This is a genomic window from Halobacillus litoralis, from assembly GCF_009856355.1.
Lineage (GTDB): Bacteria > Bacillota > Bacilli > Bacillales > Halobacillaceae > Halobacillus > Halobacillus litoralis_B.
The window spans coordinates 169469-210283 of record NZ_WMEW01000006.1; the positions used below are offsets into that span (position 1 = coordinate 169469).

Below are 40815 nucleotides of genomic sequence, written 5' to 3' on the forward strand. Positions count from 1 at the left end.
CGGCCCGTTCAGGACGAGATCGACACCATCCGGATCGACCATGGGTACGATAGACAGGCGGATTCGATTATAGAACGGCTGGACATCCATTCCGCGAATCGGCTCTTTGTTGGTCAGGGCAAGTAAATAATCATTTAAAAACTGCATGATCACTCCGGTTGTAATCCATTCGTTGGCATGAAAGGATCCGTTCCAGTGAACGCTCTCATTTCCTCGTCCGATGCGCAGTTCCTGAAGTTCTTTTCCCATGACCGACTGACCGATGACGGACGTTCGTATAAATGGATAAAGCTTAAACAGCGCCTGGAGATCTCCTGTCAAAGCTGTATACGTATAGGGGCGGTTCCCGTTGACCACCCGGTTTGTTACACGCTCCGGAATAAGAAGAGGGTCTCCCACTTGAAGACGCCCTGGATCTTCATTCGGATTTAACAGAAACAGTGCATCCAGGGAGAGGCGGGTCTCGCCGGCCAGCTTCCATAAGGTGTCGCCTTGTTCGATGATGTGTGTAGAGGTGCGCCAGCCGGGAATCTGAATGGGACTTCCGATCTGAAGGGTCTCAGGAGAGAGGCCGGGATTGGAATCCAAGAGCAGTGGGAGAGGAACATTGAAAAGCCCGGCGTAATACCAGAGTGTATCTCCTTTTCTTACCTGTACGTCCAACATAATTCCCCCTTAGCAGAAATGCTTTATTCTATGTATATGGATTGTCCTCGTCCGGCATGAAAAGGGAAGCCTCCACCAAAGAAAAAACAGCTGCCCATCGGGGGCAGCTTTGACTGTAGAAAAGCCTGAGTTAACCAGTTAGAGTTGTCCGCATGTCGTGTTGAGAGGGCACGTTCCACTTATCGGCGGATGCCTGCCTTGGGCACGGCTTCCGCTTACTTGGTCAAGAAACCCACCTGCCCAAGTGGATCTTCGGCTCTTCCTGTTCCCGCAGGCGTCACCACCGAACGCTCCTCGTGCCAACGTTAGCATATATAAGAGAGAGATTGTGCACTAAGCAGATTCGCATGTTCAAAAGAACAGCATGGGCTGCGCTGTTACCGCCTGCGTGGAAAAGAAAAAGGGAGAGCACAGGCGCTGATGACGGCTGACTCCCGGAATATGAAAAAGCATTCCCAAGGAGCGGTGCCCCTTCCACTCCTGCGGAAGAACGAGTGGGCCGGGATCGCCGAGCGTGGGGTTTGCGAGGAAGCTCGGACGCTCGTCCGCGGAAAGGGAAGGGGCTTTCGCTCCTGGCGGTAAGAAAGAAAAAAGCTTGTAAAGAAACAAGGGTTTCTCTACAAGCTGAACTGCCCATCGTGGGCAGCTGTTCCATCATTTAATGTCTTTTTTGGAAATATACCAATCGATATAGTCAATATCCTCCTGTTCGGAGCGCTTGGCAGCTTCCTCCTGGGATTTAGGCGGAGATACAACAGCCTTGTCCCCTTCCTGCCAGTTCGCGGGTGTGGAAACACCATGCTCATCCGTCGTCTGCAGAGCTTTGACGAGACGCAGAATTTCCTGCATATTCCGGCCTGTCGTAAGAGGGTAATAGATGATGGAACGAATCTTCTGCTGGTCATCAATAACGAAGACAGCACGACTCGTCTCCACCTGGCTTTCTCCCGGCATAATCATGCCGTACTTCATGGACACTTCCTTATCCAGATCGGCAATGACCGGGAATTCAATGGACGTGTTGAAATTTTCTTCAATGCTGCGGATCCAGGCGATATGGGAGTTGACGGAATCCACACTTAATCCAAGCAGTTCGGTGTTCAGCTGATGCAGGTCCGGATAAATTTCCTGAAAGCCGACAAATTCCGTAGTACAGACGGGTGTGAAATCGGAAGGGTGGGAAAACAGCACGAGCCATTTTCCTTTGTAATCATTCAAACTGATATTTCCATGGTTGGTGGGCGCCTCAAAATAAGGGGCACGGTCCCCGATTCTGGGCATCGTGACCTGGGAAACTTCTGTATTAAACTGAGCCATCATTTTTCCTCCTTGATATGAATGTATTTCTGTATGTCTCATACCACATATGACAGCGCTTAATCTTATTTGAGGGAGAATGAACCAAAAGTCTGCCCCTATAAGAAGAACCGGAATTTTTATGGATTTTCTTAAAGAAGGAGGTGGAAAGGTGTTTTTTCAGGTATACTGCGGGAAGGTGTTCATGCAGGAAGATTTTATTGAAGGAAGAAGGATAAGTAGTGAAAAAAACTTTTGAACAACTGGGTATGTCCCGGGAAATGATTGATCGTTTGAAGAAACAGGGCATTGCCGTGCCCACCCCCATCCAGGAACAGGCGGTCCCGGTTATTATGGACGGACAGGATGTTATGGGACAGGCACAGACAGGAACGGGAAAGACGTTTGCCTTTGTCGTGCCAATCTTAGAGAAAATGGATCCATCCAAGCCTCACGTGCAGGCGTTGATTATATCACCGACAAGGGAACTGGCGCTGCAGATTACAGAGGAGACGAAGCGCCTCGCTCCGGAAGGGGTTCATGTGCTTCCGGTTTATGGGGGACAGGATACGATCAAACAGCTGCATAAGCTTGAAGGAACGGTTCATATCATTGTAGCGACACCAGGCCGGCTGCTGGATCATCTGCGTCGGGAAACGGTCGACCTCAACCAAGTTGATTATCTTGTCATCGATGAAGCGGATCAAATGCTGGAAGCCGGCTTCTATCCAGATGTTATGGACATACTGGATCAAACGAATCCAGACAGACAATCGATGCTGTTTTCGGCAACGCTGCCGTCTACTGTGAAAAAACTCGGTCGTGAAATGCTCCGTGAACCGAAAACGATTCACGTCAAGCCGGAAAAAGAGACCATCGGGCATATTAAGCAGCTGCTGTATCAAACAACAGACAGAGCCAAACAGGATGCTTTGATTACGATCATGCAGGAACACCGCCCATTCCTTGCTGTCATCTTCTGCCGGACGAAACGCCGGGCGAAGAAATTAAACGACGCGCTGCTCGCTGAAGGCTTCCTCAGTGATGAACTGCACGGAGATCTCACTCAGGCGAAGCGGCAGAAAGTGATGAAACGGTTCCGGGAAGCGGACATCCAGTATTTGGTGGCCACTGATGTAGCCGCGAGGGGTCTCGATGTAGAAGGAGTCACCCATGTCTTTAACTACGACATTCCCCAGGATGCTGACAGCTATATCCACCGCATCGGGCGTACAGGAAGAGCAGGAGGAAAAGGCCTCGCCATCACCTTCGCGGCTCCCAAGGATAAGCAGATGCTGAACATAATTGAAAAACAAACGAAGCAGAAACTCGAACGCAGATCGCTAGACAGCCTTTCCCCGGGGAAGAGGGAGAAAGAGTGACCAGAAGCGGAGGATGCCCCAGGGCAGCCTCCGCTTTCGTTTGTCTTGAAAAATTTAATAGGTGAAAAATAATATTCGTTATGCCGATTACCATCTCAGCATCCATCCGGATTCGGCACGAGACCAGCTGGATGATTAGGAGGCCGTTCGAACGGTTACAACTGATAAAGCCCTGGAATATCAATGCTTTACCGATATTCCTCTGACTTATTGGAATATCATACAGCCAGTCGCCGGCTGAGGAAGGATAATCAGCAGCAGAAAAATGGGTCATAGACCTATACCGTTGTAGAATCCTCAGAAATATGATACATTATTAATGTAATTCCGAGTAAACGCATTGGGATTATAAATTATAGGGAGAGATGAAGCAATGGGAATGGAATTCGTCGACCTATTTAATCAATGGGCGAGTTCATATGATGATACAGTAGCAGGAAAAGATCCAGAATATAGAGAAGTCTTCGATGGTTACGAGGAAATGCTGGAGCGTTTAGCCAAGCTCTCTTTATCTCCCGTATTGGAATTCGGAGTAGGAACGGCCAACCTGACAAGAAAAATGGTCGACCAGAACAAAGTGGTACTGGGCGTGGAGCCTTCTTCGGAAATGCGGAGAATTGCCAAAGTGAAATGTCCCGAAGCAGCGATTTACGAAGGGAATTTCCTGGAATACCCTATGCTTCAATCGCCAATACGTTCCATTGTCAGCTCGTTTGCTTTTCATCACTTGACTTCTTCAGAGAAGAAAGCGGCTATTGTCGACTTTCATCAGCGTCTCGAAGAAGACGGCCAGGTGATTTTTATCGATACACTCTTCAAGGATGAAGCCCATAAGCACGCTTTGATTAAGGAAGCAGAACAGGCAGGATTCTTGAATTTAGCGCAGGATTTGCAGGAAGAGTACTACCCTTATCTAGAAGAGATAAGAGAGATGTTTGTGGAAGCAGGATTTGAGGTATCGTTTGAACAAATTAACAAATATGCCTGGCTTATCCAGGCGGAAAAAGGAGAATGATCTTATGCCTATGAACGTAGAAAGCTTCAACCTTGATCATACGAAAGTCAAAGCGCCTTATGTACGCCTTGTTGGTGTGACCGAAGGAGAAAAGGGAGATAAGATCTACAAATATGACCTGCGTATCAAGCAGCCGAACCAGGAACACATGAACATGCCGGCCCTTCATTCTCTTGAACATCTGATGGCAGAAAACAGCCGGAACCATCATGATCGTATCGTTGATATCGGACCGATGGGATGCCAGACCGGTTTTTATATTGCGGTATTGAATGATGACAGCTATGACAATATCCTGAATGTCATTGAAAAGACGCTTCAGGATGTATTGGAAGCAGAAGAAGTACCGGCCTGCAACGAAGTTCAGTGCGGTTTTGCGGCCAGCCACAGCCTGGAAGGGGCACAGGAGCTTGCCCGCGAGCTTCTGAACAAGCGAGACGAATGGACGGAAGTTTTTTAAAAAACGGGAGATGAGAATGCGATGGGCTACGTGAAGAATATCCAATCTTTGATTGGGCAGACACCTATGATTGAACTCACTCATTCAGCCATCCCGAATCAAGCCCGTATATTTGCCAAGCTTGAATTCATGAACCCAGGCGGTAGTATCAAAGACCGCCTGGGTTTAAAACTGATTGAGGATGCTGTAGCACGTGATCTGCTGAAGCCCGGCGGGACCATTGTGGAACCGACCGCAGGCAATACAGGGATCGGCGTCGCTCTTGCTGCCATAGGAAAAGGCTTCCGGGTGATTTTTGTCACACCGGAGAAGTTCAGTGTAGAAAAGCAGACGCTGATGAGGGCTCTTGGAGCAGAAGTGGTCAATACGCCGACAGCTGAGGGCATGAGAGGCGCGATTGATAAAGCAGCGGAGCTGTGTGAGCAGATTCCGGATGCATTCAGTCCGCAGCAGTTCAACAACCAGGCCAACCCGGACGCTTATTACGAATCCATTGGGCCGGAAATTTATTCAGACCTTGATGGGGACGTCGATGTCTTCATAGCAGGGGCCGGAACAGGAGGCACCTTTATGGGGACATCACGTTACTTGAAAGAGCAGGACCCTTCGATTAAAACGGTCATCGTTGAACCGGAGGGGTCCATTTTGAATGGCGGAGAAGCCGGATCACACCGTACCGAAGGCATCGGTATGGAGTTTCTACCCTTTTATATGGATACCGATTACTTTGATGCCATTCACACGATTTCGGATGAGGATGCCTTTGCCCGTGTGAAAGAGCTGGCTCTCAACGAGGGGCTGTTTGTGGCGAGTTCTTCCGGGGCTGTATTTGAGGCAGCGCTCAGGGAAGCGGAACAGGCGGAGCCAGGTGCCCGGATTGTCACCATTTTTCCAGACAGCAGTGAACGGTATTTAAGCCAAGGAATATACGAGGAGTGATAGCATGAGGAAAAAAACGCAGTTGATTCACGGTGGAATAACAGGCGATGAAAAAACAGGAGCGGTCAGTGTGCCGATCTATCAGGTCAGCACCTATGCTCAGGATGGTGTGGGACAGCACCGCGGGTATGAATATTCGCGAACAGGCAACCCGACCCGTTTTGCCTTGGAAGAACTCATTAAGGATCTGGAAGGCGGGCACCGCGGATTTGCGTTCGGATCAGGGATGGCAGCCATTACGGCGGTGCTGATGACGTTCAATCACGGAGATCATATTATTTTCACAGACGATGTGTACGGCGGTACGTACCGCCTCGTCTCCCAAGTGATCAACCGCTTCGGCCTGGAAGCAAGCTTCGTGGACACGAGTGATACAGCGAATATTGAAGCCGCGATCACGGATCGTACAAAAGCCGTATACGTCGAAACTCCGACGAATCCGCTTTTGAAAATTACGGATCTTGATCGAACAGCCGAGTTAGCGAAAACGCATGACTTAACGTTCATCGTGGATAATACGTTCAGTACGCCATACTGGCAGAACCCTTTGGAGCACGGTGCGGACATCGTTCTTCATAGTGCGACGAAATATCTGGGCGGACATAGTGATGTTGTCGCAGGGCTTGTCGTCGTGAATTCTGAAGAACTCGCCGAAGACGTTCACTTTGTGTTGAATTCATCCGGTGGTATCCTCGGTCCTCAGGATTCCTGGCTGTTAATGCGAGGAATAAAAACGCTCGGCATCCGTATGGAGGAAATTGAAGAAAATACCCGCCAGTTCGTCGAGTTTCTGCAGGAACTCCCGGAAGTGACCGACATTTACTACCCGGGTCTTTCTTCGCATAAAGGTCATGACGTTCACAGCGGCCAGGCGCGTGGAAACGGCGGCATGATCAGCTTCGACGTCGGCAGTGCTGAAAAAGCGGACCAGGTGCTCCGCCATGTGAACTACTTTACATTGGCAGAGAGTCTTGGAGCCGTGGAAAGTCTGATTTCTGTCCCTGCCCAAATGACGCACGCGTCCATCCCTGAAGACCGCCGGGATGAGCTTGGTATTACTGCTGGTCTTGTCCGTGTGTCCATCGGGTTGGAAGATATTGAAGATTTGAAGGAAGATTTCCTCCAAGCCTTAAGAAAATAACCAAAAAAGAGGGAGTGCTCTTATTAGAGCACTCCCTCAGTCTGTAGAAAAAATTCGTGAATGGTCCGAATGGCGTGTTGAGAGGGCACGTTACGCTTATCGGTGGATGCTTGCCGCGGGCACGGCCTCAGCTAACTTGGTCAATAAACCCTTTGACCAAGTGGATCTTCGGTCCGCGCTGTTCCCGCAGGCGTCACCACCGAACGCTCCTCGTCCCGGTGCCTGTGGAAAACAACTTTACGCTATGATAATAGGGAAAGGTAAGCATAGCTCCTTCGCCGTTTCAAAAAACAGTACAGGCTAGGTTACTGCGGCTTGCGTGGGGCTTCGCTCCAAGCTGACGGAGTGCTCTTATTAGAGCACTCTCTTTTTGTATAGGAAAAGAAGGGAGTGTCAAACTAACAGGGACTACCAATCAGGAGTGGAATGACATGGATTATACCCAATATAAAAAGCAGTTGGAAGACCGGAAAAAGGAATTGGAACAGCGGATGATGGATGAGGATCAGTATGGCCTTAAACGGGGATTTGCAAGTGATATGGCCTCAGGGGAATTGTCGCAGTACGACAATCATCCTGCTGATTCTGGGACAGAGCTGTATGAAAGGGAGAAGGATATGGCTCTGCTTGCCCACTATAAAGAAGAACTACAGGACATTGAGTATTCATTGCAGCAGATGAATGACGGTACGTACGGCATTTGTGAAGTAACAGGGAAACAGATTCCTGCAGAGCGTCTGGAAGCACTCCCGACGGCACGAACCACTGCTGAAGCATCACCGAATGAGGAGGTTCCCTCGGATCCTCCGGTCGAACAGGACGTTTTGACTCATCTGGAGAATGCCTATGGAAGAGACACGGATGATCCGGAATATAATGAACAAAATGCCTATGAACAGGTGGCTTCCTTTAACCAAAGCAGCATGACCTATGATGATTCGTCCCTTATCGATAATCAGGACGGCGTCGGCTATGCAGAAGAATTTGAGTCGTTCGTGTCGACGGATATGAACGGGTATACAGGGGCGGAAGATGTCTCTTTTCAAAGAAATGAGCATTACGATAAATACATGGATGATATGGATGAGAGAGAAGAGGAGCATTAAAGGAGACAGGCCCGGGAAAGCTCCCGGGCCTCAGTCTGTAGAAAAATCTGTGTTATCCAGTTAGAATTGGCCGTGTGTGGTGTTGAGGGGGCGTTTCGCTTATCGGCGGATGCTTGCCGCGGGCACGGCCTCAGCTGACTTGCTCCAGAAAACCATTGGACCAAGTGGATCTTCGGTCCGCGCTGTTCCCGCAGGCGTCACCACCGAACGCTCCTCTTGCTGATACTTGTGGGAAACAGCTTTACTCTATGATGAAAAAGACCTTCCGCCTTTTCAAAAGAACAGTACAGGATGCGTTACTGCTGCTCACGTGAAAAACTCTATCTGTGGCCAAGTATTGATGACCACTTTTTTCACTGGAAATAAGGTTCCTCTTCAAGCTTGAGGCCCGGGTAAACTCCCGGGCCTTCTTTTGATTAATAACCGACTTCAACGGCAGCGTTTACGATGTACATCAAATCATTTTTGTCTTCTTTTTCTTCAAGAAAGATGCCGCTGCTTGTAACCATGCCGCCTTCCATGACGGTGATATTCACTTCGCCGAATGGAATGGCTTTTTTCACTTCCTCATGGTCCAGCTGATCGAAATCGCGGGGGACAGCCAGTTTGACATTGATTTTCATGTTGTCCAGCGATTGTTCAGGCAGGACGGTCCGGATGCCGGGCATTGAATTGGTGTGAATAGCATTTTTGACCGCTCTGACCGCTGCCTTTGTCACGTTCTGTCCGTGCACATCCGTTCCCATGCCGGTTTGTATAAACATTAGTTGATCCATTACATTTCCCCACCTTTCTTCTTGTATCGTATCACAGCACCCGGATGATCCAAAAAGGATTTGGATAAAGACCGGCGGATAAAAATTTCTTTCCCGTCCATTAGTTTCACCTATTTAGGTCAAACTAATGGTACAGGAGGGATGGACAGTGAAGCGATTATGGGTAATGGCTCTGATGTTGATCCTGATCACATCAGAAGCTGTTTCAGCGGAAAGTTTATATAAGATCATGCACAAAGATAAAGTGGCGGAGGATTGGGAGGTTCACGCGGACTATCCTTTGTTTACAAACCTTGAGAACGAAGAGCTGCAGAACATCGTCAACCACAGGATCATCCAAAAGCTCGAGCATACCGCAGGCCGGGTACAGAAGGGAGCGGCTGACTTTACAGGAGTTCCCTATTTGTATTACGAAGAGTCCGCCGTTTATCAGGAAAAAAACTTCTATTCCGTCATTATGACTTCCCACATTTCCCGTGGGAACCGATACAATTCAACGGTGACTTCGGTTAACTTTGAAGACAGGACAGGCGGTGAAGTGAAAAAGCTGCAGGATCTGTTTGATATGGGGAAACTGAATAAGGAAGTGAAAAAAGTATTGGATGCTGATCCGGATCTTCGTGCTGAACAGCCATTCGCAGGGGTCCGGGAGAATACGGCTTTTTACATTAAAGATGAGCATCTTGTGCTTATCTTCAATAAGTTCGAGGTGGCTGCAGGTGTCCACGGAACACCAGAAGTTCCTGTTCCTATAAAAGGCCTTTTGAAAACAGAAATCAACGCCCCGCAGGTTCCCATTCCATCTGTCACATGAGTTTATGCACACCATCCACAGCCGTGGTATTGTTTTTGTACACATATGGAATGATGGGAATGTTGTTTATTTAGGGATTATTCAGAATGTTATTCACATTGTGCACAACATTGTGGATAACATTCTCCACAAAAAAGAAGCATAAGCGCTCTGCTTATGCTTCCATCATTTCCTCACTATTCTGCTCTCCATAATAATGGAACAAGTACTGCTCTTTTGTGATGACATATAGGTCATAAACATCATCGCTGTGGTTGATCCATTCATAAACATCCGGATAATCTTCATTGGCACAGGATACATACGGAATTTTGAGTGCGGCTTTCATGGAACGGATATTTGTACGGCGGATTTTCATAAAGACCGCCTGAATATCGAGCTGGAAGAACAACTCTTCAAAGAAGGCTTCCTTGGCAGGCTTGTTGTATCCCATACCGAAATACGGCCGGCCGATCCAAGTGGCTAAGAATCCTCTACCTTCTTGTATATCAAACAGATTGATTGTTCCAATTGGCTGGGCCCACTCATCCAGGATCGTACGTGAAACCATTTCACCCCGATCCTCTGCTTCTATGGTCTGCTTTGTTAGAAAGTAAAACTCATCACTTGATGAAGCTTTATGGCGGACATATGGAAAAACTTCAGGGTGACTCATCAAATCGAACAAAACCGGGGCATCATGCAGCTCACGCTTTTTCAGCATAAAAAATCCCTCCTTGGATGAGGAGGGGGGTTCGTGTGCATAGGAAAGAACCATTCCTGGCTGGTTCGAACCCCCCCTCGAATTTTTATCAATTGCTCACAAAAATCCGGGGTGGGAATCGAACCCACTAGAACCAGTAAAGCTACTGGTGGCGCACCATTTGCCTTCCCTAAAACAGAAACTTATAAAGAATCATCTAAACTTATAATAATCCAAAACCGTAAAAAAGTGAATAAAATAATTGTAAAGTTGCAATGAAATTTTTTCCTTGTTTCTTCATAAACGGACATAAGGATCTTCTGGTTGTCCTGCGCAGAAAAAACATAAAAAAGCACCCTCCTATTCAGGAAAGGATGCTTCCTAAACGTCTTCTATTTCGGTGAGAACTGTAAAGACTACCAGCCGCTCCGAGTAAGTGGAGGCTTCCTGGTTATACGATCCTGTACAGGTAATTAAGTTTAATCTCTGGTCACTGGAAGGACCGAAAAGTTCGCGGATCGGGGAATCTTGAAAAGGATAGGACGCTGTCTTTTCCACTGTGAACGTCAGGCGGGTTCCTTCATCATCGTAAAGGTAAATCTCATCGCCCTGTGACAGTTCTTTTAAATCAAAAAATACCGCGGGGCCGCTTCTCCCATCTACGTGCCCGGCAATAACGGAATTCCCCTGGTTCCCTGGTTTTGTCCCGGGTTCAAACCAGCCTGTGTCCGTCAAATTAGCAGGAACCGCCATTCCACCTTCATCGGTATACCCCAGTGCCTGGATGGGGGCATTGACTTCAATGGCCGGAATTTCAATCCGCTTCGGCTCGATGCCCTGCTGCTTATCCGGAGATACGGTGGCTGCGGGGGTGTAATTCTGCTGAATCGGCTCGTTTTCAAGAGCGTCCCGAGCTTCTTTTTCTCCTGCCTTTGTTTCTTTCATGAACTCATCCTGGCTGGAGGTAGAAAGAACCCCGGCCTCTTTCAAGGGTTCTTCGCTAAGCAGGAAATAGCTTGCGAAGAAAACGAAAAGACCGAGGATGACAGGGGTTAAGACTCGTTTCATGTTTGGTTTATGCTTCAGATTTTCTGCGTGTCAGGAATACACCAGCACCTGCTGCTGCCAGACCCAGGATACCGGCATATAGAAGGGCATTGGATGTTTGATCCATTCCACCGAAACCAGTTTCCGGCATATCAGAAGGCATGGCGGATGAATCTTGAAGAAGGATCACTTCAGGGTTATCAGCCGTTCCTACGGCAAATGCACTATAGACATTACCTGCTTCCAGAGCTGTTCCGGAAAGGTCAATCAGCTGTGTCCCATCTGTTGTGCGTACTTCAAGGTCATACGTTCCAGCTTCAAGTTCCTTATAATCGGTTACCATTGGGAATTCGGCACCAGAGAAGACCGCGTCTCCATCAATTGGGCCTACATCAACGGCTGGTGCTTCAGGAATGAAGTGTCCAACACGGATTTCAGCCATATCTTCACTTGCTTCCATGGAATCTTCCAAAGCTTTCAACTGAAGGTTATCAAGGTTATCAACAGCTGCTGCTGTGTAAGCTTTACCTGCTTCCACGGTCACGTTTGTGGAGATGACAGGGTCTTGTTCACCTTTTGTACCGGCTGCATAAATTTCAACGGTATGTTCTCCAGCAGGAACTTTCATATAATCGGTAGCTGCTTTGAACTCAGCTCCTTCTACAGCGGCTTCATCATTTAAGTATACGTCAACCGCAGGTGCATCAGGTGAAGCGTGTACGACACGGAGCATAGCTTCCTCGTGATGGTCTGCGAAAACAGCCGGGGCGAACATTCCAAAAATCAAAACAACAGCAGCAAGACTTGATAACAATTTCTTCATTCATTCCACTCCCTTGATTTTTTATATTCATTGCCGGGAAGGCAAAAAATATCGAATTCATACAATTTTGTGTAACTTTTGTACAAGTTTTGTTACAGTCTACCTATTGCCTTAAAGTTTGAATTCGAAACATTATATTTGTCATGAATGTGCAAAAAAAACACCGGGGAAGTTAGCGAGGCCACTGAAAAACTGAGGATTTGTGAAAGGTAGAATTCAAAAAAGCGGATTGTATGGATAAAATAGTCCATGCAATCCGCTTTTCTTCTATTTTCATGAGGCTTACCCTTTCTATTCCTTCATTAGTTTCACGATTCGTTTCACATTCGCTGTGAAAATCGCCATGGCGCCTTGAAGGCGCATGCCTTCGAGACCCGAAGATGAGGCAACCTCATATCCGTGTCTATGCTTTAATTCACTATTCTTCGCTTCAATTTTATACCGTTCTTTAGCCCTTTGTTTGAAATTCTCACTGTTTTGAAAGGCGAGTTGATTTTTATGTGTTTCTGATTTTAGACTGACGGAGTAACTCTTCGTTTTGGCTCCAGGTTTATAACATCCTTCCTGAAGGGGACAACGTTTCCGTCCATTATCATGACAGTATTTGTCCTTCAGTTCGTCGTAAACGAAGGAAAAGTCTATAAGGTCGTTGATTTCCCGAAGAAGGTGGTCCTTAGGGACCACCATATCGTAAAGCCCTTCGTACTGACTTAAATTCATGGATAATTGACGGTCTAACATGGAATCCCTCACTTTTATGTATTCTTTTCATTGTACAAGAAAAAATAGTGATTTTCTTTTATAAATCAAAGAAAATCACTATTTTTAGATAGGCCACCGTTGATTCCACGATGAGCGTTCGATGGTGACGCCTGCGGGAACAGCGCGAGCCGAAGATCCACTTGGTCAAGTGATCTTCTTGACCAAGTTAGCTGAGGCCGTGCCCGCGGCAAGCATCCATCGACAAGCGATTCGTGAGAATCAACAACAACCTTTAACCACTTCTCTTGATAGGAAAAGGAGTTTTTCAGTGGCCACGAAGTTAGCCGGTGTTTTTTTGAGATTGCCTTATGGATGTCTGTTTTTCTTTATCCGCTGTGATCCTCTGCTATCGTGAAGTCATTTTTTCCGTCCAGCACCTCATCGACATAATTCCTTCCCCAGTCGTACATCGCATCTAAAATGGGAAGGAGGCTGTCCCCATGTCTGGTCAATGAATATTCCACTTTCGGCGGGACGACAGGGTACACTTCCCTGTGAATGATTTCGTGGGCCTCAAGTTCTCGGAGCTGATGGACGAGCATCCGCTGGGTGATCCCGGGCATAAGAGATTTAAGCTCTCCGAATCGTTTCGTACCTTCCTTACCTAAATGCCAGAGAATCAGCATTTTCCACTTTCCACCTATAATGGCTAAAGTTAATTCTTTTTCACAGTTGAATGATCGTTCTCCCAAATTCGGCATCATGCTCTTCCTTTCTATATAAAAGTCGAGGGGGCAGTATACTTTTTTTCACTACGTGAGAAAAAAATGCGTACTTTTTTTGTATCAATAGGCTGAGTATACTAATCCCTGTGCCACAGCGTAAAGTTTTTAACCTGAGGCTGAGCGTAATTTATAAAAAGGAGTCGAGTATAGATGAAATTACAACTAGCATTAGACCTTGTAGATATCAACGGAGCGATTGAAGTGGTGAAGGAAGTGGAAAGCCACGTCGATGTTGTAGAAATCGGAACGCCTGTCGTCATAAACGAAGGTTTGAAGGCTGTAAAAGAAGTGAAGAAAGCTTTCCCGGATATGACCGTTCTTGCCGATCTTAAAATTATGGATGCGGCGGGTTACGAAGTCAGCCAGGCGTCTGCTTCCGGTGCAGACATCATTACCATCCTTGGGGCTGCTGAAGACGAATCCATCAAAGGAGCGGTTAAGGAAGCGAAGAACCAAGGCAAACAGATCCTTGCTGACATGATTGCCGTTCAGGATATAGAAACCCGCGCCGGAGAATTGGATCAGCTTGGAGTGGATTATATCTGTGTCCACACAGGTTATGATCTCCAGGCCGTTGGAAAGGATTCCTTCGAGGACCTTGCCGCTATTAAAAAAGTGGTTAAACATGCGAAAACCGCAATTGCGGGCGGCATCAAGCTTGAAACCCTTCCGGAAGTGATCAACCACAACCCTGATCTGATCATTGTCGGCGGTGGGATCACCGGGCAGGATGATCAAGCAGCTGCGGCCAAGCAAATCAAAGAGCTTATCAACCAAGGCTGAAGAGCTCTATGAATGTACAAGCTTATATGAAGAAAATCACTGCTGAGCTTGAAGAAAGTGTTTCATTCATCTCTCACGAAGAAACGGAAGCGCTGATCAACCAGATGCTTCAGTCCAGAAGGATATTCGTTGCGGGAGCCGGCCGGTCCGGATTAATGGGGAAGTCCTTTGTCATGCGTCTCATGCATATAGGGTTGGAAGCCTATGCGGTCGGTGAAACGGTCACGGCCGGGATGGAGGAAGGAGACCTCTTAATTATCGGATCAGGGTCAGGAGAAACGGCCACGCTTGCCGCTGTCACAGAGAAAGCCCGGCGTTTAGGTGGAAAAACAGCCGCTGTAACGATTCAAGCGGATTCTACTATTGGACGAATGGCGGATCTCACGATTCAAATGCCGGGCGCTCCGAAGGACCGGGGCCAAGAGAATTTCGGTACGATCCAGCCGATGGGATCCTTATTTGAACAAACGATGCTCGTTTTATATGACGCATTGATTTTAGGCCTGATGGAGAAAAAAGGACTGGACTCGGAAACGATGTATGGCAGACATGCCAATCTTGAATGATCGAACAAACAAGCCTCAGCCGGTTACCGGCTGAGGCTTTTCCTGTTATTCTTGGTAATAGACCATTTTTCCGTCAATCATCGTCCAGATCGGCTTGGAGAGATACTCGAAAGGGTGGCCGCTCCATAAAACGAGATCGGCATCCTTTCCTTTTTCGATTGAGCCGACCCGGTCATCCACACCAAGGTTTTTGGCTGGAGTAATGGTAATGCCGCGCAGAGCATCTTCAATTTCCATGCCTTCTCTGGCCGCAAGGGCGGCGCAGATGTTTAAGTATTGGATAGGCGTATAGGGGTGATCGGTCGTAATTGATACTTTGATGCCGTAATCGTGCAGGATTTTATACGTCTGCCACGTTTTATTACGCAGCTCAATTTTGGAGGCCCTTGTAAAGGTCGGGCCGACCGACACCTGCAGGTCCCGACCCGCCAGTTCATCAGCAATCAGGTGACCCTCTGTACAGTGTTCAATTCTTAAGTCGAGGTCAAACTCGTCCGCAAACCGGAGGGCCGTGACGATGTCATCAGCTCGGTGGGCGTGGATCCGGACGGGAATCTCCTTATTCAACGCTTTGAGTATCGGCTGGACACGGAGACCGGGATCCGAATCCTTCATAGCTGCGTAAAAGGTTTCCCGCAGCGTTCCCATTATTCCAAGGCGCGTAATGGACGCATTTTTGGACTGGGAGTGGATGCGCTTCGGGTTTTCACCGAGAGCCAGCTTCAGCCCGGCTGTCTGACGGAGAATCATCTGGTTGATCGTATGGCCCACTGTTTTGATGACAGAGGTCATCCCGCCGATCATGTTGGCGCTCCCGGGCATAATATGGGCGGTCGTTACACCGGCTTTCCGCGCATTAAAAAAGGCAGGATCCAGCGGATGGGCACCATCAATCGCTCTCAAGTGGGGGGTGATGGCTTCAATGGTTTCGTTCGCATCGCTTCCGGCCCACCCGGTCCCTTCATCATAAAGCCCGAGATGGGTGTGGACATCAATAAATCCGGGGTACAAGTCCATTCCTTTTCCATCGATACATTCAGCCTGTTCAGGAATAGGAAGATCTGTTCCATAATCCTGAATCTTCCCGTCTATAATGTGGACGGAGCCGTTCGGAATAGAAGGGGAGGTGATTGGGTGAATATGGACATTCTTAATGATAGTCATCATAAACATACAGCCTTTCCAAGGGTAATACTTCTATTATACTTTATTCTATGCTGTTGGCTCTAAAAAAAGGAACAAAGCCAGGGACTTTGTTCCTTTTTTGTTATTCTTCCAAAAGGGAGGCAAGCGCCGGCTTCAGTTCGGGGTATTGGAAGCTGTACCCTTCGCGAAGCGCTTTTTTCGGAAGGACAGCCTGACCATCCAGCAGCAGGGTGCTCATCTCGCCGAGGGCTGCCTTCAGTGCGAATGCTGGAGCCGGGAGCCAGTGCGGCCGGTTGAGGACGTCCCCTAAAGTCTGTCCGAAATCTTTGTTTCGTTTCGGATTGGGCGCAGTCCCGTTCAACGGCCCTTCAAGATCCGGATGGATGAGGGCGAACTGGATGAGCCCGACGACGTCCTGGACGTGGACCCAGGACATCCACTGTTCTCCGGATCCCAGGTTTCCGCCGACCATCATTTTGTAAGGCAGGACCATTTTAGGCAGGGCGCCTTCCTCACCTAAGATGATTCCGAAGCGGACGTAAACAGTCCGTACCCCTTTTTCCTTCGCTTTAGCCGCTCTTTCCTCCCATTCGACAACCACTCGGGCCAGAAAGTCGTTTCCAGCCTCTGTCGTCTCTTCCGTGAACGTTTTTGTTCTGGACTGTCCGTAAAAGCCGACAGCGGAGGCGTTGACGAGTACAGCCGGCTTCTCGGGAAGGGCATCGATTAAGTCAAGGACGCCCTCGGTTGCTTCAATCCTGCTCTGGAGAATCGACTGTTTCTTCTCTTCCGTCCATCTGCCGCTGTTCAGCGACTCACCGGCCAGGTTGACGACAGCGTCCAGAACGGGAAGTTTTTTCTCCGGGGAGAAGGATTCCTTCAACCATCCGACATAAGTGATTTGATCCGTGTTTTGATGCTTTTCGGGACTCCGGGTCAGTATGTAGATTTCATGACCTTCCTCTTGTAACGATTCTACGAGTTTCTGTCCTACAAATCCTGTTCCACCCGTAACGGCAATTTTCATTTCCATTCCTCCTGTTCTATTTTATGTGGTGATCGGCTTCCCACCGGTTCTATCCCATGTGTATCCAGTGAAGTCGTGATAAAATAAAGATAGTGGGGTGAAGCGAATGGCTAAACTGACAAAAATTACAACGCAGAAAAAGAATAAGGCACGGTATAATATTTTCCTTGATAAAGGCCGGGGAGAAGAGTACGGGTTCAGTGTCGATGAAGATGTCCTCATCAAACATAAACTCCAGAAAAATATGGAGCTTGATGATGCCGCTGTCCAGGCATTGATTCAGAGTGATAACCTTCATAAATCCTATACCCTTGCCATCAATTATTTAAGCTACCGCATGCGTTCGGAAAAGGAGATCCGCGATTATCTTACGGAGAAGGAAACCGATCCGGAACAATTGGATGAAATCATCCAGCGGTTGAAAAACGAGCGGCTTCTGAATGATCAGGAATTCGCCCGCTCCCTTGTCCGGACGAGGGTGACGACATCAAGTAAAGGTCCCTTTATGGTGAAAAAGGAGCTGATTGAAAAAGGGGTCCATGATCAGATCGCAGCGGATGCGCTCCATCATTATTCTTTCGACGAGCAGTTTGAAAAAGCCTTGAAATTTGCAGAAAAGAAAATGAGGAACGATGGCAGGAAGTCCTATAAGCAGCAGATCCAGAATGTGCAGCAGACACTGATGCAGAAAGGCTTTACGGGAGATGTCATCAAAGAGGTGCTTACACAGCTCCCCGATGAGGAAAATGAGGATTCCGAGTGGCAGGCGGTCGTTCATCAAGGAGAAAAGCTGCTTCGGAAATATGCATCCAAGGCGGAAGGGTATGAACTGAAGCAGAAGGTGAAGTCGGGGCTCTATAGGAAAGGGTTTACGTTTGACTCCATAGACAGGTTCATGGAGGAATATATCGAGGAGTAAAAAAACAAAGAACAAGCAGATGACTTAAACGTCAACTACTTGTTCTTGTTTTTTGAGCAGCCCTTTTTTATCGAGGTCTTCGATGGCTTCGTGGACATGATCGACAACCGTACCGGCTTTCTCTTTCACTTCGTCACGGGCGGTGGACATGACGTAGCTGTGCGGAGTCATTTCGAACATGCTCACATCATTAAAGGAATCCCCGACACAGGCGACTTCTTCCGGCGCCAGTCCGAGTCCTTCGATCAGTTTTTTCAGTCCGCTCTGCTTATTGATGTTTTTAGGCATCATATCGACGCATGTCTCGTGGGAGATGAAGCTGTCGATTTCTTCCCCGAATGTGCGGGCGACTTTATCGGCAGCCTTGATCACATCGGCTTCCTCTCCGTGCAGGGTAATCTTGGACGGGGTCACTTTTGTACCGATCACTTCATTCAGTTCCGGCTTAACGATGATGTCATGGAACATCTGCTCAGAAATCAGGTCGATCCAGTGGCTGTGCTCCTTCGTAAAGGTTTCATCCGCTGTAGAGACGGTTTTCACCATCGGTTCAGCGTCGATTTCATGGACAATACGACGGGCAAGGTCCGGGTCGAAGGTCTTGGCGTGGACCGGTTTGTTTTGGTTGTCGAAGACGAAAGCGCCGTTCTGGCTGACACGGTGGCCGTTGACACCGACGCGTTTCAGAACCTCGCTGATTTCATGGTCCATCCGCCCGGATGCTACCGCGAGCGGAGTTCCGTGTTCGATCATTTTTTTCAAGGCATCTACATCTTCATTCTTTATATAATGGTCCTGACCAAGCAGGGTGCCATCAAGGTCTGTAACAAACAATTTGATCATGGAAATGCTCCTTCCTGTGGCATTTATCAAGTACCTTCATGATTGTACACGACGTAATCGCTTACACACAAAGGAGAATACCTGCCCGTAGTTTAACCACTTGTAAAAAATACAAATCAACTATAGGATAGAAGTTATGAGACGACTGAAAACGCTTTTAGTGTGATGCTAGTGGGGGACCGTTATGGAACAGCAGTTAAAAATAAAAAAAGTATTGAATAATAACGTCATCATTGCTGCCCACCCGTCCTACGAGGAAGTGGTGCTGATTGGAAAGGGGATCGGTTTTAACAAGTCCAAGGGGGAGGAAGTCTCCTTTGATAAAGCCGACAAAACCTTTCTTTTGAGCAATGAACAGGAAAAGGAGCAGTATGTCAATCTGCTGCCGCACATTGATGAAGCGCTGATTGATTTCATGAATGATATTCTGCTTCATATTGAAGCAAGGATGGGGCAGGAGCTGAATCAGCATATTCACGTGGCGCTGACCGACCATATCGCTTTCGCCATCAACCGGGCGAAAAAAGAAATGCAGTTCACTAATCCTTTTCTGTTCGAAATCGAATCGCTTTACCCGAAGGAATACCAGGTGGCAACAGAAGTGGTGACGATGATCTACGACCAGATGGGGATTCATTTTCCAGAAGGGGAAACCGGTTTTATTGCCCTGCACATTCATAGTGCGGTTACCGACAAAACGCTTCGGGAAATCAACAGGCATAACCAGTTGATCACCCGGCTTGTCGGAATCGTAGAGGATACGATGGACATAGAGATTGACAAGAAAAGTGTGGATTACCACAGACTTGTCCAGCATCTTCACAGAGCTATCGACCGGGTATATCAGGGGGAATCGGCAGGAGATGAAATTCGCCTCGCTGAGATGTTGAAACAGGAGTACCCGGTGTGCTATAATTTAGCTTGGAAGTTGATTAAAGTGATGCAGAAACAGCTGAATAAACCCGTAGATGAATCAGAAGCCATTTATCTGACCATTCATCTGCAGCGTTTAACCCATAAATCCTAAAACGTACGTGTTACTGATACGATCAGGCATGAGTACATGCAGGGGAAGTGGTTATCATAGGGATAGGTTTATCCTTATGCCACTTTCTTCTACTGTGCTCATGCCTTTTTTATGTCCAAAAAACAGATCGGTTTCGAGTTATTATCCCTATCTGGTGTCATGATCTGTTCAAGGATGAAAACGTTTTAGTTTGATTGTTCGGCATTTCTGCCACAATTAAAAAGGAGGAAATACTTATGTTTAAGAATGCTTTCGGCACACTGCAAAAAGTCGGTAAAGCGTTGATGACCCCTGTGGCACTCCTGCCCGCAGCTGGTATTCTTCTCGCTTTTGGTACGAGTTTTGCACAGGACAGTTTTGTCGACAAAGTCCCATTCTTCGGTACCGGCTGGGTGCAGACACTGCTCCAGGTCATGGCTGAAGCTGGTGGAATCGTCTTTGCCAACCTGCCGCTTCTTTTCGCCGTTGGTGTAGCAATCGGACTTGCTAAAGGCGATGGTGTTGCAGGTCTTGCAGCGATTATCGGTTACTTAATTATGAACGTGGTTATGGGCGTGCTCGGGAATGTCGATGCCGACATGGTCTCTGATCCCGCTTATGCGGAAGTTCTCGGTATACCAACGCTCCAGACCGGAGTCTTTGGTGGTATTATCGTCGGTATATTAGCCGCTTCAATGTACAACAGGTATTTCAATATAGAACTACCACAATTCCTCGGGTTCTTTGCCGGTAAACGTTTCGTTCCAATTATCACGGCGTTTACGTCCTTGATCCTAGGTGTCATTATGCTTTGGGTATGGCCGTTTGCACAAGCCGGTCTGAATGCTCTTTCCCAGCTGATGCTTGAAGGAAACCAGACCATCTCTGCTTTCTTCTTCGGCCTGATTGAGCGTTCCATGATTCCATTTGGTCTGCACCACATTTTCTATTCACCATTCTGGTTTGAGTTTGGTTCTTATACCAACGCAGCTGGTGAAATTATCCGTGGTGACCAGACGATTTTCTTTGAACAGCTGAAAGACGGCGTTGATTTTACAGCCGGTACATTCATGGTCGGTAAATTCCCGTTCATGATGTTCGGTCTTCCAGCGGCTGCGCTTGCGATCTACCACACAGCGAAGCCGGAACGTAAAAAAGTGGTCGGAGGAATCATGGCTTCTGCAGCCCTGACCTCTTTCCTGACAGGGATTACAGAACCGATTGAATTCTCATTCCTGTTCGTAGCACCGGTTCTTTTCGGTATCCACGCCGTATTTGCTGGATTCTCCTTCATGATCATGGAGATTCTTGGTGTGAAAATCGGACAAACCTTCTCTGGTGGTCTGATCGACTTTATTCTCTTTGGTGTCCTTCCCAACCGTACAGACTGGTGGTGGGTCATTATCGTCGGACTTGTATTCTCCGTGATCTACTACTTCGGATTCCGCTGGGCGATCCTTAAGTTCAATCTGGCTACTCCAGGTCGTGAAGACGAAGCAGAAGATGAGGAAGAAGATGGAGAAGTGGGCGATCTGCCATTTGAAATTCTTGAAGCGATGGGCGGTCAGAAAAACATCGACCACCTCGATGCTTGTATCACAAGACTGCGTGTCTCTGTAAACGATAAAAATGATGTCAACAAAAACCGTCTGAAAAAACTAGGGGCTTCCGGTGTTATGGAAGTCGGAAACAACATTCAGGCCATCTTCGGACCTGTTTCTGATACCCTTCGCGGACAGATGCAGGACATCATTGATGGTAAAACCCCTCGTTCCAGAGAAGATGTTGCTGAAATTATGAATGAAAAGAAACAGGCAGAAGCGCCTGTTGCTGAAGGCGAGCTTGCGTTTGTCAGCCCGCTGAAAGGAAAAATCATGCCGATTACAGAAGTTCCTGACCAGGTCTTCTCCGGTAAGATGATGGGAGACGGCTTTGCGATTGAACCCGTTGACGGCAAAGTGGTATCCCCGATCAATGGTAAAGTGCTGAACGTATTCCCTACCAAACACGCCATTGGTCTGGAAGCGGAGAATGGCATGGAAATCCTGCTTCACATCGGAATTGATACGGTGGGATTGAAAGGTGAAGGATTTACAGCTAAAATAGCTGAAGGAGACGAAGTGAAGCAGGGGCAGGCGTTGATGGAAGTCGATCTTGACTTCGTTAAGGAAAACGCTCCGTCTATTGTGACACCGATTATCTTTACAAACCTTCAGGAAGGCCAGAGTGTCAGCCTGAAAGCATCTGGTGAAGTGAACCACAACCAGCCGGATATTGTAGAAATTACTGAATAAAAAGGAGAATGTATCATGGCACAACAAACAATGAAAATCACATCTGCGGACGGTGTACACGCACGTCCAGCAACAGCACTTGTACAAGTAGCCGGCAAATTCGAATCTGACGTAAACCTTGAGTACAATGGCAAGTCCGTAAACATGAAATCCATCATGGGCGTCATGTCCCTTGGAATTCCGAACGGCGCTGAAGTCACGTTCTCTGCTGAAGGTGCAGATGAAGAAGAAGCAGTAAACGCTGTAGTTGCAAAAGCAAAAGAAGAAAACCTTGGTGAGTAATTCATAACAAAGACAGCCTGCCGATCCGGCAGGCTGTCTTTTTATTTTTTAGCTCTGTTAAAGTCTGTTGTTGATATTTTAAACGATTACTAAATCGTCTCCGTCTGGAATCAGGGGTACCGTCCGTTGTTTATTCAGAGCATGGGATGGCAGGGAAAACCGTCCGCTTTCCGCGGGGAACGATGAGCCTCCTCGAACTTCGTTCTCCGGGGTCTCACCTTGTTCCTTTTTCCCGCAGGAGTCTACCTGTTTTCCCTGCCATCCTTTCGTAGTAGGGTAACGGACTTCGGTTATGCCCCTTCTAACCACCCTTCTCTGAAGAGGCGGCCTTGGGAATGGCGGGACTCCTGTGGGAGGAAGGTACCTCACGGAAAGGGAGTCATTCCCAAGGCCGCCTCACACAAATCCCATGACAGAAAGGGATGATAGGAGCTCACATGTTAAATAACAACACCAAGCTATAACAGAGCCTATTTTTTAACGGTCAACAAATATTTCGGCGCGGCCGTCATCCTCTTTATAAATCTGCTCTGCAGCGACATCCGGACTCTTCATCTTCTCCGGATGTTTGACGTGATCGGTATCTTTCCAGAATGGTGTATTCATCCCGCCCATATAGACAGCGGTTGCTGTGAGGCTTTCCTCCTCCCATTCCTTCTGCAGACTCTCTGTGAAGCCCCTGAGAGCAAATTTACTGGCGCAGTAGATGCTTTCATTCTTTTTCCCGCGCAGACCAGCTGTGGAAATGATATTCAATACCCGGCCCTCAGACTGCTGCAGTCGGGGAAGGACTGCCTGTGTCATTAGGATTGTTCCTTTGACGTTAGTGTCCAGCAGCTGATCTATATCGTCTTCCGAGTACGTGGAGAGCCCGCCGAAAATGCCTGTTCCGGCATTGTTGATCAATACGTCAACATGCTCGATATTCTCTACAGCCGAAGCAATAGAGGAAGGGGTTGTAATATCGCAGACGATAACCTCAGCACTTCCGCCGTTCTGTTCAATCTCTCTCTGCACAGCAGCTAAGGGTTCATACCTCCTGCCACTCAATACAACAGCGTTCCCTTTCCGGGCATAGGTATGCGCGAGAGCTCTTCCGAGTCCTGTTCCGGCACCTGTAATCCAAATCTTTGCCAATCAAACCAGCCTCCTTGTCCTGACATATATCCATTGTCGCTAAAGCCTGTTAGAATGTAAAGAAAGTACAGATAAGGGGGAGAAGGATGGAACGGAGATACAGTGAATATTCAGAGAGAGAGTTAAGGGATGAAATAGCTGAGCTGACAGAAAAAGCCCAGAAGGCGGAGCAGCTTGGCATGGTCAATGAATACGCTGTCCATGAACGGAAAATCATTATGGCTAAAGCCTATATGATGAATCCGGCCGATTTCTCAGCAGGGGAAACCTACGAAATGGACGGAGACTATGAGCATACCTTCTTCATCGAATATATGAACGGCATTTTTGCCTGGGGATATCGAAAGCAGAATGGCCGAAAGGTGAGTACAGAAGAAGAGGCCCTGCCGATTTCCATGCTCGGCCGTCACGTACAGGAATAGAAAGTATCGAGGTTTCACACCAGCAGATGGCGTTGTCCTTCATGGGTGTGTATACCGCTCCGCTTATCGGGGATACCTGGCGTGGGCGCGACCTCAGCTGACTTGGTCAAGAAGATCGTCTGTTCAAGTGAATCTGCGGCTCGTGCTCTTCCCGCAGACGTCCCCACTGAACGCTCCCGCCATCATGGACAGGGGGAAGACATATCCACAAAAAGGCGCTGGTGAAGGATGCTTTCCTTGATCAGCGCCTTTTTATTACAGGTGAACCCACGCATTCACAGGAACGGTACAGCATCCATAAAAAAAGGCTGTCGAGAAATGCTCGACAGCCAGAACCGGGTACATAAGGTACCTGGGTACTTTAGTTTCTTTTTCTCATCTGTATTTCAGTGATCTGGTTCGCCTGCGTCTGCTCTGTCTCTCCATTGACACGTCGGCTCATATGCTTGGAGCTTCGGTGGGAATGAGAAGCCGGAGCGGCTTTGAAATTACGCTTACCCATGGTAATTCCTCCCTGTGTCGTTGACATCGCGGTGTCTCGATCGGGCCGCGCGTTCCTGCGGCTTATTGTTGATCGTTCCATTCGGACGTTTGTTTGAGTATTCACTCTGATCATCCGGTGCGTGGGTCATATGCACGTTTGGGAAATTTTTGGCCTTGTTACGCATTCGTCACCCTCCTATGCCTCTGGGAAGAGGCAGGCTTAGTATACCCCGCTTACAGCCTGTAATGTGTTATAATAAAGGGTAAACTATGGCAGAGACGGAGTGGTACCATGAATGAAATTTATCAGCGTCTGGCTGAAGCTCTATATAAGAAAAACGAAAACCTGACAATGGATGAGGCCCTTACATGGGTCGAGCTTTTGTGGGAGGATTTCGAAACGACACGGGCAAAAGCTGGTCGTGAATACGAAGGGAAGAAAGTGACGGAGCAGATTGTGACGCAGTGGATCCAGAATTATGGACCAAGGCTTCATGAATTCGCAGCCACTAATTCCAAATACAAGAAGATGCTTGAGAAAAAAGGGTATCTGCATTAAAAAAGGAGCCTCTTCAAAGAGGCTCCTTTCAGCTTGTAGAGAAACCCTTGTTTCTTTACAAGCTTTTTCTTTCTTACCGCCAGGAGCGAAAGCCCCTTCCTTTTCCGCGGACGAGCGCCCGAGCTTCCTCGCAAAACCCACGCTCGGCGATCTCGGCTCACTCGTTCTTCCGCAGGAGTGGAAGGGGCACCGCTCCTTGGGGATTCTTTTTCATATTCCGGCAGGCAGCCGTCATCAGCGCAGCTCATGCCGTTCTTTTGAGATCCTGCCTAGTGCATAATCTCTCTCCTATATATTCTAACGTTGGCACAAGGAGCGTTCGGTGGTGATGCCCGCGGCATTCATCCACCAACAAGCGGAATGTGACCCTTCACACGACAAATGGACAACTCTAACAGGTTAACTCAGCCTTTTCTCATTACGACTTCGATTCCATCGGACTGAGCTTATTCTGAAGTTTTTCTTCTGTGAAGACCCAGCCGGTATAGGAATTGAGGATTTTCAGGTTGTCGCCATGTTCATCATCAATCTGGGCCACAGCCACAAAGGGATAGCGTCCCCGGGAGCGGTAGCGCAGATCGATGAATCGGACTTCCGTGTACTCGTCAAAATAGCTCAATTCATAGCGGTACACCGGTGAAAAGGACAGAAAAGCTTTGATGTTATGATCCGTCAGCGCTTTTTGGACAACCGGATCATCTTCATCAATCGGTTTATTTACGAATGTGTCCAGGATTTTTAAATGGCCGTTCTCAGCTCTTCCTACGTAATAATGGTCGGGCGTTGTGATGGCAATCCGCCATATGTTCTGCTTGATGGTGGGAGAGGTGGCAATCTGAGTGACTCCCTCCACATGTTCATGAATCAGACGGACAAGCTCCCGTTTATCGAAATACCGCTTCACATAATAAATGGCGATGACTCCATAGATAATCAGCCACATGATTCCGGGTGAAGCTCCAAGGTTCCACGCCACAATCCCTGCTATGTGCAGAATGAAAATATAGGGATCAAAGGTGTTGATAAAGCCATAGGCGACCCACCTTTTTGTAATCGGACGATAGGCCTGGGTGCCGTAAGCGTTGAAAATGTCTACAAATACGTGAAGGATGACCGCCAGGAAGCTCCAAAGCCATAAATGGAGAAAGTTGACCTCCGGGTTAAATAAGTATATGATGCCGGGGATACTGATTCCCCACAAAAGGACCGCCGGAATCGAGTGAGTAATTCCACGGTGATGGCGGATGTAGACGGCATTGTTTTTAAGTTTCAGGGCGGTGTCGATGTCCGGTGCCTGTGATCCGACCAGCGTGCCGATCAACACGGCATTGAATAAAGCCGGATCGGAGCTGACGGCCGGATCAAGTGTAGCTATTCCACCGAGGGCCACGCCCATCACCACATGAGTACCAGTATCCAACCTACAAACCTCCTTTTTGGATGACGAAAATGTTAAATAAGAAAGGTGTTTCCAGTGAAACCGAAAGAAAGAGTTCCCTTCCTATTGAATCATACGAATATTGATGCTTTCCAAGATGATCTTATTTCCTGGTTTAAAAAAGAGCAGAGGGTCCTGCCCTGGCGTGAAAACCAGGATCCATACAGAGTCTGGGTATCAGAAATTATGCTCCAACAGACCCGTGTTGATACAGTCATTCCTTATTTTAACCACTTTATGAGCAGATTCCCAAACCCCAAAGCCCTTGCAGATGCCGATGAGCAGGAGGTTTTGAAAGCATGGGAAGGACTAGGTTACTATTCCCGTGCTCGAAATTTGCAAAACGCTGTCAGGGAAGTTGTCGAATCCTATGGGGGTGTAGTCCCTGATGATCCTGATGAACTTGGAAAATTAAAAGGCGTCGGCCCCTATACGAAGGGGGCGATCTTAAGTATAGCTTACGATACGCCGGAACCCGCTGTCGACGGCAACGTCATGCGGGTGCTCTCACGCATTCTTTATGTAGAGGATGATATCAGCAAACAGAGCACAAGAAAACTGTTTGAAGCGCTTGTCCGTGAATTGATTTCCAAAGAAGACCCATCCGCCTTCAATCAAGGGCTGATGGAGCTCGGTGCCCTTATATGTACACCGAAAACACCGTCCTGTATGCTGTGTCCGGTGCAGGATCACTGTCGTGCATTTGAAAAAGGAGCGGAAACGGAACTCCCGATTAAAGCATCGAAGAAAAAACAGAAGAAGATCCCTTACCTTCTGCTCTTGATTGAAAATGACAAAGGTGAGGTATTGATCGAGCAGCGTCCCGGTGAAGGACTTCTGGCTTCGCTGTGGCAGTATCCGATGGTCCCGCTGGAAGATGTGGACGAGGAGTCCGTGCCGGTCTGGATGTACGGGGAATATGGTTTGAAGGTGGAGCTTGGAGAAAAGGTGGACCATGTCAGGCATGTGTTTTCCCACTTGATTTGGGAAATGGATGTAGTCAGAGCCGTTGTGAAAAGCGGCAGCCTTGATCATGAGCGTGCGAAGTTTGTCACTCCTGAAGCCATGCTTGATTATCCATTTCCCGTATCCCATCAAAAAGCCCATCCGTATATTAGTCCGTAACTGTATGAGTGCCGCTGGTCCAGGAAGCTTCCTTTTCTTCCAGACCGCCGCGGCGCTCTATTTCTTTGTTGATTTCCCTGAGCAGCGTGACGCCCTCAGCATTCAGGTAGGGCGCGGCCTGCGACAGGGATGTATGAAAATATCCCAGCTCTTTATCTTCCCACTTCTGCTTCGGTTCCATCGTCAATCCTGCTAAATCTCTTCCGACATACATAAAAGCACAGCCTCCTTTTCCTCCTTAATGTATGTACATTCGTCCTGCTCATACAAACAAAAATCGACAAATCCACATGTAACAAACCTGTAAAGTAAATGTAACGAAGTGCGGAAAACCTTGCCATCAAAGGGTTTGGATGGATTTGTTGGTATTTGTAGAAGTTTTGGAGTATTTACAAACAATTGTCTTTTATGAATAATGGGATTTAGGTTATTTGATTGCACAATTATAACAATTCATACATAGGGGAGAGTAAAGAATACATGAATAAGAAAAAATTGGTTACGGCGGTCAGTGGAGCTTTGCTTGGGGCATCTGTTATGGGAACTTCAGTTTTTGCGGATGAATTACACAAGGTTAAGTCCGGGGATACAATCTGGGACTTGAGCAGGCAGTATGACGGATCTGTTTCAGAAATCAAATCATGGAATGGTCTGAATTCCAGCATGATTTATGTAGGTCAGAGTTTGATTGTTGAAAAAGATGCATCATCTTCACAGAAATCAACGTCGTCTTCCAATTCCGGAAGTGGATCCTACACTGTTAAAAGTGGTGATTCCCTTTGGGCGATTGCAGTAAACCACGGCATGTCCGTTTCTAAGTTGAAGAGCATGAACAATCTTTCCAGTGATATCATCCACCCTGGGCAGAAGCTTTCTCTATCTGGAAGCTCTTCCAGTTCCAGTGAGTCTACGTCTTCCAGCAGCTCAAGCTCTTCTTCTTCAGAATCAACAAGCACGTATACAGTTAAGAGAGGCGATTCTCTATCTGTCATTGCGTATAAATACGGCACTTCCGTATCCAGCCTTAAGAGTCTGAACGGCATGTCCGGCACTACGATTTATGTAGGGCAGAAGTTGAAAGTAAGTGGTGAGGCGTCCACATCATCCTCATCGTCATCTTCATCCTCTTCTAGTCATACATCTACCACGAATTCTTCAAGTTCAAACTCTGGATTTGTAGATGGCCTGGTTGCAGAAGCTAAAAAACATATCGGTACACCATATGTATGGGCAGGAAGCACACCATCCGGTTTTGACTGCAGTGGATTCCTTAACTACGTATTCGCTCAGGAAGGCGTAAGCATCCCGCGTACAGTGGCTACCATTTATGCAGACAGCCGCATGCAGTCTGTCAGTGATTCCCATCGTCAGGTCGGAGACATCGTCTTCTTTGAAACGTACAAGCCTGGAGCATCCCACGCAGGGATTTACCTTGGGAATGGCAAGTTCATCCACACAGGTTCTACGAACGGCGTGGAAATCAGCTCCCTTTCCAGCAACTACTGGGGCAGCCGCTACATCGGTACGAAGCGTCTTGCCAACTAATAAAAGCATCAGAAAGAGCGTCCCATCAAGGGGCGTTCTTTTTTTGTGAAAAATTTTCGCCTCAGAAGGAATGAAACAGAGCCACCCTGTACACAATAATTTTTGCGGAGGTGATACACATGGCTAAGCAACCGAAACAAAACAAAACAGCAGCTGGTACGGATGTTAATCACGTAAAACAACAAAACCAACAGGCTGCTCAAGGGAAATCCCAATACGGCGCTGAGTTTGCCCAGCAGACTGATGCACAGCACGTAATCGAGCAGAACCAAAAATCTCAGGCGAAGAAAAAGTAACCTGAATCTTTGGCAGGTTGGCCGGGCTGTTTGATTAGCCTGTAGCAATCTCCCATGAGAAAGAGCCGTCCCGGCAACGGGCGGCTCTTTTTTCTTTTTCTTCCTATATAAATACAGAACAAGGCTTCCACCCGCTTTTTCAGGAAAATCAGAAGGGGCTCGGGCATACTTTTCAGAGCAATTGTTTTCATTCGCTTTCGTTTGTCGTTATAATAGACAGAAGATGAAACGGTAAAGAAAGGGAAGGGGGGATCTTATGCCCGGCCCGGAAGCAGGGAAGCGGATTGAAATTCAAAGCTATAAGCATAATGGGCATTTACACCGTGTTTGGGAAAGTACAACGATATTAAAAGGAACGAGGCATGTCATTATTGGTGCCAACGATCGGACGACCGTCACAGAAAGCGACGGCCGCCGCTGGGTGACAAGGGAGCCTGCCATCTGTTATTTCCATTCCAAGTACTGGTTTAACGTCATCGGGATGATCAGAACAGACGGCGTATACTATTACTGTAATATCAGCTCTCCCTTCATCTATGAGGACGGAACCATCAAGTACATCGACTATGATCTCGATGTGAAGGTGTTTCCGGATATGACGTACAAAATTTTAGATGAGGACGAGTATGAAGTTCATAAAAGAAGAATGAACTATCCTCACGTTCTGGATCGTATCCTTTATAACAATGTGGATATTTTACTTAGATGGATCAGGCAGAGAAAGGGACCTTTCTCGCCGGAATTTATTGATCAGTGGTATGAACGGTATTTAACGTATAGATAATGAGTGGTTGCGCACTTCTAAGGAGTGCGCTTCTCTTGTTGTTCAGGTGAAAGGAAGCAGGTGATTTTTTGGACAGCATCAAGAGGTACTTGAAGTTTGTCAAACCGTATAAAGGAAAGATTATATTAACTGTTCTTATTGGAATCATTAAATTCTCCATTCCGCTGCTGATGCCATTGATTACGAAATACGTGATTGATGACATCATTAATGCGGATCAGCTGGCCCAGTCGGAGAAAATGGACCAGCTTCTCTGGCTGATGGGGGGAGCGCTCTTCGTTTTCCTCATTCTGAGACCACCGGTGGAATATATCCGCCAGTATCTCGCCCAGTGGATCGGGAGCCATATTCTTTACGATATTCGTGAAAAGCTGTTCGATCATATCCAGCGCCTCAGCCTGCGGTTTTACTCCAAAACCAAAACAGGGGAGATCATTTCACGTGTCATTCACGACGTAGAACAGACGAAGACGTTTGTCATAACGGGTTTGATGAACATCTGGCTCGATATGATCACCATTGTTGTTGCGGTTATTATTATGCTGACGATGGATCCGTGGCTGACGCTTGTAGCGATTGCTTTGTTCCCGTTTTACGGATTTGCGGTCAAATACTTTTACGCCCGTCTCCGCCAGTTGACGCGCGACCGTTCCCAGGCGCTTGCTGAAGTACAGGGGCACCTGCATGAACGGGTGCAGGGGGTTCCGGTTACACGGAGTTTCGCCCTGGAAGATCATGAACAGGCCCAGTTCGGTACCAAAAACAAAAATTTCCTGGATAAGGCGATTACCCACACCAATTGGAATGCCTACACGTATACCGTCACCAATACGATTACAGATCTGGCTCCACTGCTCGTCATTACATTTGCGGGTTATCAGGTCATTACCGGCTCCTTGACCGTTGGTACGATGGTCGCGTTTATCGGGTATATGGACCGGGTGTACAATCCGCTGCGCAGACTGGTGAACTCAGCCACGGTTCTGACTCAGTCGATCGCTTCTATGGACCGTGTCTTCGAGTTTGTCGATGAGGAATATGACATCGTCGATGAGCCCGGAGCCAGGAAGCTGGAGCATGTCGATGGCGATGTGCGCCTGGAGGGAGTTTCCTTCCGGTATGACGAAGAAGATCCGCTTGTTCTGAAGGACATCGATCTGCATATCCAAAAAGGAGAAACGATCGCCTTTGTCGGTATGAGTGGAGGCGGCAAGTCTACACTGATCAGCTTGATCCCGAGGTTTTACGACGTGACAGCAGGAAAAATCCTGTTGGATGGCACGGATATCCGAGAGGTTCAGGCACGTTCGCTCCGTGATAAAATCGGAATGGTACTCCAGGACAACATTTTGTTCAGTGAATCCATTGCGATGAACATACGGATGGGGAACCCTGATGCGACAGATGAGGAAATGTTCGAAGCGGCCAAGGCAGCCAATGCTCATGACTTCATCATGGATCTTCCCAACGGGTATGACACCCTTGTCGGTGAGCGTGGAGTGAAGCTTTCCGGAGGACAGAAGCAGCGCGTCGCGATTGCGCGTGTCTTCCTGAAAAACCCGCCGCTGTTAGTGCTCGATGAAGCGACGAGTGCGCTTGACCTGGAAAGTGAGCATCTCATTCAGGGGGCGCTGGAGCGTCTGGCATCATCCCGGACGACCTTCATCGTGGCGCATCGCTTATCCACGATTACTCACGCTGATCGGATCGTTCTGATTGAAAACGGGGAAATCGTTGAAGTCGGTCCCCACCATGAGTTGATGAGTAAAAAAGGTCACTATTACGATCTTTATCAGGTTCAGGAACTGGATGAACCGACAACTTTTACGAATATGTAAAACAAAGGCGTCCGCATGTGCGGGCGCCTTTGTTGTGTCTGAAGAAACCGGTGACTGGTGGATGCCCGCTTCAGTGCATTTAACGAAAAGGCTCTGTTACATTCTGTTGTTGATATTTTAAACGATTATTAAATCGTCTCCGTCTGGAATCAGGGGTCCGGTCCGTTGTTTACTCAGGGCATGCGACGGCAGGGAAAACCGTCCGCTTTCCGCGGCTCACGGTACCCCACGGAAAGGGAGTCATTCCCAAGACCGCCTCACACAAATCCCATGACAGAAAGGAGTGATAGGAGTTCACATGTTAAATAACAACACCAAGCTATAACAGTGCCAACAAAAAAAGACGGCCGGAAATCTTTCCGGCCGTCTAAAATCTTCGCGTGCTTTATTTGTCTGATGTCTGGATGAAATGATCCTGATGGTGGTTCTGATAACTTTTCAGCAGCTTTTTCAACCGCTCCAGCTGATAATGGTATTCCATCAGCTGAGAGGCGAGGGGAAGGAAAACGAGTTTGTCTGGATTGTTGGTTTCTTCGTACACATGCATCAACCGCTCGACCAATAAAGGGATATCCGGTTCCTCAATTCTCCGCAGCGACTGCTTGTGCGTCCGTTTGATTCGGCCTTTCAGGCTCAGCACAAGTTTTTCGTGAGCGTTGATCAGTTTGTCCAGTTCCTGGACGACCGCATCCTGGAACTCCTCCGGGATCTGCTCGATCTTATGATCCAGCCTGTAGAAAGCCTTCAGGACATCGAAGGATTTTTTCGTTGTCGTAATCAGCTGGCGGAACAGTACCATCTTCCGGCCTTTGGAAAAACGCGTGCCCTTAAAGTATGTCCGTTCCTCGGAATACAACAGGTACGTGTGATCCACCCATCGCATGTCATCCTGGATCCTGGTGATTTCATATTTTAAGGCAGGCTCGTCCGAGAGCTGTCTTGTTGTCACACGGAGCCATTGCAGAATATCATTGGTGGCTCTGTCGATTTTCGTGAATAATCGAGTCTCATACCGCGGCGGCAGGAAGACGAGATTCACGATGAAAGCGGCCAGAATACCGAGAATCATGGATGAGAGTCGTGATCCGGCAAAGTATAGGAACGTCTGGTCTGTGGCATCCATCAAAGCGATAACCGCTACGACCGCAAGAGAAATTGTATTTTCGTTCATCTTTAAAGTGGAAGTAACGCCGATGACGAGAATAATGGCAAAACCGACGACAAAGGGATCGTTTCCAAGTGTGAATACCGCAACAACGGCAATCAAGGCCCCGATAATGTTCCCTTGCAGCTGTTCGATAATCGATTGATAGGAACGGTAGATCGAAGGCTGAATGGAAAAAACAACAGCAATGGCAGCGAGTAGGGGAGAGATGAATCCGATCAAGTGGCCGAAATAGAGAGCTATGCCGACCGCAAGACCTGTCTTCATCATCCGTGCGCCCAGTTTCATACAAGCATCATCCTTTTTACATGAAAACTCCTCGATTAAAGAGGACTGCCATCATTATACATGATTTATGAGGAAGAAGAACAAAAGAAAAAGGCTTATGCGTGAAATCCGCATAAGCCCAAGGGGAACCAGTCCTAAGAGCCGGTTCCTATGAAAAGGGAAAGAAATGAAACAAAGATCATAATTCGTGTGAATATTCAGAATTATAAATATATAATAGCATGGAATAAGGAGTTAAGCAACTATCTTTCCATAAAAAATCCCCTTCTTATAAGAGAAGAAGGGGATTGGTTTTATTCAGCAGCCATAATAGTGAATATTTTCTCTACAGCTTTGAGCGTTTCGTCGATATCTTCATCCGTGTGTGCGGTCGTTAAGAACCAGGCTTCATATTTAGATGGAGCAAGGTTAATGCCCTCGGCTAGCATCAGTTTGAAGAAGCGGGCGAACCGTTCTCCGTCTGTATTCTCCGCCTGTTCGTAGTTTTCTACTTTTTCATCGGTGAAGTAAACTGTTAAGGCCCCTTTCAGGCGATTGATCTGGATGGGTACACCTGTATGTTCGGCGTGCTTGAGAATGCCCTCTTCAAGCTTTTTGCCGAGGCGGTCCATTTCATCGTATACACCTTCCTGCTGAAGGACTTCCAGGCAGGCGATTCCTGCGGACATCGAAGCGGGGTTGCCTGCCATCGTTCCAGCCTGATAGGCCGGTCCGAGCGGTGCGACCTGTTCCATAATGTCCGCGCGTCCGCCGTAGGCACCGATCGGCAGTCCGCCGCCGATAATTTTGCCCATTGCGGTCATGTCCGGTTCGATGTTCAACAACTGCTGCGCGCTCCCGTATGTAAAGCGGAAGGCTGTGATGACTTCATCATAAATGACGAGGGCGCCTGCCTCATGGGTCAGCTCATTGACGGCTTCCAGGAAGCCTGGCTTCGGCTCAACGATCCCGAAGTTGCCCACGATCGGTTCAACGAGCACTCCTGCGATTTCGTCTCCGTATTTCCGTAGAGCTTCTTTGAACGGTTCAATATCGTTAAACGGAACCGTAATGACATCCTGGGCGATAGACGCGGGTACTCCCGCTGAATCCGGTGTTCCCAGCGTGGACGGCCCGGATCCGGCGGCGACAAGCACAAGATCCGAGTGGCCGTGATAACAGCCGGCGAATTTAATGATTTTGTTCCGGCCGGTATAGGCCCGGGCAACACGGATCGTCGTCATCACCGCTTCTGTTCCGGAGTTTACAAACCGGACTTTATCAAGGGAAGGGATCGCTTCCTTCAACATTTTGGCGAAGCGGTTTTCCAGTACCGTCGGTGTTCCGTAAAGGACGCCGTTTTGGGCGGCTTTTGTAATTGCCTCTGTAATATGCGGATGGGCGTGTCCGGTGATGATTGGACCGTAAGCCCCAAGGTAATCGATGTATTCGTTGCCGTCGACGTCATAGAAACGGGAGCCCTCAGCCCTGTCCATGTAAACCGGTGTACCACCACCGACACCTTTGTAGGCACGTGAAGGAGAGTTCACCCCGCCGACGATATGTTCTTCAGCTTCTTTATATAATTGTTCTGAACGTTTGATGTTCATGCTATACCTCCTAACAACTGTTTCACTTCTTTATTGTAGCATGTTTGTCCATCATCGAAGACGTAAAAGACCGGCCTGCATCAGCAGGGCGGTCTGTTTCCATCGTTTATCCACTTACCTATGCAGCCGTCCGGTCGAACCCATGAGGAATATACACTGGTTTATGGTCATCCCATCAGTTGATGTTCATCTTAGTATACGAACGCTGCACCAACGATGATTAGAAGGATGAAAAGAACAACGATCAGCGCAAAGCCTCCGCCATATCCGTAACCCATTACAATTCCCCCTTTCCATGGTTTACTGTATCTTATGCCTTTCCTGACAAACGGGCTGTGCATCCGCCCGTTTTTTCAGCAAATATCTGAGGGCGGCCGGGGCATATCCACCACGGCCCGGGCATAAGAAAAAAGTAAAGCCTGTCACCCATGTCCATCTGGATGATAAGAAGGAGCCCGCTATGATTACGATTATCCTCAGCATCCTTTTACTTCTCCTAATGGGGGCGAGCCTCCGGCAGATTTTTCACTCCCTGGAAGTCGAGCATAAAATCTTTTCAAGTCAGCTGTTTATTGCTGTGATGCTTCTGTACACCATCGTGATGACCGGGTTCGGCATGATCTATACCGTGCTGATTCTGGAAGGGATCGAGGTATACCGGACAGGCATCCCCTATAGACGAGTATCATGGGTGGAGGAATTCATCCGAAGTATCTATTTCAGCGGTGTAACGTTGTTTACCGTCGGCTATGGAGACATGCTGCCTGTAGGAGTGGGGAAGTGGCTGGCGATTTTAGAAGCCATGATCGGCTACACGCTGCCCGCTGCTCTTGCGGCCAAGGTATGGCAGAGTAACAAAAACAGAGATTGAGGTTGGAAGTTTTCTCCGGAGTAAGGTACCCTAGAGGATAGAGAACTTTAAGGAGGGTGCTTATATGTCTATAGAAAAAGGAAAGCAAGTCGAAGATTTCACGCTGCCGGCCAGTAACGGGGAGTCCGTTTCTTTGTCCGATTACAAAGGGAAAAACGTTGTCCTGTACTTTTATCCGAAAGATATGACACCGGGCTGCACAACAGAAGCCTGTGACTTCCGTGATCATCATGAAAGCTTCGAAGATCTGGATGCGGTTATTCTCGGAGTCAGCCCGGACCCGGTTGAATCTCATGAGAAGTTCATTAACAAGCATGACCTGCCGTTTATGCTCCTTGCAGATGAAGACCACAAGGTTTCCGAGGAATTCGGTGTATGGAAGCTCAAGAAAAACTTCGGTAAGGAGTATTACGGCATCGAGCGCTCCACATTCATCATTGATAAAGAGGGGAACCTTGCAGAGGAATTCCGCAAAGTGAAAGTAGACGGCCACGTGGAAGCAGCTCTTGAATACATTCGTGAAAACCTTCAATAAGAAACGCTTGAAACCATAGTCGATAGATGACTATGGTTTCTTTATAAGCTAAGATAAAGAAAAAGAGGATGGAGGGGACACAATGAAGATTGTTTCAGCGATTAAGAGGGTTCCAGAGTCAATCCGGATTCATTTGAGTCATCGTTTTCAAGATGTGGATTTCGTTTTCTGCCACGGTATGCATGAGGCGCAGCATTATTTAGCAGAAGCGGATGTATTCATTACATACGGGGAGGATCTGGATGAAGCAAAGATCCAGGTGGCCAAGAAATTGAAATGGATCATGGTTTTATCTGCCGGTATGGACCGGATGCCGTTTGACGAAATTAAAAAGCGCGGCATCCTTGTGACCAACGTCCGTGGCATTCATGCCAAGCCGATGGCGGAATATGCCATATCCATGCTGCTGCAGGTGTCAAGGAAAGCTAAGACGCTGATTAAACAGGAGCAGAAGCGGGAATGGAGCCGGAGAGCCGTAATGAATGAAATCAGTGAACGTACAATCGTCCTGCTCGGCACAGGAGCGATCGCCCAGGAAACGGCCCGCCTTGCCGGAGCATTTGGAATGACAACGATCGGTCTGTCCAAGTCCGGCGTGCCGAAGGATCATTTTGATCAGGTGTATCCGATTTCTGATATCCATCTTATTCTGCCGAAAGCCGATTTTGTTGTGGCCGTTCTTCCAAGTACCCAGGAAACGAGAGGCATGCTGACTCATGCCCATTTCTCCGCGATGCCTGACCATGCGGTGTTTCTGAATATGGGCAGAGGGGACCTTGTTCCTGCCGAGGTCATTATGGATGCTGTGACAACCGATCAGATCGCCCATGCGGTCCTGGATGTATTCGAAGAGGAACCGCTGCCGGAAGCTCATCCGTTCTGGGGGGAGGAAAACGTAACCGTAACGCCGCACATCTCCGGCATTTCGCCTCATTATGTACCGAGGGGCTTTGAGATTTTTGAAGAAAATCTTGACGTGTTCCTGAATGGAGACGGAGAGTTAAGAAATATCATTGACTTAGAACGGGGGTATTGAGATGCGTATTTATACAAGATCCGGTGATAAGGGACAGACATCGTTGATTTATGGACAGCGTGTCCCGAAGAATGATGTAAGAGTGGAGGCCTATGGAACGTGTGATGAGGCCAACTCGACGATAGGAACGGCGCTCAGTCACCTGAGGAAGGAAGACTGGACGGATAAGGCAGCATTCATGCAGACGATGGAGAAAATCCAGACGATCCTCTTCCATGTAGGGGCGGAGCTTGCCACACCCAAGGGGAAGGATGTCACATGGAAGCTGAAGCAGGAGCATATCGACGACCTTGAACAGCAGATCGACTCGTGGGATCAGGATCTTGCTCCGCTGAAGAACTTCATACTACCATCAGGGCATGAAGCTTCAGCCGCCCTCCACTTGGCACGTACCGTTGTGCGGAGAGCGGAAAGACTGGCCGTCACTCTGGAGGAGGAGCTGAATAACCCGCTTGTCGTCTCCTATTTGAACCGTTTATCCGATTTCTTATTTGTAGCCGCCAGGTATATTAATAAGAAGCTGGGTGGGAAAGAGACGCCACTTCATCCGGATGTGTAATCACAGGCGGAATACAGTCTTCCATATTGACAACCCGTTTACGAAAGGGTTACACTAATTGTAAGCATTCTAATGTAATAATGTTATAAATCAAGAATCATTTTATGAAAGCGAGGTGCATGACCGTGTCTGATCATCGACTCCAGGATGCAATAGATACATTGAAATCATCCGGCGTCCGAATCACTCCACAGCGTCATGCGGTGCTTGAATTCCTGCTTAATGCAATGACCCACCCAACAGCTGACGAAATATACAAAGCGCTGGAAAGTAAATTCCCTAACATGAGTGTGGCCACTGTTTATAACAACCTGCGCGTGTTCAAGGATATCGGACTGGTGAGGGAGCTTACGTATGGAGACTCATCCAGCCGGTTCGACTGTAATACGAGTGACCACTACCATGCTATCTGCAACAACTGCGGAAAGATCGTGGATTTCCACTATCCAAGCCTTAACGAAGTTGAATCATTAGCTGAACAGGTGACGGGATTTGACGTAAGCCATCATCGTATGGAAGTCTATGGAACGTGTTCCAAATGTCAATCGGAAAAGGCCCACTAAACTGAAAGCCATGCGCTTTCAGTTTTTTTATGTATTTTTCTATCAATGGCCATAAAAAAAGACCCGTTTGTATAACGGGCCGGGGCGGCTCAGGACTGTGTAGGAGCCTTTTCGCCGCGGTATTTCTTCTTATTGTACTTTTCATCAAAGTCTTTACCTTCCAGAGACTTGTCCATCGTCAGCGGCTGATCACAGTGCATGCACGCGTCGACGCATCCAAGCATCTTGGTGGGTTTCTCACACGAAGGACAGATGATCTGGATGGTCCTGGTGGAGAGCATACCGATCCAGAAGTAAACGACGGTACTCAATCCGACAAAACCCATGCCGAGAATCATGAACGTAGCCATGAGCCAGACGATGTCCTTAAACAACAGCCCGATGTACATGACTCCGATACCGAGAAAAATCAGCCAGAAAGCAAAAGAACGGATCTTGTTGATTTTACTGCTGTATTTTAACGCCACTAAGGCTCCCTCCTTACCTGTCTACCCCGTAGTATAGCATATTTTTCTAGGAACAAATACAATACGGAAAAAGGATTTCGGCGCATCATAGCGAATTAACACAGGAAAGGGAAATTGAATATGGGGGAAAGACAATGGAAGATTTATTACGTCCGATATATCAGGAAAGAGCCAGCCAGAGCAGTACCCTGGGCATCCTGATCCTTGAAAAGAACAAACCAATCAGTCCGGTCACGGATAACTTTGATGTGATCCTCTTTATTATCGTCCGTGATGCGGAAGAGCTGTGGTATGTGAAGCATTATGAATTTGAGAACAAATCAGCAGCTATGCATATTGTGGATGAAACCCTCCTCCATCACTGGATTGATACCAGCTCCTACCGGCGGGCGGTGGAATGGGTGATCAATGGAAGCATCATTTTTGAAAGAAATGAATATGTCACATTAATGAAAGAGCATCTTCGCGAGTTTCCTCAAAAGAACCGCAACCTGAAGAAAGCGATAGAATTTGCCAAGCTGATACGAAGCTACAGTGAATCCAAGGATCTTTATGATTCCGAACAATATCTGGACTCCTACAGCAGGATGGTCAGTTCGCTCCATTATTTAGCCAGGTTGTCCATTATAGAGAAAGGTTTTCATCCGGAAGTCACAGTATGGAATCAGGTGAAGCGGATAGAGCCTGAAATCTACAAACTCTATCAGGAGTTGATCGAAAGTGGGGAACCGACGGATAAACGGATCCAGTTAATGATTCTGGCCGTGGAGCATTCCATCAGTAAACGCGCCCGGTCCAGCGCCCAGCATCTCCTGGAGTTGATGAACGAGAGGGAGGAGCCATGGTCATTCGGTGAATTGAAAGTGCATCCGGAAATCCAGGAGTACATTCTGGATCTGTCCTCGATGATTGAGTATCTCGTTGAACATGGAGCGATAGAGGTGATCCCGCAGGAAACGAAGGGACCGCAGATTTTCCACCGCACTTATAAACCTGTAGAACAACCGGTAAACGAATAGCAGAACGTCCTCTTTCTTTGGTTTATATAAGAAAGAGGACTTTTTTTAAAAAAACCATTGACCGTCAATAAATGACCGTGCTATATTATAAAGCGTCGCATTAAGAGCGGCTCAGCGGAGCGAAAGACACCGTGAAAAAACACGAAAAAAGTTATTGACTTCAATAACCATGCGTGATAAATTATTACTTGTCGCTTTAAGAGAGCGGCGCGGTGTTAAACAACACCAAAACAAATCATGAAAAAAGTTGTTGACATTAACAACTGACCGTGATAATCTAGTGAATGTCGCTAAAAACGACAGCGAAACACTTTTCAACTTCATCAAAAAAGTTGTTGACACGAAAAACAACACATGATAAGATGATAAAGTCGCTGTTTTCAAACGGCATACAACATTTGATCTTTGAAAACTGAACGAACCAACCAGTACGTCAAAACATTTCTTCTTTAATGAAGGAATTTGAAACAAGCACATTCGGTGTGCAGATGAGCAAGTCAAACTACTTTTATGGAGAGTTTGATCCTGGCTCAGGACGAACGCTGGCGGCGTGCCTAATACATGCAAGTCGAGCGCGGGAAGCGAGCGGATCCCTT

The 40815-nt window shown here is 47.7% G+C and carries 46 protein-coding genes, 1 rRNA gene and 2 pseudogenes (1 of these 49 running past the window's edge); 28 read left to right on the forward strand and 21 right to left on the reverse strand.

Going from position 1 to position 40815, the window contains the following annotated elements; translation table 11 throughout:
• A protein-coding gene (locus GLV97_RS10830; protein WP_160889659.1) for a M14 family metallopeptidase crosses the window boundary here: on the reverse strand, positions 1-663 show its 5' portion. Its footprint begins 525 nt before the window's first position; only the first 663 of its 1188 coding nucleotides appear in the window; the start codon lies at positions 661-663; its stop codon lies off the left edge, out of view.
• Between the two features lie 657 nt (positions 664-1320).
• Complete coding sequence (locus GLV97_RS10835) at positions 1321-1983, reverse strand: peroxiredoxin (RefSeq protein ID WP_160889660.1); 663 nt, start codon at positions 1981-1983, stop codon at positions 1321-1323.
• Between the two features lie 248 nt (positions 1984-2231).
• Here GLV97_RS10835 and GLV97_RS10840 point away from each other — a divergent pair, with 248 nt between their 5' ends.
• From GLV97_RS10840 to GLV97_RS10865, 6 genes are all read left to right on the forward strand, one after another.
• A complete protein-coding gene (locus GLV97_RS10840; RefSeq protein WP_160889686.1) occupies positions 2232-3344 on the forward strand; it encodes a DEAD/DEAH box helicase in 1113 nt (370 codons plus the stop codon).
• Between the two features lie 373 nt (positions 3345-3717).
• The gene (locus GLV97_RS10845) at positions 3718-4359 is read left to right on the forward strand and encodes a class I SAM-dependent DNA methyltransferase (protein ID WP_160841486.1); all 642 of its coding nucleotides are present in this window, start codon (positions 3718-3720) and stop codon (positions 4357-4359) included.
• A gap of 4 nt (positions 4360-4363) precedes the next feature.
• A complete protein-coding gene (locus GLV97_RS10850) occupies positions 4364-4819 on the forward strand; it encodes an S-ribosylhomocysteine lyase (RefSeq protein WP_160838747.1) in 456 nt (151 codons plus the stop codon).
• A gap of 21 nt (positions 4820-4840) precedes the next feature.
• Positions 4841-5758, forward strand: a complete 918-nt coding sequence (locus GLV97_RS10855) for a PLP-dependent cysteine synthase family protein (protein ID WP_160889661.1) — start codon at positions 4841-4843, stop codon at positions 5756-5758.
• A 4-nt stretch (positions 5759-5762) separates the two neighbouring features.
• Positions 5763-6899: a bifunctional cystathionine gamma-lyase/homocysteine desulfhydrase gene (locus GLV97_RS10860; RefSeq protein ID WP_160889662.1), complete on the forward strand. Its 1137-nt coding sequence runs from the start codon at positions 5763-5765 to the stop codon at positions 6897-6899.
• Positions 6900-7330: 431 nt separating this feature from the next.
• The gene (locus GLV97_RS10865) at positions 7331-8005 is read left to right on the forward strand and encodes a TraR/DksA C4-type zinc finger protein (RefSeq protein WP_160889663.1); all 675 of its coding nucleotides are present in this window, start codon (positions 7331-7333) and stop codon (positions 8003-8005) included.
• 416 nt (positions 8006-8421) lie between these two features.
• On the opposite strand, the gene GLV97_RS10870 is transcribed toward GLV97_RS10865, so the two are convergent.
• The gene (locus tag GLV97_RS10870; RefSeq protein WP_160838739.1) at positions 8422-8781 is read right to left on the reverse strand and encodes a Lin0512 family protein; all 360 of its coding nucleotides are present in this window, start codon (positions 8779-8781) and stop codon (positions 8422-8424) included.
• A gap of 148 nt (positions 8782-8929) precedes the next feature.
• Between GLV97_RS10870 and GLV97_RS10875 the strand changes: the two genes are divergently transcribed.
• Positions 8930-9595: an RsiV family protein gene (locus GLV97_RS10875; RefSeq protein ID WP_160838737.1), complete on the forward strand. Its 666-nt coding sequence runs from the start codon at positions 8930-8932 to the stop codon at positions 9593-9595.
• Between the two features lie 154 nt (positions 9596-9749).
• Here the strand turns inward: GLV97_RS10875 and GLV97_RS10880 are convergent, their stop codons facing one another.
• The 5 genes and pseudogenes from GLV97_RS10880 to GLV97_RS19975 form a co-directional block, all read right to left on the reverse strand.
• The gene (locus GLV97_RS10880) at positions 9750-10298 is read right to left on the reverse strand and encodes a GNAT family N-acetyltransferase (protein ID WP_160838735.1); all 549 of its coding nucleotides are present in this window, start codon (positions 10296-10298) and stop codon (positions 9750-9752) included.
• Positions 10299-10658: 360 nt separating this feature from the next.
• A complete protein-coding gene (locus tag GLV97_RS10885; protein WP_160841489.1) occupies positions 10659-11345 on the reverse strand; it encodes a class F sortase in 687 nt (228 codons plus the stop codon).
• 7 nt (positions 11346-11352) lie between these two features.
• Positions 11353-12147 carry a DUF4397 domain-containing protein gene (locus GLV97_RS10890; protein ID WP_160838731.1) on the reverse strand — a complete coding sequence of 265 codons (795 nt, stop codon included), beginning with the start codon at positions 12145-12147 and terminating at the stop codon, positions 11353-11355.
• Between the two features lie 291 nt (positions 12148-12438).
• Positions 12439-12729 (reverse strand): annotated as a pseudogene (locus GLV97_RS10895) (transposase); the annotation flags it as partial.
• Positions 12730-12888: pseudogene (locus GLV97_RS19975) on the reverse strand (IS5/IS1182 family transposase); the annotation flags it as partial. It abuts the pseudogene before it with no gap.
• 121 nt (positions 12889-13009) lie between these two features.
• Between GLV97_RS19975 and GLV97_RS10900 the strand changes: the two are divergent.
• Positions 13010-13264: a hypothetical protein gene (locus GLV97_RS10900; RefSeq protein WP_160889664.1), complete on the forward strand. Its 255-nt coding sequence runs from the start codon at positions 13010-13012 to the stop codon at positions 13262-13264.
• On the opposite strand, the gene GLV97_RS10905 is transcribed toward GLV97_RS10900, so the two are convergent.
• Positions 13236-13610 (reverse strand): winged helix-turn-helix transcriptional regulator, encoded by a 375-nt coding sequence (locus GLV97_RS10905; RefSeq protein WP_160838727.1) that lies wholly within the window; start codon positions 13608-13610, stop codon positions 13236-13238. The genes GLV97_RS10900 and GLV97_RS10905 overlap by 29 nt on opposite strands.
• A 174-nt stretch (positions 13611-13784) precedes the next feature.
• On the opposite strand from GLV97_RS10905, the gene hxlA reads away from it, so the two are divergent.
• Both hxlA and hxlB read left to right on the forward strand, forming a co-directional pair.
• Positions 13785-14417, forward strand: coding sequence for a 3-hexulose-6-phosphate synthase (hxlA, locus tag GLV97_RS10910; RefSeq protein ID WP_160838725.1), 633 nt, complete (start codon positions 13785-13787; stop codon positions 14415-14417).
• A gap of 8 nt (positions 14418-14425) precedes the next feature.
• On the forward strand, positions 14426-14983 hold the full coding sequence (gene hxlB / locus GLV97_RS10915; RefSeq protein WP_160889665.1) for a 6-phospho-3-hexuloisomerase: 558 nt from the start codon (positions 14426-14428) through the stop codon (positions 14981-14983).
• A gap of 45 nt (positions 14984-15028) precedes the next feature.
• Here the strand turns inward: hxlB and GLV97_RS10920 are convergent, their stop codons facing one another.
• The gene (locus GLV97_RS10920; protein WP_160889666.1) at positions 15029-16150 is read right to left on the reverse strand and encodes an amidohydrolase; all 1122 of its coding nucleotides are present in this window, start codon (positions 16148-16150) and stop codon (positions 15029-15031) included.
• Between the two features lie 100 nt (positions 16151-16250).
• Positions 16251-17156: a TIGR01777 family oxidoreductase gene (locus GLV97_RS10925; RefSeq protein WP_160889667.1), complete on the reverse strand. Its 906-nt coding sequence runs from the start codon at positions 17154-17156 to the stop codon at positions 16251-16253.
• Positions 17157-17262: 106 nt separating this feature from the next.
• Here GLV97_RS10925 and recX point away from each other — a divergent pair, with 106 nt between their 5' ends.
• The gene (gene recX / locus GLV97_RS10930; protein WP_160889668.1) at positions 17263-18075 is read left to right on the forward strand and encodes a recombination regulator RecX; all 813 of its coding nucleotides are present in this window, start codon (positions 17263-17265) and stop codon (positions 18073-18075) included.
• A 24-nt stretch (positions 18076-18099) separates the two neighbouring features.
• Here recX and GLV97_RS10935 read toward each other — a convergent pair whose 3' ends face one another.
• The gene (locus GLV97_RS10935) at positions 18100-18918 is read right to left on the reverse strand and encodes an HAD family hydrolase (protein ID WP_160889669.1); all 819 of its coding nucleotides are present in this window, start codon (positions 18916-18918) and stop codon (positions 18100-18102) included.
• A 184-nt stretch (positions 18919-19102) separates the two neighbouring features.
• Here GLV97_RS10935 and glcT point away from each other — a divergent pair, with 184 nt between their 5' ends.
• From glcT to GLV97_RS10950, 3 genes are all read left to right on the forward strand, one after another.
• Positions 19103-19945, forward strand: a complete 843-nt coding sequence (glcT, locus tag GLV97_RS10940) for a glucose PTS transporter transcription antiterminator GlcT (RefSeq protein WP_160889670.1) — start codon at positions 19103-19105, stop codon at positions 19943-19945.
• Positions 19946-20181: 236 nt separating this feature from the next.
• The gene (gene ptsG / locus GLV97_RS10945) at positions 20182-22218 is read left to right on the forward strand and encodes a glucose-specific PTS transporter subunit IIBC (RefSeq protein WP_160838711.1); all 2037 of its coding nucleotides are present in this window, start codon (positions 20182-20184) and stop codon (positions 22216-22218) included.
• Positions 22219-22233: 15 nt separating this feature from the next.
• A complete protein-coding gene (locus tag GLV97_RS10950; protein WP_160838709.1) occupies positions 22234-22500 on the forward strand; it encodes a phosphocarrier protein HPr in 267 nt (88 codons plus the stop codon).
• A 477-nt stretch (positions 22501-22977) separates the two neighbouring features.
• Here the strand turns inward: GLV97_RS10950 and GLV97_RS10955 are convergent, their stop codons facing one another.
• Positions 22978-23637 carry an SDR family NAD(P)-dependent oxidoreductase gene (locus GLV97_RS10955; RefSeq protein ID WP_160889671.1) on the reverse strand — a complete coding sequence of 220 codons (660 nt, stop codon included), beginning with the start codon at positions 23635-23637 and terminating at the stop codon, positions 22978-22980.
• Positions 23638-23723: 86 nt separating this feature from the next.
• Here GLV97_RS10955 and GLV97_RS10960 point away from each other — a divergent pair, with 86 nt between their 5' ends.
• A complete protein-coding gene (locus tag GLV97_RS10960) occupies positions 23724-24059 on the forward strand; it encodes a YfhH family protein (RefSeq protein ID WP_160841499.1) in 336 nt (111 codons plus the stop codon).
• Between the two features lie 361 nt (positions 24060-24420).
• On the opposite strand, the gene GLV97_RS10965 is transcribed toward GLV97_RS10960, so the two are convergent.
• Both GLV97_RS10965 and sspK read right to left on the reverse strand, forming a co-directional pair.
• Positions 24421-24561: a YpzG family protein gene (locus GLV97_RS10965; protein ID WP_160838703.1), complete on the reverse strand. Its 141-nt coding sequence runs from the start codon at positions 24559-24561 to the stop codon at positions 24421-24423.
• Positions 24554-24727 (reverse strand): small acid-soluble spore protein K, encoded by a 174-nt coding sequence (gene sspK, locus GLV97_RS10970; protein WP_084163184.1) that lies wholly within the window; start codon positions 24725-24727, stop codon positions 24554-24556. The genes GLV97_RS10965 and sspK overlap by 8 nt, the downstream gene beginning before the upstream one ends.
• Before the next feature lie 107 nt (positions 24728-24834).
• Here sspK and GLV97_RS10975 point away from each other — a divergent pair, with 107 nt between their 5' ends.
• Entirely contained in the window at positions 24835-25101 is a 267-nt protein-coding gene (locus GLV97_RS10975; protein WP_160838701.1) for a YfhJ family protein, read from the forward strand.
• A gap of 418 nt (positions 25102-25519) precedes the next feature.
• Here the strand turns inward: GLV97_RS10975 and GLV97_RS10980 are convergent, their stop codons facing one another.
• Positions 25520-26521 (reverse strand): metal-dependent hydrolase, encoded by a 1002-nt coding sequence (locus tag GLV97_RS10980; protein WP_160838699.1) that lies wholly within the window; start codon positions 26519-26521, stop codon positions 25520-25522.
• A gap of 54 nt (positions 26522-26575) precedes the next feature.
• Between GLV97_RS10980 and mutY the strand changes: the two genes are divergently transcribed.
• A complete protein-coding gene (gene mutY / locus GLV97_RS10985) occupies positions 26576-27664 on the forward strand; it encodes an A/G-specific adenine glycosylase (RefSeq protein WP_160841501.1) in 1089 nt (362 codons plus the stop codon).
• Here the strand turns inward: mutY and GLV97_RS10990 are convergent.
• Positions 27654-27878 carry a cytosolic protein gene (locus GLV97_RS10990; protein WP_160889672.1) on the reverse strand — a complete coding sequence of 75 codons (225 nt, stop codon included), beginning with the start codon at positions 27876-27878 and terminating at the stop codon, positions 27654-27656. The two genes, mutY and GLV97_RS10990, sit on opposite strands and share 11 nt — an antisense overlap.
• 266 nt (positions 27879-28144) lie before the next feature.
• On the opposite strand from GLV97_RS10990, the gene GLV97_RS10995 reads away from it, so the two are divergent.
• The 4 genes from GLV97_RS10995 to GLV97_RS11010 all read left to right on the forward strand — a co-directional run bounded on the left by GLV97_RS10995 (position 28145) and on the right by GLV97_RS11010 (position 32127).
• Positions 28145-29209, forward strand: coding sequence for a LysM peptidoglycan-binding domain-containing protein (locus GLV97_RS10995; protein WP_160838693.1), 1065 nt, complete (start codon positions 28145-28147; stop codon positions 29207-29209).
• 119 nt (positions 29210-29328) lie between these two features.
• Entirely contained in the window at positions 29329-29505 is a 177-nt protein-coding gene (locus GLV97_RS11000; protein WP_160838691.1) for a gamma-type small acid-soluble spore protein, read from the forward strand.
• A gap of 256 nt (positions 29506-29761) precedes the next feature.
• Positions 29762-30289 (forward strand): nucleoside tri-diphosphate phosphatase, encoded by a 528-nt coding sequence (gene ntdP / locus GLV97_RS11005; RefSeq protein ID WP_027956058.1) that lies wholly within the window; start codon positions 29762-29764, stop codon positions 30287-30289.
• A 68-nt stretch (positions 30290-30357) separates the two neighbouring features.
• Positions 30358-32127, forward strand: a complete 1770-nt coding sequence (locus GLV97_RS11010; RefSeq protein ID WP_160889673.1) for an ABC transporter ATP-binding protein — start codon at positions 30358-30360, stop codon at positions 32125-32127.
• 385 nt (positions 32128-32512) lie between these two features.
• On the opposite strand, the gene GLV97_RS11015 is transcribed toward GLV97_RS11010, so the two are convergent.
• The 3 genes from GLV97_RS11015 to GLV97_RS11025 form a co-directional block, all read right to left on the reverse strand.
• Positions 32513-33580: an FUSC family protein gene (locus GLV97_RS11015; RefSeq protein WP_160841503.1), complete on the reverse strand. Its 1068-nt coding sequence runs from the start codon at positions 33578-33580 to the stop codon at positions 32513-32515.
• Positions 33581-33873: 293 nt separating this feature from the next.
• Positions 33874-35169: a glutamate-1-semialdehyde 2,1-aminomutase gene (locus GLV97_RS11020; RefSeq protein WP_160838685.1), complete on the reverse strand. Its 1296-nt coding sequence runs from the start codon at positions 35167-35169 to the stop codon at positions 33874-33876.
• A gap of 191 nt (positions 35170-35360) precedes the next feature.
• On the reverse strand, positions 35361-35447 hold the full coding sequence (locus tag GLV97_RS11025) for a YjcZ family sporulation protein (protein ID WP_079478425.1): 87 nt from the start codon (positions 35445-35447) through the stop codon (positions 35361-35363).
• Positions 35448-35629: 182 nt separating this feature from the next.
• On the opposite strand from GLV97_RS11025, the gene GLV97_RS11030 reads away from it, so the two are divergent.
• From GLV97_RS11030 to perR, 5 genes are all read left to right on the forward strand, one after another.
• Positions 35630-36040, forward strand: coding sequence for a potassium channel family protein (locus GLV97_RS11030; protein ID WP_160838683.1), 411 nt, complete (start codon positions 35630-35632; stop codon positions 36038-36040).
• Between the two features lie 64 nt (positions 36041-36104).
• Positions 36105-36575 carry a thioredoxin-dependent thiol peroxidase gene (gene bcp / locus GLV97_RS11035; RefSeq protein WP_160838681.1) on the forward strand — a complete coding sequence of 157 codons (471 nt, stop codon included), beginning with the start codon at positions 36105-36107 and terminating at the stop codon, positions 36573-36575.
• Between the two features lie 82 nt (positions 36576-36657).
• Positions 36658-37611 carry a D-2-hydroxyacid dehydrogenase gene (locus GLV97_RS11040; RefSeq protein WP_160838679.1) on the forward strand — a complete coding sequence of 318 codons (954 nt, stop codon included), beginning with the start codon at positions 36658-36660 and terminating at the stop codon, positions 37609-37611.
• 1 nt (position 37612) lies between these two features.
• Positions 37613-38170, forward strand: a complete 558-nt coding sequence (locus tag GLV97_RS11045; protein WP_160889674.1) for a cob(I)yrinic acid a,c-diamide adenosyltransferase — start codon at positions 37613-37615, stop codon at positions 38168-38170.
• A gap of 119 nt (positions 38171-38289) precedes the next feature.
• Entirely contained in the window at positions 38290-38733 is a 444-nt protein-coding gene (gene perR / locus GLV97_RS11050; protein ID WP_160838675.1) for a peroxide-responsive transcriptional repressor PerR, read from the forward strand.
• Positions 38734-38822: 89 nt separating this feature from the next.
• Here perR and GLV97_RS11055 read toward each other — a convergent pair whose 3' ends face one another.
• Positions 38823-39200 (reverse strand): DUF2614 family zinc ribbon-containing protein, encoded by a 378-nt coding sequence (locus GLV97_RS11055; protein ID WP_160889675.1) that lies wholly within the window; start codon positions 39198-39200, stop codon positions 38823-38825.
• A 134-nt stretch (positions 39201-39334) separates the two neighbouring features.
• On the opposite strand from GLV97_RS11055, the gene GLV97_RS11060 reads away from it, so the two are divergent.
• Entirely contained in the window at positions 39335-40219 is an 885-nt protein-coding gene (locus GLV97_RS11060; protein ID WP_160838671.1) for a nucleotidyltransferase-like protein, read from the forward strand.
• A 507-nt stretch (positions 40220-40726) separates the two neighbouring features.
• Positions 40727-40815, forward strand: a 16S ribosomal RNA gene (locus tag GLV97_RS11065); the annotation flags it as partial.

Bases quoted from the DNA above. Each gene is read 5' to 3' on its own strand.
- GLV97_RS11060 (WP_160838671.1), top strand. From the start codon at position 39,335: ATGGAAGATTTATTACGTCCGATATATCAGGAAAGAGCCAGCCAGAGC.
- GLV97_RS10880 (WP_160838735.1), bottom strand. From the start codon at position 10,298: ATGCTGAAAAAGCGTGAGCTGCATGATGCCCCGGTTTTGTTCGATTTG.
- GLV97_RS10855 (WP_160889661.1), top strand. From the start codon at position 4,841: ATGGGCTACGTGAAGAATATCCAATCTTTGATTGGGCAGACACCTATG.
- glcT (WP_160889670.1), top strand. From the start codon at position 19,103: ATGGAACAGCAGTTAAAAATAAAAAAAGTATTGAATAATAACGTCATC.
- GLV97_RS10850 (WP_160838747.1), top strand. From the start codon at position 4,364: ATGCCTATGAACGTAGAAAGCTTCAACCTTGATCATACGAAAGTCAAA.
- GLV97_RS11045 (WP_160889674.1), top strand. From the start codon at position 37,613: ATGCGTATTTATACAAGATCCGGTGATAAGGGACAGACATCGTTGATT.
- GLV97_RS10965 (WP_160838703.1), bottom strand. From the start codon at position 24,561: ATGGGTAAGCGTAATTTCAAAGCCGCTCCGGCTTCTCATTCCCACCGA.
- GLV97_RS10865 (WP_160889663.1), top strand. From the start codon at position 7,331: ATGGATTATACCCAATATAAAAAGCAGTTGGAAGACCGGAAAAAGGAA.
- hxlA (WP_160838725.1), top strand. From the start codon at position 13,785: ATGAAATTACAACTAGCATTAGACCTTGTAGATATCAACGGAGCGATT.
- GLV97_RS11040 (WP_160838679.1), top strand. From the start codon at position 36,658: ATGAAGATTGTTTCAGCGATTAAGAGGGTTCCAGAGTCAATCCGGATT.
- perR (WP_160838675.1), top strand. From the start codon at position 38,290: ATGACCGTGTCTGATCATCGACTCCAGGATGCAATAGATACATTGAAA.
- GLV97_RS10935 (WP_160889669.1), bottom strand. From the start codon at position 18,918: ATGATCAAATTGTTTGTTACAGACCTTGATGGCACCCTGCTTGGTCAG.
- sspK (WP_084163184.1), bottom strand. From the start codon at position 24,727: ATGCGTAACAAGGCCAAAAATTTCCCAAACGTGCATATGACCCACGCA.
- GLV97_RS10950 (WP_160838709.1), top strand. From the start codon at position 22,234: ATGGCACAACAAACAATGAAAATCACATCTGCGGACGGTGTACACGCA.
- GLV97_RS11000 (WP_160838691.1), top strand. From the start codon at position 29,329: ATGGCTAAGCAACCGAAACAAAACAAAACAGCAGCTGGTACGGATGTT.
- GLV97_RS11030 (WP_160838683.1), top strand. From the start codon at position 35,630: ATGATTACGATTATCCTCAGCATCCTTTTACTTCTCCTAATGGGGGCG.
- GLV97_RS11025 (WP_079478425.1), bottom strand. From the start codon at position 35,447: ATGGGTTACGGATATGGCGGAGGCTTTGCGCTGATCGTTGTTCTTTTC.
- recX (WP_160889668.1), top strand. From the start codon at position 17,263: ATGGCTAAACTGACAAAAATTACAACGCAGAAAAAGAATAAGGCACGG.
- GLV97_RS10870 (WP_160838739.1), bottom strand. From the start codon at position 8,781: ATGGATCAACTAATGTTTATACAAACCGGCATGGGAACGGATGTGCAC.
- GLV97_RS10975 (WP_160838701.1), top strand. From the start codon at position 24,835: ATGAATGAAATTTATCAGCGTCTGGCTGAAGCTCTATATAAGAAAAAC.
- bcp (WP_160838681.1), top strand. From the start codon at position 36,105: ATGTCTATAGAAAAAGGAAAGCAAGTCGAAGATTTCACGCTGCCGGCC.
- ptsG (WP_160838711.1), top strand. From the start codon at position 20,182: ATGTTTAAGAATGCTTTCGGCACACTGCAAAAAGTCGGTAAAGCGTTG.
- GLV97_RS10925 (WP_160889667.1), bottom strand. From the start codon at position 17,156: ATGAAAATTGCCGTTACGGGTGGAACAGGATTTGTAGGACAGAAACTC.
- GLV97_RS11015 (WP_160841503.1), bottom strand. From the start codon at position 33,580: ATGAAACTGGGCGCACGGATGATGAAGACAGGTCTTGCGGTCGGCATA.
- hxlB (WP_160889665.1), top strand. From the start codon at position 14,426: ATGAATGTACAAGCTTATATGAAGAAAATCACTGCTGAGCTTGAAGAA.
- GLV97_RS10845 (WP_160841486.1), top strand. From the start codon at position 3,718: ATGGGAATGGAATTCGTCGACCTATTTAATCAATGGGCGAGTTCATAT.
- GLV97_RS10840 (WP_160889686.1), top strand. From the start codon at position 2,232: ATGTCCCGGGAAATGATTGATCGTTTGAAGAAACAGGGCATTGCCGTG.
- GLV97_RS10960 (WP_160841499.1), top strand. From the start codon at position 23,724: ATGGAACGGAGATACAGTGAATATTCAGAGAGAGAGTTAAGGGATGAA.
- GLV97_RS10995 (WP_160838693.1), top strand. From the start codon at position 28,145: ATGAATAAGAAAAAATTGGTTACGGCGGTCAGTGGAGCTTTGCTTGGG.
- GLV97_RS11020 (WP_160838685.1), bottom strand. From the start codon at position 35,169: ATGAACATCAAACGTTCAGAACAATTATATAAAGAAGCTGAAGAACAT.
- GLV97_RS10860 (WP_160889662.1), top strand. From the start codon at position 5,763: ATGAGGAAAAAAACGCAGTTGATTCACGGTGGAATAACAGGCGATGAA.
- GLV97_RS10990 (WP_160889672.1), bottom strand. From the start codon at position 27,878: ATGTATGTCGGAAGAGATTTAGCAGGATTGACGATGGAACCGAAGCAG.
- GLV97_RS10905 (WP_160838727.1), bottom strand. From the start codon at position 13,610: ATGCCGAATTTGGGAGAACGATCATTCAACTGTGAAAAAGAATTAACT.
- GLV97_RS10920 (WP_160889666.1), bottom strand. From the start codon at position 16,150: ATGATGACTATCATTAAGAATGTCCATATTCACCCAATCACCTCCCCT.
- ntdP (WP_027956058.1), top strand. From the start codon at position 29,762: ATGCCCGGCCCGGAAGCAGGGAAGCGGATTGAAATTCAAAGCTATAAG.
- GLV97_RS10835 (WP_160889660.1), bottom strand. From the start codon at position 1,983: ATGGCTCAGTTTAATACAGAAGTTTCCCAGGTCACGATGCCCAGAATC.
- GLV97_RS10885 (WP_160841489.1), bottom strand. From the start codon at position 11,345: ATGAAACGAGTCTTAACCCCTGTCATCCTCGGTCTTTTCGTTTTCTTC.
- GLV97_RS10890 (WP_160838731.1), bottom strand. From the start codon at position 12,147: ATGAAGAAATTGTTATCAAGTCTTGCTGCTGTTGTTTTGATTTTTGGA.
- GLV97_RS10900 (WP_160889664.1), top strand. From the start codon at position 13,010: ATGGTGACGCCTGCGGGAACAGCGCGAGCCGAAGATCCACTTGGTCAA.